Raw genomic sequence first — 57,671 nt, 5'->3', positions numbered from 1 at the left:
CCCATACCGACCTGGCCGAGGCACAGTGGATCGTCGACGAGATCCGCCAGCTGGTGAAGAACGATGGTTTCGCGCGCCAGGAAATCGCCGTGCTGTACCGCAGCAATGCCCAGAGCCGGGTGATTGAAACCGCGCTGTTCAATGCCGGTGTGCCCTACCGCGTGTATGGCGGCCTGCGCTTTTTCGAGCGGGCCGAAATCAAGCACGCGCTAGCCTATCTGCGCCTGCTGGAAAATCCGCATGACGACACCAGCTTCCTGCGCGCGGTGAATTTTCCGCCGCGCGGCATTGGCGCACGCTCGATCGAGGTGCTGCAGGATGCGGCGCGCAGCGCGGGCTGCTCGCTCAGCGACGCCGTCACTGCCGTGCCGGGCAAGGCCGGCGCCAACCTGGGCGCGTTCGTTGCCAAGATCGAGGTGCTGCGCGAGCAGACGCAAGGCAGGAATCTGCGCCAGATCATCGAGGCGGTGCTCGAGGAAAGCGGGCTGATCGAGCACTACCGCAACGAGAAGGAAGGCGCCGACCGCATCGAGAACCTGCAGGAACTGGTGAACGCGGGCGAGAGCTTCGTGACCCAGGAAGGTTTCGGCCGCGATGCCGTGGCGCTGCCGCTCGACGAGCATGGCCAGGCGCTGCGCCAGAGCCCCGTGAGCCAGGGCATCGACCCCAGCCAGCCGCTGCTCGATGAAGTGCTGCCGGTGCTGCAGCCCGCGGCCGGCATCGTCGACATCGATACCGGCGAGACGCTGTCGCCGCTGGTGGCCTTCCTCACGCATGCCGCGCTCGAGGCCGGCGACAACCAGGCCCAGGCCGGGCAGGACGCGGTGCAGCTGATGACGGTGCATGCCTCCAAGGGCCTGGAGTTCGACGCGGTGTTCATCGGCGGCATGGAAGAGGGCCTGTTCCCGCACGAGAATGCGATGAACGACAGCGGCGGCCTCGAGGAGGAGCGCCGCCTCATGTATGTGGCGATCACGCGCGCCAGAAAGCGCCTGTACCTGAGCCATTCGCAGACGCGCATGCTGCACGGCCAGACGCGCTTTCACATCAAGAGCCGCTTCTTCGACGAGCTGCCCGAAAGCGCGCTCAAATGGATCACGCCCAAGCAGGCCGGCTTCGGCAGCTTCGCGCCGCAGGGCAGCGGGGCTGGCTATGGTTCGGCCGGCTATGGCGGCGGCCGCGGCCAGGGCGGCTGGGGCGGCGCCAAGACCGAAACCTTTGCCAGCCCGCCGGTGCCGCCGCAAAAGGCCGCGCCCGGCCATGGCCTGAGCGCGGGCACGGCGGTGTTCCACAACAAGTTCGGCGAAGGCAAGGTGCTGGCCATCGAAGGCACGGGCGACGATGCGCGCGCGCAGGTCAACTTCCCGCGCCATGGCACCAAGTGGCTGGCGCTGGCGATTGCCAAGCTGACCATCGTCGATTGAAACCCGCCCGTATGCAAGAAGAAAAAGAACCAGCGCCCGCGGCCTCCAAGGCGCGCGCGGCGCTGCATCTGCTGCACCGCCAGCAGTTGCACGAAAGCCTGGCGCTCGCGCCGCAGATGTCGCTGCGCATCGCGCTGATCGCCGGGTTCCAGGCGAGCCTCGCGGTGCTGGTGGCACTGGTGCTCACGCTGCTGTCGCCCTGGCCGCAGCTGGTGGGTTTTCCGGCGCTGGGCGCGCTGGCGGCGCTGTTCGGGCGTTTCGCACCCTTGGCGCGGCGCCGGCGCATCGTGGCCGTGTGTGCGCTGCTGCTGCTGGCCGCCGTGCTGTTGCCCTCGCTGGCATCCTTGTTCGGCGCCAGCGAATGGGGCCTGGTGCTGGTGCTGGCGCTGGTGGCCGGCTTGTCGACGGTGGCGGTGAGCCGCTGGGACCTGGGCGGGCCCGGCGCCGTGATCATCGTGTTTGCCGCGGGCGCCGCGCTGCATCCGGTGGCCAGCGCGCAGGAACTGGGCGCGCGCCTGGCCGCCACGGCGGCCGGCGGCCTGCTGGCCTGGGTGGTGTGCTGGCTCACCGATGGCTTGCGCGCGAAGGAACTGCGCCAGCTGCAGTTTCCCGTGGTGCGCATTCCGCCCATCTCGCACCAGTGGATCGCGGGGGCGCGCATTGCCGCCGGCGCCGCGGTGGCGGCGCTGCTGGCCTGGGCCGCGGGCGCGCAGCATCCGGCCTGGGCGGCGATTGGCGCGACCGCGGTGATGCAGGGCAGCCATCTGCACGTGACCATGAACCGCGCGCTGCAGCGCCTGGGCGGCACCGTACTGGGCGCCTGCCTGGCCTGGCTGTTCCTGGCGCAGCAGCCGCCGCTGTGGGGCATCGTGCTGGCGGTCATCGTGTTCCAGTTCCTCACGGAAGTGATCATCGGCTTCAACTACGCGCTGGGGCAGATCACCGTCACGCCGATGGCGCTGCTCATGACTTTGCTGGCATCGCACTCTTCGCTCGCCGGCAGCATGCCGGTGGAGCGCGTGCTCGACACGCTGCTGGGCGCGGCGGTGGGCATCGCGCTGGCGGTGCTGTTTTCCAGCGCCGACGACCGCGCCTACCTGGCGCAGCTGCGGCGGCGCCGGTAACAGTGACGGGATCGTGGCCGGCATGGGCATGTGACACGGGGCGGTAGGCTGGCGTTGCAGTTTCATCTGCGCGTCATATTGGTTTTCTAGAGTGCGCTTACCCGTCGAAGCATCGACAAAAACCAAGAAAGCCGCCCCGTGAGCAAATCCATTTCCGACAAGGTCGTTCGCAACCACAGTGACAACACGCCTTTCAGCGAAATCCTCGAAAAGAGCCTGTCGCGCCGTGCCGTGACGCGTGGCAGCCTGGGCGCTGCGATGGCGCTGATGGCCGGTTTCAGCCTGAGCGCCTGTGGCGGCGACAGCGATCCCGTGACGCCCACCGAGCCGGTGACGCCTCCCGTCACGCCGCCGGTCACGCCCGTACCCGAACTGAAGCTGGGCTTCCAGTCGCTGGCCAATTCGATGACCGACGCCTGTGTCGTGCCCGCGGGCTACACCGCGCAGGTGCTGGGTGCGTGGGGCACGCCGCTCAACAGCAACGCCGCTGCCTGGGACCGCAACGGCAACAACAGCTCCAACGACCTGCTGAACTCGACCGGCATGCACCATGACGGCATGCATTTCTTCGCGCTCGACGGCAGCGCCACCGAAGGCCTGCTGGTGGTGAACCACGAATACATCGACGAAAAAGTGCTGCACCCCAACGGCCAGACCGGCACCGGTGCGGGCCAGAAGCGTCCCGTGGAAGAAGTGCGCAAGGAAATCAACGCCCATGGCGTGGCCGTGATGCACATCCGCAAGGAAGGCACGAGCTGGAACATCGTGCTGAACTCCAAGTACAACCGCCGCTTCACCTCGGCCACGCCGATGCGCCTGGCCGGCCCGGTCGGCGGCACGGACTCGGTCAAGACCCCGTTCTCGCCCAATGGCACCCAGGTGCGCGGCACCAACAACAACTGCGGCAATGGCACCACGCCCTGGGGCACCTACATCACGGCCGAGGAAAACTGGGCGTCGTGCTTCGTGAACACCGGCGCCGTGACCGCAGCGCAAAAGCGCGTCGGCGTTTCGACCGCCAAGGGCCGCTACCTGTGGGAAACCGCGGCCGGCGATGTGACCGAGCAGAACGGCGAATTCGCACGCTTCAACATCACGCCCGGCCTGGGCTGGGAAAACGAAGTCAACGGCTTCGGCTACCTGGTGGAGATCGACCCCTACGATCCCAGCAGCATTGCCACCAAGCGCACCGCCATGGGCCGCTTCGCGCACGAAGGCGCCGCCTACGGCAACCCGGTCGAAGGCCAGCCGCTGGCGTTCTACTGCGGCGACGATTCGCGCTTCGAATATGTCTACCGCTTCGTGTCGGAAGCCGTCTGGGACCCCAAGGACGCGACGCGCACCGACCGCCTCAATGTCGGCGCCAAATACCTCGACAAGGGCACGCTGTATGTCGCGCGCTTCAATGACGACGGCTCGGGCGAATGGGTCGCACTGGTCCCCGCCACCGTGGGCAAGGGCGGCAAGACGCTGGGCGCCGAATTCGGCAGCCTGGAGGCGATCCTGATCAACACCCGCGGCGCGGCCGACTTCGTCGGCGCCACGCCCATGGACCGCCCCGAGTGGACCGCCGTGCACCCGACCAATGGCGACGTCTACCTGACGCTGACCAACAACACCAGCCGCAACGCGACCACCGGCACCAATGCCGCCAACCCGCGCCTGAACAACGCCAACGGCCACATCATCCGCTGGCATGACCAGAGCGGCACCAATGCCTTCCGCTGGGACATCTTCGTCTTCGGCGCATCGGACCTGGACAACGCCGATACCAACCGCTCGTCGCTGACTGCCGTGAACCAGCTGGCCAGCCCGGACGGCCTGTCCTTCGACAGCCGCGGCATCATGTGGATCCAGACCGACAACGGCCTTGACGGCGGCCGCAACAACAACGTGGCCAAGACCACCAACGACCAGATGCTGGCCGTGATCCCCAAGCCCATGAGCGAGAGCACCGGCACGGGCCCGGTCATCAATGCCAGCAACCAGGCCGACCTGCGCCGCTTCTTCGTCGGCCCGAACGAAGCCGAGATCACCGGCGTCGCCTACTCGCCCGACAACACCAGCATCTTCCTGAACATCCAGCACCCGGTGAACTGGCCTGCCTACGACACGACCGATGCCACGGTCGTGAGCAGCACCAAGGTGCGCCCGCGCTCGGCCACGGTGGTGATCCAGCGCACCGACGGCAAGCCGATCGGCGTCTGATACGCGTCAGCCGCGGCCAGCCACAAAAAAACGCCCCTCGGGGCGTTTTTTCATGGGCTGCTGAAAATCGCGCGGGCTTCAATCGCCACTGAGTTCCGGCTCGCGGCCGTCCGGCGCGGAAAAGCTGTCGCGGAAAGTGAACACCACCGAGGTGAAGAACATCGCGGCCAGCATCATGGCCGCGCCGACCATGATGCCGCCCGCAATCGAGCCGATCAGGCTGGCCAGGATGCCGGTCACGAGCGCCAGCACCATGCCGCAGGCGAGGAAGAAAACCATCCATGCCAGGCCGAACACCAGATACGCGCCCCAGTTGCGCAGGCAGGCGACAAAGCTGAAGAACAGCGCCTTGACGGGCGGAATGCCATGCCAGTGGATCAGGCCGGGCGCATGCCAGAAAGCCAGCGACAGCGGGATGTAGAGCGCCATCGACAGCCACATCGCCGCCTGGAACTCCGGGTCTTCGGCAATCTCGCGCGTCATGGTCTCGCCGCCGAGGTAGACCTCGGCAAAGGTGCCGCCATCGATCAGCGCCGACAGCCCCATGATCGCCAGAAAGGCCACGGCATACAGCAGGCCCAGCGTGACCATCGCGCGCAGGCGCTGGCGGCCGGTGCGAAACGCCACCAGCAGCAGCGTCGGCGTGGGAAAGCGGCCCTGCGTGGCTTCCGCGGCCGCGACCATCATGGCCAGCGAGGTGCAGGGCAGCAGCGCCAGCGCCAGCGCCGGCCCGATCAGCGGCACCAGCGAGACCAGCGACATGCCGGCAATCGCCAGGAAGAAAAGCGCGGCCAGCGCCATGGGTTGGCGCCAGAAGGTCTGGACGCCGAGTTTGACCCACTGCACACCGGTGCGCGCGGGAACGATCTGGAGTTTCATGAAGCGGTTTGAATCCTGGGGAGGCGTAGCGATGGCTGGCGCGTGCGGGCGCCAACAGCGCTACTGTACCGCAGGCATTTTTGACCGGCATCCGGCTGCTGGCATTCGGCCGCTGGCCTTGCCGGCAACACCCCGCAAGGCAAGGCGCAAGCCTATGCCGCCAGGCTCAGTGGATGCGCGATGCGCTGGCGCAGCACGCGCTCGAAGTGGCGCGGGTCGTGCGGCGTGAGCAGCGCGGCTTCGCGCGGCAGGTAGAAGTCCCACAGGCGCGAGATCCAGAAGCGCAGTGCGCTGGCGCGCAACTGGGCATTGAGCAGTTCGCGCTCGGCGCCGGTGAGCGGGCGCACGCGCTGGTAGGCGGCCAGCATGGCCTGGGCGCGCGGCGCGTCGTGCGCGCCCGTGGCGTGGTCGATGCACCAGTCGTTGAGACAGACGGCGAGATCGAACAGCCAGGTGTCGACACCCGCGAAGTAGAAGTCGAAGAAGCCGGTGAGCTGCTCGCCCTCGAACATGACGTTGTCGCGGAACAGGTCGGCATGCACCGGGCCGCGCGGCAGCGCCGCATAAGCCGACGAGGCAGCAATATGGTTCTGGAAGGCCAGTTCGGACTGCAGCAGTTCGGCCAGCGCGCCGTCCAGATAGGGCTGCACCACGGGCGCGGTCTCATTCCACCAGGGCAGGCCGCGCAGGTTGGGCTGCTGGCGTCCGAAGTCGCGGCCCGCGAGGTGCATGCGCGCCAGCATCTCGCCCACGGCCGCGCAGTGCACGGGCGCGGGCGCGAGCTGGCTGCTGCCGCGCAGCCGGTTGACCACGGCCGCAGGCTTGCCGCACACGCGCAGCAGGATGTCGCCGGTCTGGCGGTTGGCCTGCGGGTCGGGCACGGGGATGCCGGCGTGCGCGAGGTGCTTCATCAGGTGCAGGTAGAACGGCAGCTGCTGGGCCGTGAGGCGCTCGAACAGCGTGAGCACCCATTCCCCCTGGTCGGTAGTGAGGAAATAGTTGGTGTTTTCAATGCCGCCCTGGATGCCGCGCAGGCTCTGGAAGGTGCCCAATGGCAGTTGGCGCAGCAGCTCGCGCGCCTCTTTTTCGGAGACTTCGGTAAAAACAGCCATGGCAGGGGCTCGCCCGGGGGGGCGGCGCAGGAAGGAGAAGGGAAAGAAGGAAGCGCTTAGAACTTGCGGAGGTTCCACACCCGCGGGCCCGTGATTTCGGAGCCGCTGCGGTTGCGCGCGCGCTCGCCTTCGGTGGGCTGGACTTCATAGGCGGGCATCTCGGTGACCTTGGGGGTCACGGTGATGCTGCGGGTCTGGCCGCCGATGCGCAACTCGTCGACGCGGCTGCCTTCGTCCTCGATGCGGATGCGCTCCACGCGCTGATTCGTCCGGTCGGGCGGCGCGTCAGGCGCACCCTCGATGGGAGTGCCAGGCGCTCCCTCGATGGGAGTGGCGGGCAGACTCTGGGCCAGCACGGGGCCGGCAGCCAGGCTGAGGAGAAGGAGGAGTGGAGCGGCGCGCATGGTGGGATTGTAGAGCCTGGGGAATTGCGCGCATAGCAGCCTCTGCGCGCGTGCACAATCGCTGGCATGAGCAATTCCAAGACACTGGTGCTGGTGGACGGCTCCAGCTATCTCTACCGCGCCTACCACGCCATGCCCGACCTGCGGGCGCGCCCCGGCGATCCGGCCAGTCCCGCCACGGGCGCGATCCGCGGCATGATCAACATGCTGCAGTCGCTCAAGCGCGAGGTGCCGGCCGACTACGCGGTCTGCATCTTCGATGCCAGCGGGCCGACCTTCCGCGACGCGATCTATCCCGAATACAAGGCGCACCGCTCGCCGATGCCCGACGACCTGCGCACGCAGATCGAACCGATCCACGCCGTGGTGCGCATGCTGGGCTGGCCGGTGCTGGCCATCAACGGCGTCGAGGCCGACGACGTGATCGGCACGCTGGCGCAGGTGGCTTCGCGCCAGGGCGTGCGCGTGGTGGTCTCGAGCGGCGACAAGGACCTGAGCCAGCTGGTCGACGAGCACATCACCATCATCGACACCATGAACGGCAAGGTGCGCGACGTGGCCGGCGTGACGGCCGAGTTCGGCGTGCCGCCGTCGCTGATGGTCGATTACCAGACGCTGGTCGGCGATACCGTCGACAACGTGCCCGGCGTGCCCAAGGTCGGGCCCAAGACCGCGGCCAAGTGGCTCAATGAATACGGCTCGCTCGATGCGCTGCTGGCGCGCGCCGACGAGATCAAGGGCGTGGCTGGGCAGAACCTGCGCGACAGTCTCGACTGGCTGCCCACGGGCCGCCAGCTGGTGACCATCAAGACCGACTGCGACCTGGTCGAGCATGTGGTGGGCCTGCCGTCGCTCGACGCGCTGGAATGGCGCGCGCCCGAAGACCGCGCGCTGCGTGATTTCTACATGGAATACGGCTTTCGCGGCCTGGCCATGGCGCTGGAAAACCGCGCCGAGGCCGAGGCCGAGGCGGCAAGCAAGGCCAAGCCCAAGGCCGGCAAGCCGCGTGCCGACCAGGACACGGACGACATGTTTGCCGAGCGCCAGGAGTCGGAGGAAGCCACCGAGGAAGCCATTGCCGCGCAGGAGCGCAAGGTCGACTACGACGTGATCCTGACCTGGGAGAGCTTCGACGCCTGGCTCGCGAAGATCGAGGCCGCGCCGCTCACGGCGCTCGACACCGAGACCACCTCGCTGGACGAGCTGCAGGCCAAGATCGTGGGCCTGAGCTTCAGCGTCGCGCCGGGCGCGGCGGCTTATATCCCGCTGTGCCACGAAGGCCTCGACGTGCCGGCGCAGCTGCCGCTCGATGAAGTGCTGGCGCGCCTCAAGCCCTGGCTCGAGAATCCCGAGCGCCCCAAGCTGGGCCAGCACATCAAATACGACCGCCATGTGTTTGCCAACCATGGCATCGACGTGCGCGGCTACGCCCACGACACCATGCTGCAGAGCTATGTGCTCGAAGTGCACCGCCCGCATGGCCTGACCAGTCTGGCGCTGCGCCATACCAACCGCACCGGCACCAGCTATGAGGACCTGTGCGGCAAGGGCGCGCGCCAGATCCCGTTCGCGCAGGTGCCGGTCGAGAAGGCCGCGGCCTATTCCTGCGAAGACTCCGACCAGACGCTCGACGTGCACCGCGTGCTGTGGCCGCAGCTCGAGGCCGAGCCCCGGCTGCGTGCGGTCTACGCGCTCGAACTCGAGACCAGCGAGGCGCTGTTTCGCATCGAGCGCAATGGCGTGCTGATCGACGCCGCGGCGCTGGCCAAGCAGAGCAACGACCTGGGCCAGCGCATCGTGCAGCTGGAAAACGAGGCCTTCGAAATCGCGGGCCAGCCGTTCAACCTGTCGAGCCCCAAGCAGCTCGGCGAGATCTTCTTCGACAAGCTGGGCATGCCGGTGGTGAAGAAGACCGCGACGGGCGCGCGCAGCACCGATGAGGAAGTGCTGGAGAAGCTCGCGGCCGACTATCCGCTGCCGGCCAAGCTGCTCGAGCACCGCAGCCTGTCCAAGCTCAAGGGCACCTACACGGACAAGCTGGCGCAGCTCGCGCTGCCGCGCACGGGCCGCGTGCACACGCACTATGCGCAGGCCGTGGCGGTGACGGGCCGCCTGTCGAGCAACGACCCGAACCTGCAGAACATTCCGATCCGCACGCCCGAAGGCCGGCGCGTGCGCGAGGCGTTCGTCGCGGCTCCGGGCCATGTGATCGCCAGCGCCGACTATTCGCAGATCGAGCTGCGCATCATGGCCCACCTGTCGGGCGACGAATCGCTGCTGCGGGCTTTCCAGGAAGGCCGCGACGTGCACCGCGCCACCGCCGCCGAGGTTTTCAGCGTCGAGGTCGAGCAGGTCAGCAGCGAACAGCGCCGCTATGCCAAGGTCATCAACTTCGGCCTGATCTACGGCATGAGCAGCTTCGGCCTGGCGAAGAACCTGGGCATAGAGACCAAGGCCGCGGCGGCCTACATCGACCGCTATTTCCAGCGCTATCCCGGCGTCAAGCGCTACATGGACGACACCGTGGAATTCGCGCGCGCCCATGGCTATGTCGAGACCGTGATGGGCCGGCGCCTGTATCTGCCGGACATCAATGGCGGCAACGGCCCGCGCAAGAAGGCCGCCGAGCGCCAGGCCATCAACGGGCCGATGCAGGGCACGGCGGCCGACCTGATCAAGCAGGCCATGGTCGCGGTGCAGGCCGAGCTCGATGCGCACCGGCCCACGGTGCAGGTCGTGCTGCAGGTGCACGATGAACTGGTGTTCGAGCTGCCCGAGAGCGATGTCGACTGGCTCAGGAGCGAGATTCCGCGCCTGATGGCGGGCGTGGCGCAGCTCCAGGTGCCGCTGCTGGCGGAAGTCGGTGTGGGGCCGAACTGGGACCAGGCGCATTGATGCCGGCGGGGGGGAGGATCAGGGTCTGGTTTTTCCTCCCGGCCCACGCGCCCGGCGCGCTTCTGCCAAAATCCCCGGCCTTGGCCGCAAAGGCCCTTCCAAAAAGAAAATCAAGCTATGACCCTGGCAGCAATCATTCTGGCCACCCTGGCCGCGGGCATTGGCAGCGTGTGGGTGGCGGCGCTGCTCATGCGCGTGGGCGTTTCGGCGAAGAATGGCGGCATGATGCCGCAGCGGCTGCTGAGCCTGGCGGCGGGCGCGCTGCTGGCCACGGCCTTCATGCACCTGCTGCCCGAAGCCTTCGAGAGCGAGGCCGGCGCGCACGACCTGTTCCTCACGCTGCTGATCGGCGTGGTGTTCTTCTTCCTGCTCGACAAGGCCGAGCTCTGGCACCATGGCCATGAGCATGGCCATGGGCACGACAACCACCCGGACCACCACCATGATCACGCGCACGGGCATGACCATGGCCATGGCCATGGCAAATCCACGGGCGGGTGGGCGGTGCTCACGGGCGACAGCGTGCATTGCTTTGGCGACGGCGTGCTGATTGCCTCGGCGTTCCTCGCCGACATGCGGCTGGGCCTGATTGCCGCGGCTTCGGTGCTGGCGCACGAGGTGCCGCACCACATCGGCGATCTGGTGGTGCTGCGCAACGCCAGCGGCAACCGGCGCGTGGCACTGATCAAGGTCTCGCTGGCCGGCGCCGTGACGGCGCTGGGCGGCATGGCCGGCTACTTCCTGGTCGGCCAGCTGCATGACTGGCTGCCGTATTTCCTGGTGCTGGCGTCGAGCAGCTTTGTCTACGTCGCGCTGGCCGACCTGATTCCCCAGCTGCAAAAGCGCCTCACCGCGCGCGAGACCATTGCGCAGATCGCCTGGCTGGTGGCGGGCATGGTGCTGGTCACCGTGGTCAGCGGCCTGGCGCACTCACACTGAAGAATCCGCGGCCTCGCGCAGCGCCGCGCGCACGCCCGCGAGCTGGCGCCGCGAGACCGCCAGCGGCTCGTCGATGCCTTGCAGGCGCACGGCCCAGCCTTCGCCCTCCTCGGGGTCGTGGTGCTTTTCCAGCGCGCGCAGCGCCTGGCGCGCGACCAGCGCGTTGCGGTGGATGCGCAGGAACTGCGCGCCATGGCGCGCCTCGAGTTCATTGAGCGTGCTGTCGAGGATGTAGCTTTGCGTGGCGGTGCGCACCGTCAGGTACTTGAGCTCGGCCTTGAAATAGATCACTTCGTCGAGCGGCACGCGTTCGGTGCGGCCGCGGTCCTGGATCAGCAGCGCGTTCGCGCCGGCCTGGCGCGCGCTGGCCGGCAGGCGCTGGCGCATCAGCTTGGCCAGGGTCTGCTGCAGCCGCGGCAGGCGCACCGGCTTGGTCAGATAGTCCATGGCATCGAGCTCGAACGCATTGACCGCATGCAGGCTGTAGGCAGTGACGAAAACCAGCGCCGGCGGCGGCTGTATGCCGCGCAGGCGCGCGGCCAGCGCCAAGCCGTCCATGCCCGGCATGTGGATATCGAGCAGCACCAGCTCGATGCCGCAGCCCGGCGCCTGCAGCAGTGCCCAGGCCTGCTCCGCATCGGCCGCTTCGTGCGGCACCAGCGGCGGCAGCGCGGGGTCGGCGCGCGCGGCATCTTCGAGCAGCGTCCGCAGCCGGCTGCGCGCCAGTGCTTCGTCATCGACCAGCAGGATATGCAATGCGGAATTCAAGCCGTTTTCTCCAGGGGCAGGATGATGCGCACGCGCCAGCCGCCCTGATGCGGGCCGGCGCTGAACTCGGCCTGCAGGTCGTGCAGCAGCGACAGGCGCTCGCGCACGTTGCGCAGCGCCATGCCGTGGCCGGGTTGGACCGGGGCGGTGCGGGGCGGCAGGCTGTTGGTGAGGGTGATGCGCACGCGGCCTTTGCGCACTTCGGTGCAAAGCGCGAGCGTGCCGCCTGCGGGGCAGGGCTCGATGCCATGGCGGATCGCGTTTTCCACCAGCGGCTGCAGCAGCAGCGGCGGCAGGCGCGCGGCATCCGCCGCCGGGTCCAGTTGCCAGTTGGTGCGCAGCCGCTCGCCAAAGCGCACCTGCTCGATCGCCAGATAACGCTGGGCCAATGCGATCTCTTCGTGCAGCGTGGTGCTGGCATGGGGCTCGGCCAGCGCGCCGCGGAACAGGTCGCTGAGGTCCTCGAGCAGGGCTTCGGCCTTGGCGGGTTCGGCGCGCACCAGCGCAATGGCGCTGTTGAGCGTGTTGAACAGGAAATGCGGGCGGATGCGCGACTGCAGCTCCGCCAGCCGCGCGGTGGTTGCCGCCGGTGCGCGGCCGCGCGCGCGCAGCTGCAGCGCGGTCACCAGCAGCGCCGCGAACAGCGCGCCACTGGCGGCGCTGGCCAGCCAGGACGACACCGGGGCCGTGTCGACCAGCCACAGCATGGCGCAGGCATAGAGGCCGCACAGCGCGCCCAGCGCCATGCCGGCCGCATACTGGGCCGGCACCGGCAGGCGCTGCAGCAGGCGCTTGAGCGCGCAGGCCGTGACCAGCCACAGCAGCGTGCCGGGCAGCGTGCCGCTGGTGAACAAGGCCGTGCGCACCAGCCATTCGAGCGCCGATCCGGCCCCGAAAAGCGCGGCGGTGGCGACCACCGCCTGCACGAACAGCACGGCGCGCAGCACCACGCCGACATGGCAGGCATCGAACACCAGCAAGCGCTGCGCCGCACCGGCCGTGGGGGCTAGTGGGGGGCTGGTTTCGGCGGGCGCGCGCGGGGTCGATAAAATTTGCATATCCTGCATTGCGGCACCCGGCTTGTTCCGGCTGCCTGAACCCTTAGATTATTGCCCCTCCATGTCCGACAATTCCACCTCGCAGCCTTCCCACAACCAGCTCGACACCAAGGCGCAGGCCTGGTCGGCGCTGTTTTCCGAACCCATGAGCGACCTCGTCAAGCGCTACACCTCGAGCGTGTTCTTCGACAAGCGCCTGTGGCAGGCCGACATCATGGGCAGCCTGGCGCACGCCGAAATGCTGGCGGCGCAGGGCATCATCTCGGCCGAGGACCATGCGTCGATCCAGAAGGGCATGGCGCAGATCACTTCCGAGATCGAAGCCGGCGGCTTTGACTGGAAGCTCGATCTCGAGGACGTGCACCTGAACATCGAGGCGCGCCTCACGCAGCTGGTGGGCGACGCGGGCAAGCGCCTGCACACCGGCCGCAGCCGCAACGACCAGGTCGCGACCGATGTGCGCCTGTGGCTGCGCGGCGAGATCGACGTGATCAGCGGTCTGCTGGTCGAGCTGCAGAAGTCGCTGGTCGAAACCGCCGAGCGCCACATCGAAGTCATCCTGCCGGGCTTCACCCACCTGCAGGTGGCCCAGCCGGTGAGCTTCGGCCACCACCTGCTGGCCTACGTGGAAATGTTCAAGCGCGATGCCGAGCGCATGGCCGACGTGCGCCGCCGCGTCAACGTGCTGCCGCTGGGCGCAGCCGCGCTGGCCGGTACCACCTACCCGCTGGACCGCGAGCGCGTGGCGCGCACGCTGGGCATGGAAGGCGTGTGCCAGAACAGCCTCGACGCCGTGAGCGACCGCGACTTCGCGATCGAATTCACTGCCGCCGCTTCGCTGTGCATGGTGCACATCAGCCGCTTCTCGGAAGAACTGATCCTGTGGATGAGCCAGAACTTCGGTTTCATCAGGATCGCCGACCGCTTCACCACGGGCTCGTCGATCATGCCGCAGAAGAAGAACCCCGACGTGCCCGAACTCGCGCGCGGCAAGACCGGCCGCGTGGTCGGCCACCTGATGGGCCTGATCACGCTGATGAAGGGCCAGCCCCTGGCCTACAACAAGGACAACCAGGAAGACAAGGAGCCGCTGTTCGACACCGTCGACACGCTCAAGGACACGCTGCGCATCTTCAGCGAAATGGTCGGCGGCCAGCTCAACCCGGCCACGGGCGTCAAGGAAGGCGGCATCGGCGTCAACGCCGACGCCATGGAGCGCGCCGCGCTCAAGGGCTATGCCACGGCCACCGACCTGGCCGACTATCTGGTCAAGAAGGGCCTGCCGTTCCGCGATGCGCATGAAACCGTGGCGCATGCCGTCAAGGCCGCGATCAGCGAGGGCGTGGACCTGTCGGAGCTGCCGCTGGCCACGCTGCAGGGCTTCCACCCGCAGATCGAGCAGGACGTGTTCGAGTGCCTGAGCCTGCGCGGCTCGCTCAACGCGCGCAACACGCTGGGCGGCACCGCGCCCGCCCAGGTGCGCGCGCAGCTCGCACGCCATCAGGCGCGCCTGGCCTGAACGCCTTCCACCGATAACCACTGGAGTGCCCATGCGCCTGTCCCGCCGCCGTCTTCTGTCCCATGCCGCCGCCGTGTCTGCCGCCGTGGGCTGGGGTGCCGTGCATGCGGCCGATCCCCAGCCGATACGCATACTGGTGGGTTTTCCACCGGGCGGCGGCTCGGACGTCATTGCGCGGCTGCTGGCCGAGAAGCTGCGCCATGAGCTGGGGCAGACGGTGCTGGTTGACAACCGGCCCGGCGCGGGCGGGCAGATCGCGGCGCAGCTGCTCAAGAGCGCGCCCGCCGACGGCCACACGCTGTTTCTCACGCACGACCACACGATTTCCATCCTGCCGCAGGTCGTGAAGAAGCCAGGCTTCGATCCGGCGCAGGATTTCGTGCCGGTGGCCGGCATCGCGACCTTCGTGAACGCGCTGGCGGTCTCCAGCCAGAACCCGGCGAGGAACCTTGCCGAGTACGTGCAGTGGGTGCGCCAGCAGGGCGGCAAGAGCGCGGTGGGCATTCCGGCACCGGCCTCGACACCCGAATTCCTGGTCAAGCAGCTGTCGGAGCGTTTCGAACTCGACCTGGTGGCGGCGCCGTACCGCGGCAGCGCGCCGATGCTGGCCGACATGCTGGGCAACCAGATTCCCGCGGGTATCGCCGCGGTGCAGGATTTCATCGAGCACCAGCGCGCGGGCAAGATGCGCGTGATCGCGGTGCTCGGCGACAAGCGCCAGGCCTCGATGCCCGAGGTGCCGACGCTGGCCGAGCAGGGCGTCAAGGGCTATGAAGACCTGCCGTATTACGGCATCTACGCGTCCCGGGGCACGCCCCCGGCCTTCATCGAGCGCTTCTCGGCGGCCACGGCCAAGGTGCTGCAGCTGCCGGACGTGCGCGAGCAACTGGTGGCGCTGGGCCTGACGGTGGGCCACATGGCGCCGCAGCAGCTCGCGCAGCGCGAGCAGGCCTATACGCGGGCCTGGACGGCCATCATCCGCAAGAGCGGCTTCCAGCCGCAGTGAGCTAAAACCCTGCATTCATGCAGGGTTTTTTTTGGCAAAGCGCGCCCGCCCCACCATCATCGCCCGATACGCCGCAAAAGGCCGCCACCAAGCGTGCCAGGGCATCGCCGGCCACGCCGGATCGAGAGGGGTTATTCGTGGGAATCAAGCAATGGACGGGCGCCGCCTTGGCGCTGTGGGCCGGCAATGCGCTGGCGCTGGCCGTGGGACAGTTCAACCCGCAGGGCGAAGTCGCCAAGGTGCAGCAGGTGCGCGTGCAGTTCGACAGCGCGGCGGTGCGCTTTGGCGACCCCAAGGCCGCGGCGCCGCTGCAGCTGGCTTGCAGCGACGCGCAGGCCGCGGCTGGCACGGGCCGCTGGACCAGCGAGCGCGAATGGGTGTTTGACTTCGCGCGCGCGCTGCCGCCCGGCGTGCGCTGCACGGCGCAGCTGCAGGCCGGCCTGAAGTCGCCCTCGGGCCAGGTGCTCACGGGCACCACGCGCTACCAGTTCAGCACCGGCGGGCCGCAGGCGATCTCCATCGCGCCGTCGACCTACGAGTCCATCGATGAAGCGCAGTATTTCGTGCTGCGCTTCAACGGCCCGGTGGCGCGCGACACGCTGCTGGCCAATGCCTACTGCGCGCTCGAGGGCGTGGGCGAGCGCATTCCGCTGCGCTGGATCGACGGCAGCGAGCGCACCGAACTGCTGAAGATGCGCCATTGGGAAAAGCCGGCAGCCGCCGCGCCCCAGGAATTCGCCACGCTGGCCTGCAGCCGCACGCTCACGGCCGGCGCCAAGCTGCGGCTGGTGCTGGGCAGCGGCGTGGCCACGCCCAGCGGCATTGCCACGCGCAGCGCGCAGGAGTTCGGCTATACCGTGCGCGAGCCGTTTGCCGCGCAGATGCGCTGCGAGCGCGAGAACGCGCAGGCCGCCTGCCTGCCGATCCGCCCGATCCGGCTGTCCTTCAATGCGCCCGTGCCGCGTGCGCAGGCCGAGGGCATACGCCTGCAGGGCGGCGGCGCCACGCTCAAGCCGCTGATCGACGAGGGCGATGATTCCACGGTGCGCCCCGACCCGCAGGCGCTGGTCGAGAGCCTGCGCTTCGAGGGCCTCAGCGCGCTGACCAGCTACCAGCTGCAGCTGCCCGCGGGCTTCAAGGACGCGGCGGGGCGCACGCTGCGCAATGCCGACGCCTTCCCGCTCACCGTGGCCACGGCCGACATGCCGCCGCTGGTCAAATTCGCGGCCGCGCCGTTCGGCATCGTCGAGCGCTTTGCCGAAGGCCCCAAGGGTCCGGCGCTGCTGCCGGTGACGGTGCGCAAGGTCGAGCCGGCGCTTGCCGGCCAGCAGTTGCAGCCGGGCAGCCAGGTCAGCCTGATCGAGCCGCGCAGCGATGCCGAGATCATTGCCTGGCTGCACAAGCTCGAAGACTACGAGCGCGGCCAGATCCCGCGCAAGCGCGCCCGGGCCGATGTGCGCGGGCCGCTGCCGCCGGTGATCGACCGCGACAACCGCGACTACGTGCAGACGCGCATGCTGTCGCTGCTGGCCGGGCAGCCGCAAGCCAAGGCAATGCTGCTTCCGGCCGCGGTGGCGGGCGACCCGCGGCCGTTCGAGGTGGTGGGCATTCCGCTCGAGCCGGGCTTCCATGTGGTGGAGATCGCATCGCCGCTGCTGGGCACGGCGCTGCTCGATGAGCGCTATGGCGCGCAGCGCAGCATGTATGTGCGCAGCTCGGCGCTAGTGACCAACCTGGCAGTGCATTTCAAGCTCGGACGCGAGAACTCCGCGGCCTGGGTGACCACACTCGACAAGGGCCAGGTCGTGCCCGGCGCCAAGGTGCAGGTCTCGAGCTGCAATGGCGAGGTGCTGGCCTCGGCGACCACCGATGCGCAGGGCGTGGCGCGCTTTGCCGACCTGTCGCCCGAGCCCCCGGCCTGCCGCGGTGAAGGCTACCGCAACGCCGCGTATTTCGTCAGCGCGCGCGCCCAGACTGCGGGCGGCCCCGAACTCGCGTTTGCCTGGAGCGACTGGCAGCGCGGCATCGAGCCCTGGCGCTTCAATGTGCCGACCAGCCGCGAGGCCACGGCCGACCTGCGCGCGCACACCGTGTTCGACCGCACGCTGCTGCGCGCCGGCGAGACGCTGGCCATGAAGCACTTCCTGCGCCAGCAGACCAGCGCCGGCCTGGCACTGCCGCAGCAGCGGCCCGCCGAGCTGCGCATCACGCATATCGGCAGCGGCCAGCGCTTCACCCAGCCTTTGGCCTGGCGCAGCACAGGCAGTGGCGGCCTGAGCGCCGAAAGCCGGTTTGCCGTGCCCGCGGGCGCCAAGCTCGGCGAGTACCAGGTGGAACTGCGCGACCCGCAGGAGCGGGCGAGCTTCCAGCCGCTGTCCAGCGGTTCGTTCCGCGTCGAGGAATTCCGCCTGCCGGTGTTCGAGGGCCGCGTCGGCCCGGTGGACAAGAAGCCGCTGGTGCGTGCCGAGACGCTGCCGGTGCAGGTGCAGCTCAACTATCTGTCGGGCGGGCCGGCCGATGGCCTGCCGGTGAAGGTGTCGGCGCTGGTGCGCGCGAAATCCATGGATTTCGCCGGCTATGAGGATTTCAATTTCGGCGCGCCGCGCGCGGCCGCCGACGGCACGCAAAGCGATGACGAGGAAGCCACGGCCGCGCAGGACACCAAGGTGGTTGCCGATGCGCTGCCGCTGGTGCTGGACCGCCAGGGCGCGGGCCGGATCGAGCTCAAGGCCTTGCCGCGCGGCAACCAGGCGCGCGAACTGCTGGTCGAGGCCACCTATGCCGACCCGAGCGGCGAGGTGCAGACGCTGCGCAGCACGCAGACGCTGTGGCCCGCGGCCGTGGTGGCCGGCATCCAGGCCGAGAACTGGGTCTCGACCGCGCGCGAGATGCAGTTCCAGGCGCTGGCGCTGGGGCTCGAGGGCAAGCCGCTGGCGGGCGCCGCGCTCAAGGTGCAGGCCGTCGCGCGCATCACCACCAGCAGCCGCAAGCGGCTGGTCGGGGGCTTCTACAGCTATGACAACCAGACCTCGCTCAAGGACCTGGGCACGGTCTGCTCGGGCAAGAGCGATGCCCAGGGCCGGCTGCGTTGCAGCGCGAAGATCGCCCAGGCCGGCGAGATCGAACTCGTGGCCACGGCCAGCGACAGCGCGGGCCATGAAGCCCAGGCCGCGACCTCGGTCTGGGTCACGGGCCAGGGCGAGCTGTGGTTTGGCGGCGAGGACCATGACCGCATGGAACTGCTGCCCGAGCAGCGCAGCTATGCGCCCGGCGAGACCGCGCGGCTGCAGGTGCGCATGCCGTTTCGCCATGCGACGGCGCTGCTGGCCGTCGAGCGCGAAGGCATTCTGAGCACGCGCGTGCTGCAGCTCGAAGGCGAGAACCCGACGGTGGAGCTGAAGATCGAGGACAGCTGGGGCCCGAACGTCTACGTGAGCGTGCTGGCGCTGCGCGGGCGCCTGCGCGAAGTGCCCTGGTACAGCTTCTTCACCTGGGGCTACCAGTCGCCGCGCGCCTGGTGGAATGCGTTTTGGCATGAGGGCCGCGAATACGTGGCGCCGACCGCGCTGGTCGACCTGAGCCGGCCCGCGTTCCGACTGGGAATGGCCGAACTCAAGGTCGATGCCGCGGCCCACCGCATCGATGTGCAGGTGCGCGCCGACCAGGAAAGCTATCCGGTGCGCGGCAAGGCGCAGATCACGATCAGCGCCAAGCTGCCCAATGGCCAGCCCGCGGCAGGGGCCGAGGTTGCGCTGGCCGCCGTCGACCAGGCGCTGCTCGAACTCATGCCCAACGGCAGCTGGAACCTGCTCGACGCGATGCTGCCGCGCCGCGCCTGGGGCGTGCAGACCGCCACGGCGCAGATGGAAGTCATCGGCCGGCGCCACTACGGCCGCAAGGCCGTGCCCGCGGGCGGCGGCGGCGGGCGCAGTCCGCGGCGCGAGCTGTTCGACAGCGTGCTGCTGTGGCAGCCGGCCGTGGTGCTCGATGCCAAGGGCCAGGCCAGCGTGAGCGTGCCGCTCAACGATTCGCTGACCAGCTTCGAGATCGTGGCCGTGGCCGATGCCGGAGCGCAGCAGTTCGGCACCGGGCGCACCCGCATCCGCAGCACGCAGGACCTGCAGATCATCAGCGGCCTGCCGCCGCTGGTGCGCGAGGGCGACCGTTTCCGCGCCCAGGTCACGCTGCGCAACACCACGCAGCGCGCGATGCAGGTCGAGGTGACGCCGCGCGCCGCGCCGCTGGCATTGCAGGCGCAGCGCATCGCGCTGGCCGCGGGCGCGTCGCAGGAAGTCGCGTGGGAGGTCACGGTACCGGTCAACGCCGCGGGCAGCAGCGCGCTGGAGAACCTCGCCGCGGGCCTGGACTGGGAGATCGACGCCCAGGACGTGACGCCGGGCGCGCCGCCGGCGCGCGACGCGATTCGCACGCGCCAGCGCATCGAGGCGGCCGTGCCGCTCACGGTGCAGCAGGCGACGCTGGTGCAGATCGATGGCCAGTGGCAGCTGCCGGTGGCGCCGCCCGCCGATGCCTTGCCCGGCCGCGGCGGGCTGCGCCTGGCGCTCGCGCCCAAGCTGGCCGATGGGCTGCCCGGCGTGCGCGACTGGTGGCTGCGCTATGCCTATACCTGCCTGGAGCAGATCAGCAGCCGCGCGCTGGGCCTGGGCGATGCCCCGCAGTGGCAGCAGGTCATTGCCAAGATGCCCAGCTATCTCGACGAGAACGGCCTGGCCTCGTACTTCCCGCCGCGCGCCGGCGCCCCGCACCACGGCAGCGACACCCTGACCGCGTATCTGCTGGCCGCCAGCCACGAGGCATCGCGCCATGATCCGCGCCTGGCGCTGCCCGATGCGCTGCGCGCGCAACTCGAAAGCGCGCTGATCGCGTTTGTCGAGGGCCGGCTGGAGCGCGCGGGCAGCAACCCGCGCAACGAGCAGGCGCTGGCGCTCGATGTGCGCAAGCTCGCGGCCATCGAGGCGCTGTCGCGCCACGGCCGCGCCGTGCCGCGCATGCTCGACAGCATCCGCATCGCGCCCACGCAATGGCCCACGCATGCGCTGCTCGACTGGGTGCAGATCCTGCAGCGCCTGCCCGAAGCCGCGCAGCGCGAAACGCGTTTGCAGGAAGCCAAGCAGCTGCTGCAAAGCCGGCTGTCGTTCCAGGGCAGCCAGGTGGTGTTCAGCACCGAGAAGGACGACCACTGGTGGTGGCAGATGCAGGGCGGCGACAGCAATGCCGCGCGCCTGCTGCTCACGGCGCTGACGTTGCCCGAATGGAAGGACGACGTGCCGCGGCTGGCGCAAGGCCTGATCGCGCGCCAGCGCGGCGGCGCCTGGAGCACGACCACGGCCAACCTGTGGGGCGTGCTCGCGCTGCAGGCCTTCTCGCGCGAACGCGAAAGCACGCCGGTGGCCGGGCGCACCGTGGCGCAGCTGGGCACGCAAAGCGTGGTCAAGGAATGGCGCGGCATGGCCGCGTCGCCCGCGGTGATGGCGGGCGTGCCGGCGGCTGGGGCGCCGCTGGGCGCCACGCCCGTGGGCGCGCCGGTCGCCAGCGCGGGCGCCAACAGCCTGTTCCTGCCCTGGGCGGCAGGCCCGCTCACGGTCACGCACGAAGGCGCGGGCAAGCCCTGGCTCAGCCTGCAGGCCGTGGCCGCCGTGCCGCTGAGCAAGCCGTTCAGCGCGGGCTATACGGTGCGCAAGACCGTCACGCGCGTCGCGCCCTCGCAGCTGCCCGCAGGCAGCTACCAGCGCGGCGAGGTGCTCGATGTGACGCTCGATGTCACCTCCACCGCCGACATGGCCTGGGTCGCGGTCACCGACCCGATTCCCGCGGGCGCGACCATTTTGGGCAGCGGCCTGGGCCGCGACTCGGAAATTGCGCAGCAGGGCGGGCCGCGCGAAGAGGGCGTCGACACGCCGACTTTCGAGGAGCGCAGTTTCTCGTCGTGGCGCGGATACTACGAATGGCTGCCGCGCGGCAATTACAAGCTGCGCTACCGTGTGCGCCTGAGCAATGTCGGCGAGTTCGCGCTGCCGCCCACGCGCGTCGAGGCACTCTACGCGCCCGAGATGTTCGGCGAGGCGCCGAACGCCTCGGTGAAGGTGCAGCCCGCGCCCTGAGCGTCACACAAGGGCGCCGCTGCATGTCACAAACGGGTCGTTGCGCCCGCGTGGCATGCAGCGCATGCGCCGCGTGACATCAGGGTAAGCACGGGCAAAATTGACATCCATCCGTCACATGAGCTGCCTAGACTAGGCACCCATGTCCTTGATAGAACTCGACGGTGTCGCAAAGTCCTGGGGTGCAACGACGGCGCTGCGCGCGCTGCATTTGCGCATAGAACCGGCAACTTTCTGCGTGCTGCTCGGGCCTTCGGGCTGTGGCAAGTCGACGACGCTGCGCATCATCGCGGGGCTCGAGACGGCCACCGAGGGCAGCGTGCGCATCGATGGCCGCGAGGTGGGCCATCTGCCGCCGGCGCAGCGTGGCATCGCCATGGTGTTCCAGAACTACGCGCTGTTTCCGCATCTGACGGTGGCGCAGAACATCGGCTTCGGCCTGTCGGTGCGCAAGGTGCCCGCGGCCGAATCGGCCAAGCGCCTGGCCGAGGCCGCGCAGCTGCTCGGGCTCACGGGCCTGCTCGACCGGCGCCCGGGCCAGCTCTCGGGCGGCCAGCAGCAGCGCGTGGCGCTGGGCCGCGCGCTGGTGGCGCAGGCCAAGGTCTGCCTGATGGACGAGCCGCTGTCGAATCTCGATGCCCAGCTGCGCCAGGAGATGCGCAGCGAGCTGCGCGAACTGCAGCAGCGCCTGGGGCTCACCGTGGTCTATGTAACGCACGACCAGGCCGAGGCCATGAGCATGGCCGACCAGGTGGTGCTGCTGCACCAGGGCCAGGTCGAGCAATGCGCCACGCCGCGCGAGATGTATGCGCGGCCCGCGAGCCGCTTTGCCGCGCGCTTCATCGGCACGCCGGCCATGAATCTGATTTCCCTCGAACACGGCCGCATTGCGGGCAGCGATGTCGGCGTCGGCGCGGACGGCGCGCGCTGCATGGGCCTGCGCCCCGAAGCCATTGCCGTGGTGAATGCATCGCAGCCCGGCTTCGATGCCCAGGTCGTGGGCCAGGAATACCTGGGCGCCGACCTGGTGCTGCGCTGCCGCATCGGCAGCGAGGTGCTCACGGTGCGCGCGCCCGGCCCGCAGCAGGTGCCCACGGGCGCGCCGGTGCGCCTGGCCTGGCATGCAGGCGACACGCATTTCTTTGGCAGCGACGGGCTGCGCATTGCTACGCGCGCCGGCTGAATCCGCGCCCTTGCGGTTTTTGGGCATTGCCGCGGCGGTGCCCGCCCCCGTGTTTTTTTTCAGGAGTTTCCATGCATCGCAAGACCTTCATCCAGACCCTGGCCCTGGCCGGTGCCCTCGGCACGCTGGGCCTGGCCCATGCCCAGGCGCAGGTGGAAGTGCCGTTCTACTACCCGGTGGCCGTGGGCGGCGCCATTGCCAAGACCATCGATGGTTTCGCGGCCGACTTCATGAAGGCCAACCCGAACATCAAGCTCACGCCGATCTATGCCGGCACCTACCAGGAAACCATCGTCAAGGCGCTCACGGCGCACAAGTCGGGCAAGCCGCCCGCGACCTCGGTGCTGCTGTCGACCGACATGTTCACGCTGATCGATGAAGACGCGATCGTGCCCATCGACCAGTTCGTGAAGACGGCCGACGACCAGGCCTGGCTCAAGGGCTTCTACCCGGCCTTCATGGCCAACAGCCAGACCGGCGGCAAGACCTGGGGCGTGCCGTTCCAGCGCTCGACGGTGGTGATGTACTACAACAAGGACCTGTTCAAGCAGGCAGGGCTCGATCCGAACCGCGCGCCGCAGACCTGGAAGGAACTCAGCGACGCCGCGCAGAAGCTCACGCGCAAGGACGCGAGCGGCAAGGTCGTGCAGTACGGCATCCAGATTCCCTCGACCGGCTTTGGCTACTGGATGCTGCAGACGCTCACCACGCCCAACGGCGTGCTGCTGGCCAACGACACCGGCACCAAGGTCACGCTCGACCATCCCAAGGTCATCGAGGCGCTCGACTACTGGGTCAACCTTGCGCGCCAGGGCGTGCACCCCAGCGGCGTGGTCGAGTGGGGCACCACGCCCAAGGACTTCATCGAACAGAAGGCGGCGATCATCGTCACCACCACCGGCAACCTCACCAACCTCAAGGCCAACGCCAAGTTCGATTTCGGCGTCGGCCAGATCGCGGGCAACGTGCGCAAGGGTTCGCCCACGGGCGGCGGCAACTTCTACATTTTCAAGAAGTCCACACCCGCGCAGCAGCAGGCCGCGTTCGAGTTCATCAAGTGGGTCACCCAGCCCGAGCGCGCGGCGCAGTGGAGCATGGACACCGGCTACGTGGCCGTGTCGCCCGCGGCGTACGAGACGCCGACGCTGAAGAAGTACGGCCAGGAGTTCCCGCCGGCACTGGTCGCGCGCGACCAGCTGCCGGTGTCGGTGGCCGAGTTCTCGACGCATGACAACCAGCGCGTGACCAAGCTGCTCAACGACGCCGTGCAGGCCGCGCTCAACGGCAGCAAGACGTCGGCGCAGGCGCTCAAGGACGCGCAGCGCGAGGCCGACCGCCTGCTGCGCAGCTACCAGTAAGCGCATGGCTGCGGGTCCGATTCTCGCGCCACGCGCAGCTGTCAGCCAGGGCGCCCTGCATGCCTGGCTGTTGCTGCTGCCGGCGCTGGTGCTGCTGGTGTCGTTCACGCACTGGCCCGCGCTGGCCACGCTGGTCGACAGCTTCTTCTCAACGCCGCGCGGCAGCCGGCCCGCGCAGTGGGTCGGCCTGGAGAACTACCAGGTGATGGTCGAGGACCCGGTGTTCTGGCAGGCGGTGCGCAACAACCTGTGGTTTGCGGGCGCGACGATTCCGCTGTCGATCGGCCTGGCGCTGGTCATGGCGCTGTGGGTCAATGAGCGCCTGAGCGGCCGCGCCTTCCTGCGCATGGCCTACTTCACGCCCACGGTGCTGCCGATGATCGCGGTGGCCAATATCTGGCTGTTCTTCTACACGCCGCAATACGGGCTGCTCGAGCAGATCACGGGCGCGCTGGGCCTGCCCTCGCACAACTGGCTCGGCGATCCGTCGACGGCGCTGGCCTGCGTCACGCTGGTCGCGATCTGGAAGGAGGCCGGCTTCTTCATGATCTTCTATCTCGCGGCGCTGCAGACGCTCAACCCGAGCCTCAAGGAGGCCGCGGCCATCGAGGGCGCGTCGCGCTGGTATTACTTCCGCCGCGTGCAGTGGCCGCTGCTGATGCCGACCACGCTGTTCGTGCTGGTCAATGCCGTGGTGAATGCGTTCCGCCTGGTCGACCATGTGTTCATCCTGACGCGCGGCGGACCGGACAACGCCACCAGCCTGCTGCTCTACCACCTCTATGAAGTCGGCTTCAAGTTCTGGGATGCGGGCTATGCGGCGGCCATCACCGTGGTGCTGGTGGTGGTGCTGGCCAGCGTCGCGCTGTTCCAGTTCTTCGTGTTGGACAAGCGGGTGCATTACAAATGAGCGCAAGACAATTGCCGCGCCCGGGGCCGGCGCTGTACACCGCGTCGTGGCTCGACACGGCCGCGGCCTGGCTGCTGGCGCTGCTATGGATACTGCCGCTGGTGTATGCGGTCTGGACGGCCTTTCACCCCGCCGAGTTCTCCGCGCGCTTCGATCTCGCCGCGCCCTGGACGCTCGAGAACTTCCGCCATGCCTGGCAGGCCGCGCCGTTTGCGCGCTACTTCCTCAACACCACGCTGCTGGTGGCCATGATCCTGGGCGCGCAGCTGGTGCTCAGCACGCTCGCGGCGTATGCGTTCGCGCGCTACGAATTCCGCGGCAAGAACATTGCGTTTGCACTGGTGCTGGTGCAGCTGATGATCATGCCCGACATCCTGCTGGTGGAGAACTACCAGACCATGGCCAGGCTGGGCCTGGTCGACAGCCTGCTGGCCATCGGCCTGCCGTATTTCGCGTCGGCGTTCGCGATCTTCCTGCTGCGCCAGACCTTCATGGGCATTCCCAGGGAACTGGACGAAGCCGCGCGCGTCGAGGGCGCGAGCGCGCTGCAGACGCTGTGGCGCGTCTACGTGCCGCTGGCCAAGCCGGTCTATACCGCGTTTGCGCTGGTGTCGGTGAGCTTCCACTGGAACAACTTCCTGTGGCCGCTGATCATCACCAACAGCGTCGAGTCGCGCCCGCTCACCGTGGGGCTGCAGGTGTTTTCCTCGGTGGAGCAGGGCGTCGAATGGTCGACCATCACCGCGGCCACGCTGATGACCTCGGCGCCGCTGCTGATCGCCTTCCTGCTGTTCCAGCGCCAGTTCGTGCAGAGTTTCATGCGCGCCGGCATCAAGTAGCTCAGGCGGCGCAAGGCGCAAGCGGCCTTTGCTGGCTTGCAGCGCCTGCGCCTTGGGTTGTAATGCATCCATGAACATCCTCAGCTGGAATACGCAGTGGTGCTGCGGCCTCGACAAGCAGGTCAGCCCGCAACGCATCATCGAACAGGCGCGCGCGCTGGCCGATGCCGACGTGCTGTGCCTGCAGGAAATCGCCATCAACTACCCGGGCCTCGAAGGCAAGCCCGGCGACCAGCTGGCGCAGCTGCAGCAACTGCTGCCGGGCTGGCAGCTGTTCTTTGGCGCGGCCGTCGACGAGTTCACCAGCGCGGGCCGCCAGCGCTTTGGCAATCTGATCGCCACGCGGCTGCCGGCCTTGCAGGTGCAGCATTTCCCCTTGCCCTATCCCGCTGACGCCGGTGTGCGCAGCATGCCGCGTATGTGCACCGTGGTGACGGTGATGGATGCGCGCCTGGGCGCGGTGCGCATCATGACCACGCATCTCGAGTACTACTCCAAGCCCCAGCGCATGGCGCAGGCGCGCGCGCTGCGCAGTCTGCACCTTGCCGCCAGCAATGTGGCCGCCGCGCCGCCCGAGGAATGCCGCGACGGCTCGCCGTTCCAGACCAAGGCGCAGACGCCGCATGCCGTGCTGTGCGGCGACTTCAACTTCGAGGCGCACGAGCCCGAATACGCGGCGCTGACCGCGCCCTGGACCGCGGGCGAAGAGGGCGCGTTGCAACCGGGCCAGTGGCATGACAGCTGGCGCGTGCTGCACCCCGATCAGCCCCAGCCGCCGACCTTCAAGCTGTTCGACCGGCGCTACGGCCCCGAGCCGATTGCCTGCGACTTCATGCTGGTCAGCGACAGCCTGCGCTCGCGCGTGCGCGCCTGGGATGTCGACGCCAAGACCCAGGCTTCGGACCACCAGCCCGTGGCGCTGACGCTGGGTTGAGCGCGGTGGCGCGCGTTCGAACCCTGGCCTGCTGCGGCGTGCTGCTGGCCGCGGCGCCCGCGGCCTGGGCCCTGCCCAGCTATGACGAGGTGCGCGCTGCGCACCGTCCCTCCGAGACCCTGGTGCTGTCGCGCGAGGGCGAAGTGCTGCAGCGGCTGCGCACCGATGCCAGCGTGCGCCGCGGCGAATGGGTGGCGCTGGCCGATGTCTCCACCGCGCTGCGCACGGCGCTGGTGCTCAGCGAAGACCAGCGTTTCTATGAACACAGCGGCGTGGACTGGGCGGCGGTGTCGTCGGCGGCCTGGGGCCGGCTGTGGCACCAGCGCACGCGCGGCGCGAGCACCATCACCATGCAGCTGGCCGGCCTGGTCGATGGCGACTGGCAGCGCGGCCCGGGCGGGCGCACGCTGGTGCAAAAGCTCGGCCAGAGCGTGGCCGCGCAGGTGCTCGACCGGCGCTGGCGCAAGGACCAGATCCTCGAGGCCTATCTGAACCTGGTGCCGTTCCGCGGCGAACTGGTGGGTATCGACGCGCTGTCGCGCACGCTGTTCGGCAAGGCCGCGCATGGCCTTGATGCGCGCGAGGCCGCCGTGGCCGCGGTGCTGGTGCGCGCGCCCAACGCCGCGCCCGCGCGCGTGGCGCAGCGCACCTGCGCGTTGCTCGAGCAGCTGCAGAAGCAGCGCGTCGACTGCGAAGCCCTGGCGCTGTTCACCGAAAGCAGCCTGCAGCAGCGGCAATGGCCGGCGGCCGATGGCGTGGCGCCGCATTTTGCGCGGCGCGTGCTGGCGGAAACCGGGGCGCCGGCGAACGGCAGCCTGCGCAGCACGCTCAGCGGCCCGGTGCAGCGCCAGGCGATGCGCAGCCTGCAGCAGCACCTGCGCGAATTGCAGGGCCGCAATGTCGAGGACGGCGCGGTGCTGGTGCTGGACAACGCCACGGGCGAGGTGCTGGCCTGGGTCGGCTCCTCGGGCGCGTTGAGCCAGGCGCGCGAAGTCGACGGCGTGGTGGCGCTGCGCCAGCCCGGCTCGACGCTCAAGCCCTTTCTCTATGCCCAGGCGCTGGCCGAGAAGCGGCTCACCGCGGCCTCGCTGATCGAGGATTCGTCTGCCCACATTCCCACGCCCGGCGGACTGTACATCCCGCAGAACTACGACCGGCGCTTCAAGGGCTGGGTCACGGTGCGCACGGCGCTCGCGGCCTCGCTCAACGTGCCCGCGGTGCGCACGCTGGCCATGGTCTCGCCCGATGCGTTCTTCGAGCAGCTGCGCGCGCTGGGCATGCCGCTGCGCGAAAGCGGCGGCTACTACGGCTACAGCCTGGCGCTGGGCAGTGCCGAGGTGCAGCTGCTGCAGCTGACCAATGCCTACCGTGCGCTGGCCAATGGCGGCTGCTGGCGGCCCGTGGCCGCGGCGCAGCTGGCGGCGGCCGCCGGGCCCGCGCCGGCCTGCAGGAACGCGCTCGATGCGCGCGCGGCATTCATCGTCGGCGACATCCTGTCCGACGGCAATGCGCGCGCGCCGACTTTCGGCACCGACAGCGTGCTGGCCACGCGCTTCTGGACGGCGGTGAAGACCGGCACCAGCAAGGACATGCGCGACAACTGGGCCGTGGGCTGGTCGCAGCATTACACCGTGGGCGTCTGGGTCGGCAATGCGGGCGGCGCGGCCATGCATGGCGTGAGCGGCAGCAGCGGCGCCGCGCCGATCTGGGCCGACGTGATGGCCCAGCTGCATGCGCAGCGCGCCAGCCGCGCGCCGCGGCCGCCCGCAGCCACGCCGCAACGCCCGGCCTTGCTGCGCGCCGAGGTGCGCTACGGCCCTGACCCGGCCACGCGCGAGCCACTGGCGGCGGCGCGCAGCGAATGGTTCCTGCCCGGCACGCAGCAGGCGCTGTTCGCGCTCGAATCGAATGCCGCGACCGCGGCCTCGGCGGCGCAGGGCCGCATCCTGCGCCCCGTGGCCGGCACCATCATCGCGCTCGACCCCGACATTCCGCCCGACCGCCAGCGCCTGCAGTTCGCGGCCCAGCGCCCGGGCGGCGATGCGCGCGCGCTGCGCTGGTGGCTCGACGGCAAGGAGGTCGCGCGCGGCGCGCACTGGGCCTGGCTGCCCTGGCCGGGACGGCACCGGATGGAGCTGCGCGACGCGCGGGGAGCGGTGCTCGACAGCGTGGGGTTCGAGGTGCGGGGAGCGGGAGTGCGCTGAGAGAGAGCACTTGATGCGATGGTGGATGTAGGATGCTCGCTGCCAAGCTCGGGGCGAACCGTCGTCAACCCGTTCGTGCTGAGCTTGTCGAAGCATGAACGTCCCACGCCTGGTGTCGAGCGGGCCGTGTATGTAGTCTGTACAAAATTTCACGCCCGCCGAAATCCTTTCAACGCCGCGCCGCACACAGCGCCGCCGCCGCGCATTACGATGCACCCTGTTCAGAAAAGGGCAACCCAGTGGTATCCGACCTCTCCCACATCACCTGCATCGAAGACCTGCGCGCGGTGGCGCAGCGGCGTGTGCCGCGCATGTTCTACGACTACGCGGATTCAGGCTCGTACACGCAGTCCACCTACCGCGCCAACGAAAGCGATTTCCAGCGCATCCAGCTGCGCCAGCGCGTGGCCGTGAATCTCAGCGGGCGCAGCACGCGCACCACCATGCTGGGCCAGGAAGTGGCGATGCCGGTGGCGATCGCGCCCACCGGGCTGACCGGCATGCAGCATGCCGACGGCGAGATCCTCGGCGCGCGCGCGGCCAAGGAATTCGGCGTACCGTTCACGCTGTCGACGATGAGCATCTGCTCGCTCGAAGACGTGGCCGAGGCCACGCAGCGCCACCCGTTCTGGTTTCAGCTGTATGTGATGCGCGACCGCGGCTACATCGAGAACCTGATCGACCGCGCCAAGGCCGCGAACTGCTCGGCGCTGCAGATCACGCTCGATCTGCAGATCCTGGGCCAGCGCCACAAGGACATCAAGAACGGCCTGTCGACGCCGCCGCGGCCGACGCTGCGCAACCTGCTCAATCTCGCCACCAAGCCGCACTGGTGCCTGGGCATGATAGGCACGAAGCGCCGTACTTTCGGCAACATCGTGGGCCACGCCAAGGGCGTGTCCGACCTGTCCTCGCTGTCGTCGTGGACGGCCGAGCAGTTCGACCCGCAGCTGAGCTGGGCCGATGTCGAATGGATCAAGAAGCGCTGGGGCGGCAAGATCATTCTCAAGGGCATCATGGATGCCGAAGACGCGCGCTTTGCCGTCGACAGCGGCGCCGATGCGCTGGTGGTGAGCAACCACGGCGGGCGCCAGCTCGACGGCGCGCCCTCGTCGATCGCGGCGCTGCCGTCGATCGTCGAGGCCGCGGGCAAGGACATCGAGGTCTGGATGGATGGCGGCATCCGCAGCGGCCAGGACGTGCTCAAGGCGCGCGCGCTGGGAGCGCAGGGCACGCTGATCGGACGCAGCTTCCTCTACGGCCTGGGCGCCTATGGCCAGCCCGGCGTGGCACGCGCGCTGCAGATCATCCAGCGCGAACTCGACATCAGCATGGCGTTCTGCGGCCGCACGCACATCGACCAGGTGGACCGTTCCATCCTGGTGCCGGGCAGCTATCCACTGCCGTTTCCGGCGGCTTGAGCCGGGCCGCGCCGCATCTCTGATCGCTGCGGCGCGCCTCGCCAAAAGCGCTGCCGCGCGCGAGTCGGCGGCGCTATGCTCGGCGCAGGGGGAACCGCCCCCGTTTTCCTGGCTGCCGTATGTCCTCCCTTCCCACTGATTTCTCCTGGCTCTGGGTGCCCATGGTGCTGTTCGCAGCGCTGGCCCAGACCGCGCGCAATGCTGCGCAGCGTACCCTGACGCAGGCCATCGGCACGCTGCCGGCCACGCTGGTGCGCTTCCTCTACGGCCTGCCGTTTGCACTGCTGTGGCTGGGCTTTCTCTACCTGCTGTCGCCGCGCGCGCTGCCCGATTTCAGCGCCGCCTATGTCGCCTGGATCGCGCTGGGCGCGCTGTTCCAGGTCGGCGGCACGGCCATGCTGCTGCTGGCGATGCGCGAGCGCAACTTCGCCATTGCGGTGACGCTGTCCAAGACCGAAGTGCTGCAGGTGGCGCTGTTCGGCACCGTGTTCCTGCATGAGCTGCCGACGGCGCTGGCCGTGGGCGCGATGGTGATCGCGACGCTGGGCGTGGTGATCCTGTCGCTGCCGCCGCGCGAGCGGCGCTGGTCGCTCGCGGCATGGTTCAGCCGCTCGGCGCTCTACGGCCTGGCCTGTGGCGCGTTCTTTGCAATTGCCGCCATCGGCTTTCGCGGCGGCGCCATCGCGCTGGGCGAACCGGTGCCCTGGATCAACGGCGCCTGGGGCGTGACGCTGGCGCAGACGCTGCAGTCGCTGGTGCTGGGCGCGTGGATCGCCTGGCGCCACCCGGGCGGGCTGATGCCGGTGTTCCGCGCCTGGCGCGTGTCGCTGGTCGCCGGCAGCATGGGCGCGGCCGCATCCATGGCCTGGTTCAGCGCCTATGCCATGCAGGGCGCGGCCCAGGTGCGCACGCTGGGCATGGTCGAGGTGGTGTTCAGCTACGTGGTCTCGCGCCGCGTGCTGCGCGAGCCGCTGAGCTGGCCCGAGAAAATCGGCATGCTGCTGATGCTGGTGGGATTGGTCCTGGTGACACTGGAGTATTGAGCGCGCGCCGGCAGGGGCGCCGGGCTGCAAGCACAATTCACGGGTGACTGCCTCCGCCGAACTGCCGCTGCCGCGCCGCATTGCCCACCTCGACATGGACGCGTTCTTTGCGTCGGTCGAACTGCTGCGCTATCCCCAGCTCAAGGGCCTGCCGCTGGTGATCGGTGGCGGCCGGCGCGGGCCCGACAATGCGCTGCTGCAGCGCTACGCGGGCCAGCCGCTGTCGGCCATTCCGGTGGAGGAGTTCCCGCTGCTCAAGGACTACACCGGCCGCGGCGTGATCACCACTGCCACCTACCAGGCGCGGCCGTTTGGCATCGGCTCGGCGATGGGGTTGATGAAGGCTGCGCGGCTGTGTCCACAGGCGATCCTGCTGCCCGTCGACTTCGCCGAGTACCGGCGCTTTTCGCGCCAGTTCAAGGACATCGTGCTGTCCATGGCGCCGCTGATGGAGGACCGCGGCGTCGACGAGGTGTACATCGACTTCACCGACATCCCCGGCGGCCAGCGCCAGGGCGGGCGCTCGCTGGCGCAGCTGATGCAGCGCGCGATCGCCGATGCCACGGGACTGACCTGCTCGATCGGCGTCGCGCCCAACAAGCTGCTCGCCAAGATGGCCAGCGAATTCAACAAGCCGCACGGCATCTCTATCGTGCAGCCCGATGATCTGCAGCGGCTGATCTGGCCGCTGGCCTGCCGCAAGATCAATGGCATCGGCCCGAAGTCCGATGCGCGGCTGCAGGCATTGGGCATCACCACCATCGGCGATCTCGCGGCGCGCCCCCGCCCCTGGCTGGTGCAGCAGTTCGGCAAGGCTTATGGCGCCTGGCTGCACGATGCCGCCTGGGGCCGCGACGATCGTCCCGTGGTCACCGAGAGCGAGCCGGTGAGCATGAGCCGCGAGACCACTTTCGAGCGCGACCTGCATGCGCGTGACGACCGCCAGGAACTGGGCGCGGTGTTCACGCGGCTGTGCGAGCAGGTGGCGGCCGACCTGCAGCGCAAGGGCTACTCGGGCCGCACGATAGGCATCAAGCTGCGCTACGCCGACTTCAAGACCGCCACGCGCGACATGACGCTGGATTTGCCGATTGCCGATGCCGCGGCCATCCGGCGCGCGGCGGGCCAATGCCTCAAGCGCGTGCCGCTGACGCAGCGGCTGCGCCTGCTGGGCGTACGCGTCGGCGCGCTGGTCAAGGCCGGCGAGGAGCCGCCACCTCCCGCTCGGCGCACGCCCGCTCGGCGCACGCGCGCCGACTCCGATCCGTTCACCGCGCCGCTGTTCTAGCTATGCGATGATCGACCACAGGCCCTTCGATGGGCCTGCGCAGCTTGGCCGCCAGGGCCCGGCCGTACCGCAATAACTAGAAACCAGGAGTACCGCATGCGTGTCAATCTACCCGTCACCCACAACAACCATGACTTTTCGGCGGGGGAGTTGCTGGTCTCGACCACCAACACCAAGGGCGAGATCACGCACTGCAACGCGGCGTTCGCGCGCGTCAGCGGCTATTCCTACGACGAACTGATGGGCCAGCCGCACAACCTGGTGCGCCACCCCGACATGCCCGAAGCCGCGTTCAAGGACATGTGGCGCACGATTGCACATGGCTACCCGTGGACCGGCCTGGTGAAGAACCGGCGCAAGAACGGCGACCATTACTGGGTGCACGCCAACGTCACGCCGATCATGGAGAACGGCAAGCCGCGCGGCTACATGTCGGTGCGCCGCAAGCCTGACGCGGCCGCGGTGCGTGAAGCCGAAGCCCTGTATGCGCGCATGCGCACCGAAGAGGCCGCGGGCCAGGCGACACTGCGCCTGCGCGGCGGCGAGGTGCGGGCGCTGGGCTGGCGCGGCCTGCCGAACCGGTGGCATGACGTGGGACTCACGGCGCGCATGGCGCTGATGCTGCTGGTGGTGTCGCTGCTGGTGCTGCTGCCCGATCTGCTCGGCTGGACCGGGGCGCCAGCCTGGGGTACGCGGCTGCTGGTGCTGGCGCTGGGCGCGGCCTGGGTGCTGTGGCGCTTCCATTCGCGCTGCGCCGCCGGGCTCGAAGCCGCGCAGCAATTCGCCGCCGATCTCGCCGGCTGCAATCTCATGACCCAGCCTGACCTGCGCCATGCGCAGGAGACCGGCGCCACGGGCACGCTGCTGCGGCGCATGCAGCAGGTTCAGATCAATCTGCGCGCCGTGCTGGGCGACCTGCTGCACGATGCGCGCGGCTTCGTGCAGACCGCGCAGGAGATGGCCCAGGGCAGCGCCAACCTGGCCACGCGCACCGAATCCCAGGCGGGCCATCTGCAGCAGACCGCGGCCACGCTGGAGCAGCTGACGGGCACCGTGAACCAGACCGCCACAACCGCCCAGCACATGGCCGGCGCGAGCGAGCAGAGCACCGAGGTGGCCAGCCGCAGCGGCGCGGCCATCCAGGAAGTCGGCGCGGCCATGGAGCGCATCCGCGCCTCGTCCACGCGCATGCGGGAGATCATCGGCGTGATTGAAAGCATTGCCTTCCAGACCAATCTGCTGGCGCTCAATGCCGCCGTCGAAGCCGCGCGCGCGGGCGAGCAGGGCCGGGGCTTTGCGGTCGTGGCCGGCGAGGTGCGCGCGCTGGCGCAGCGCAGCGCGGCCTCGGCCAAGGAGATCGGCACGCTGATCAACAGTACCGTCGATGGCATCAACGACGGCAACGCGCGCATGTCGCAGGCTGGCGACACGATTGCCGGCATGGTCGCGGCCGTGGACCGCGTCGGCGGGCTGGTGCAGGAGATCAGCATCGCCACGCGCGAGCAGTCGCAGGGCATTGCCCAGGTCAACGTCGCCGTGGTTCAGCTGGACGCGGCCACGCAGCAGAACGCGGCCATGGCCGAGCAGTCGGCGGCAGCGGCGGCGTCGCTGGGCGGCCGTGCGCAGATGCTGCGGCGCTCGGTGGATGTGTTCAAGCTGGATTGAGTGAAAACGGGCTTCGACAGGCTCAGCACGAACGGGGTTTTCACCGCGCCTTGGCACAGGGCCCTGTCTTGGCGGGCCGGTGAAGGGGCCGTTATCGTTGGCAGCGCCCGTTATTGCCTTGCGTTGCGGATATTGCCCGGCAGTGCCTGCGGGTGGCTGGTGCGCAGCGGGTTGATGTCCAGGCCGCCGCGGCGCGTGTAGCGTGCGTAGACCGAGAGCTTGAGCGGTGCGCAGCGGCGCCAGATGTCCATGAAAATGCGCTCGACGCATTGTTCGTGGAATTCGTTGTGGTTGCGAAAGCTCACCAGATACTGGAGCAGGCGCTCCTCGTCGATCTTTGCGCCGCTGTAGCGGATCTGCACGCTGCCCCAGTCGGGCTGGCCCGTGACCAGGCAGTTGCTCTTGAGCAGGTTGCTGGTCAGGGTTTCGGTTACGGGCGCTTCGTCGTGGTTGGCGCGCAGCAGCTCGGGCGCGGGCTGGTAATGCGTGCATTCCACGTCCAGCCGGTCGAGGTTGAGGCCGTCGAATTCCTGCACCTGCTGGCGGTCGAACATCTCGGGCAGCAGCAGTTGCACGCCGACGCTGCCGCGCTGCTCGCTGCCGCGCCAGGCGGCCTCGGCCAGGTCGGCGCGCAGCCGCGCCAGCACCTCGCCGGCATCTGCCAGGCGGGTGTTGTTGAAACTGTTGAGATAGAGCTTGAACGACTTGCTCTCGATGATGTTCGGCGTTTCGCAGGGAATGGTCACATGCGCCAGCGCCACCTGGGGCTTGCCGCGCAGGTTCAGCCAGGACAGCTCGAAGGCAGTCCAGAGATCGGCGCCGAAGAACGGTGTCTGGCCCGAGAGGCCGATCTCGGCGCGCTTGGTGGCGCGCGGCAGCGGAAACAGCAAGCCGGCGTGGTATTGGTCGATATAGGCAGAGGTCTTGCCCAGCTGCGAATGTTCAGGGGTGTTCATGCGGAAATCCGTAAGAGGGCGCGGCATGCGGCCGCGCGGAAAATAACAAGCCTGGCCGGGGCGGCCAACCCTGGCCGGGGCGGCCAGGTTAGTCAAACCGTCCCTGGCGCAGCCATTTGGTGGCGATCCACTTCTGGCCGCGGATCACGGGTGCGCCGCCATGCAGCGTGCGCGTGGCCGGATCGGGCTGTGCGTAGCTGAAGAACACGGCGTGGCCGCGCTGGGGCACGACCTGCAGCCCGGCTTCGGGAAAGGTCGTGGCGCCGCCCTGGGCGGGTTCGTTGAGATAGATGATCAGCGTGCCCACGCGCTGCCCGCCGCGGCGCACGATGCTGGCCGTGCCGGGCTCGTGGGGATCGAAATAATCGTGGTGCGGCTTGTATTCCGCGCCCGGGCCGTAGCGCAGCACCTGCAGGCCTTCGCCATTTTCGACCGGCCAGTTCAGCAGGCGCGCGATGCGCTCCTCGAGCTGCTGCACCAGCGGCAGTTCGCCGCGCTGGAAGAACATGCCGTCGCTGGTGCGGTCGGCGTTGATCTCCTCGCCGCCCGACGCGGTTTCAACCGTGAGCGAACGCGCCAGCCGCGGCTTGGCGGCCTCGATCAGCGCTTCGCACTCATCGGCAGACAGGATCTCGCCAAACAGCACCACGCGCGGCGCATTCATGCTCATCAGCACGCGCACCGCGCGGTCGCCGACATCGATGGATCCGGGCTCGCCGCCCAGATCGGGTTCGGGCAGCGCCGCGGTGGGCGTGCTGGCCGCAGGCGCCGGGTCCAGCGCCTGGCATGCCACGCCTTCGTCCCAGCCCGCGGCCACCATGGACGTGAACAGCGCGCCGTCCTGCACGCCCAGCGACCGTTGCTGGTCGATCCATTGGTGCAGCTCCGGCGTGGCGCCAGCGGGGTTTTGCGTGGTCGATGGGGAAGACGTGGATCGGGACATGCGGCGGGTCGGCTCCTGGATGAAACAGCGGGAGAGGCCGCGCTCAGTCGGCCTTGCGGCGGAACACCAGGCGTTCGGGTGTCGAGGCCGCATCCGCAAAAGCATAGCCCTCGGCATCAAATCCCTGCAACTGGGTGGGTCGTGTGAGGCGCTGCTGGACGGCATGGCGCGCCATCAGCCCGCGCGCGCGCTTGGCGTGGAAGCTGATGATCTTGTACTTGCCGGCCTTGAAGTCCTCGAACACGCACTCGACCACGCGGGCGCGCAGCAGCTTGCGGTCCACCGACTTGAAATATTCCTGCGAGGCCAGGTTGACCACGACCGGGTTCTTCTCCTGCTCCTGGCGCTGGTTGAGGTGCTCGGCGATCCGCGCGCCCCAGAACGCATACAGGTTGCTGCCCGCGGCGTTCTCGAGCCGCGTGCCCATCTCCAGGCGATAGGGCTGCATCCAGTCCAGCGGGCGCAGCACGCCATACAGGCCGCTGAGCATGGCCAGATGCTCCTGGGCCCAGGCAATGTCCGCCTTCGACAGCGTGGCGGCGTCGAGGCCTTCATAGACATCGCCATTGAACGCAAACAGCGCCTGGCGCGCGTTGCCCGCCGTGAATTCCGGGCTCCAGGCCGCGTAGCGCGCGACGTTCAGCGCGGCCAGCTTGTCGCTCAGGCCCATCAGCGTGGCCAGCGATTGCGGCGTCTGCTGGCGCAGCAGCTCGATCAGCTCGTTCGACTGGTCGATGAACGGCGGCAGGGTGTGCTTCAGACCCGCGGGCAGTGGCGTTTCGTAGTCAAGGGATTTGGCAGGGGACAGCAGCAGCAGCATGGATAGAAGGCGTCAATCTTTGAAACAACAAGCCCAGAAACAACCAGGGGCCCCGAAAGGCCCCTGGTTTCAGCGCTTTCAAGCGTTGCTGGACTGCTCGAACGGCAGCGTCATCTCGCGCAGGTCACGACGGGTCTCGACCAGCACCAGCGGGCCTTCGTCGATCACCACGGGCGCGGGGCGCTCGCGCGGCACATGCACCGGCTTGGGCTCGGCGGCAATGGCGGCCTGCACGGCGGCGATCTTCTGGGCGTCGGAGTTCACCCACTCCAGGCCCGAGTCGCGCGCGATACCCTGCAGCGCCTCGATCGGCAGCGTGAAGCCCTCGATGCGCGGCAGGCCGGCAGCGGCCACAGGCGCGGCCTGGGGCGCAGCGGCCGCAGCCACTTCGACGGGCGCCACTGCGGGCGCGGCGGCCACAGGGGCGGCAACCGGAGCCAGCGCCACCGGAGCCTCGGCCGCAGCGGGAGCCACAACCACCGGGGCTTGCTCGGCAACGGGTGCTTCAGCAGCCACGGGCACCGCGGCCGGCGCTTGCGGCGCCACCGGTGCGGCGGCCACAGGGGCTTGCGCTGCCACGGGTTCGGCCGCCGGCGCGCTGAAGTAGCTGCGGCGTGCCGGCTCCGCCGGGGCGTTTTCGGCTGGCTCGGCCACGGATGGCGCGTTCAGTGCCACTGGAGCGTTGGCTTCGGCGTCCTGGTCTGCGTCAAACGCGGGCTGCGCTGCTGCGTCACGCGGCGGGCGCTCGCCACGTTCGCGGCGGTCGCGGCCGTAGCGGTCACGCGAGCGGCGCTGGCGGGGTTCGCCTTCAGCAGTCGTCGCAGGCGGCTGGAAGCCATCGCCTTCGACCGCGGCCGCTTCGGGCACGGCGGTGTCGAGGTCCAGCGGCTGGCGATCCAGCGACTGGCGGTCCAGCGGCTGGCGGTCCAGCGGCTGGGCTTCGCCTGCCTCGACGGGACGGGGCGCGCGCTCGCGGCGCTCGCCGCGTTCACCGCGCTCGCGGCGGGCGCTGCCTTCGGGGCGTTCGCCACGCTCGCCACGTTCACGGCGCGGGCCGCGCTCGCCGCGGCCATCGGCCTCGAGCGAGACATCCTGGTCGACAGCGCCGACCTGGGCCAGCTGGGCTGCGGCTTCGAGCGGCTGGCGGGCTTCCTGCTCGCGGCGCTCGTTGCGTTCGCCACGTTCACCGCGGTTGCGGCGACCCTCGCCCGGGCGGCCCTCGCCGCCGCGTTCGCCTTCGGCGCGGCCATTGCGGCCTTCGTGGCGATCGCTGTCGCGGCCGTTGCGGTGGTCGCGGCCTTCGGCGCGCTCGGCATCACGGCCCGGACCGTTGCGGCCTTCCGCGGGGCGGCCTTCCGCGCGCTCGCCACGGCGTCCGCGGCCTTCGCCGGCGCCATCGCGCGCACCGTTGCGGCCCTCGCCGGGGCGGCCCTCGCCGCGGCGGCCACGGCCTTCGCCGCTGCGGCCTTCACCCGTGCGGCCATCGCGCCGTGCTTCACGTGCGGCGGGCGCTTCGGCGGCCGTGGCCACGGGCATGGCGGGCACGGGAGCGGGTCCGAAGCCAAACAGGTTCTTGAGCCAGGCAAAGAAGCCTTGCTCGCGTTGCACGGGCGCCGTGGGCCGCGGCGCGGCCGGGCGGGCAGCGCCAGCGCGGCCTGCAGGTGCCGGGCGTGCCGCGGCAGCCGCCGGAGCAGCAGTACGCGGCGCGGGTTCGGCCACGGGCGCCGGGGTGTCGCGCAGCACGCCCTTGATCACCGGCGTCTGCTTGTTGGTCGGCTCCTGCGAGCGGCGCGTCACGGCGGTGTTGGCCTCGACTTCGTCGGCCAGCTTGTAGCTCGCGTCGAGGTTTTCCAGGCGCGGATCGTCGTGCTTGAGGCGCTCGAGCTTGTAGTGCGGGGTTTCCAGCGTCTTGTTGGGCACCATCAGCACCGACACACGCTGCTTGAGTTCGATCTTGGCGATCTCGTTGCGCTTCTCGTTGAGCAGGAAGGAGGCGACCTCGACCGGCACCTGGCAGTGCACGGCCGCGGTGTTGTCCTTCATCGACTCTTCCTGGATGATGCGCAGGATCTGCAGCGCCGAGCTTTCGGTGTCGCGGATATGGCCCGAACCGCCGCAGCGCGGGCAGTTGATGTGCGCGCCTTCGGACAGCGCGGGCTTGAGGCGCTGGCGGCTCATTTCCATCAGGCCGAACTTGCTGATGCTGCCGAACTGCACGCGCGCGCGGTCCTGGCGCAGCGCGTCGCGCAGGCGGTTCTCGACTTCGCGGCGGTTCTTCGACTCTTCCATGTCGATGAAGTCGATGACGATCAGGCCGCCCAGGTCGCGCAGGCGCATCTGGCGCGCGACTTCGTCGGCGGCTTCGAGGTTGGTGCGGGTCGCGGTTTCCTCGATGTCGCCGCCCTTGATGGCGCGCGCCGAGTTCACGTCGACCGAAACCAGGGCTTCGGTGTGGTCGATGACCACGGCACCGCCCGAGGGCAGGGTCACGGTGCGCGAATAGGCCGACTCGATCTGGTGCTCGATCTGGAAGCGGCTGAACAGCGGCGCGTCGTCGCGGTAGCGCTTGACCCGGGCCGCATGCTCGGGCATCACGTGCGCCATGAACTGCTGGGCCTGCTCGTAGATGTCGTCGGTATCGATGAGGATGTCACCGATCTCGTTGTTGAAGTAGTCGCGGATCGCGCGGATCACCAGGCTCGATTCCTGGTAGATCAGGAATGCGCCCTTGCCCTTGGCCGCGCCGTCGATCGCGCTCCAGAGCTTGAGCAGGTAGTTCAGGTCCCATTGCAGTTCGGGGGCGCTGCGGCCGATGCCGGCGGTGCGCGCGATGATGCTCATGCCCTTGGGGTACTCGAGCTGGTCCATCGCTTCCTTGAGCTCGGCCCGGTCTTCGCCCTCGATGCGGCGCGAGACGCCGCCGCCGCGCGGGTTGTTGGGCATCAGCACGACATAGCGGCCGGCCAGCGAGATGAAGGTGGTGAGGGCCGCGCCCTTGTTGCCGCGTTCTTCCTTTTCCACCTGAACCAGCATTTCCTGGCCTTCGCGGATCACATCGTTGATGCGTGCCTGGCTGGGGGGCACGCCGTCGGCAAAGTACTGGCGCGAGATTTCCTTGAAGGGCAGGAAGCCGTGGCGGTCTTCGCCGTAATCGACGAAGCAGGCTTCGAGGGAGGGTTCGACGCGGGTGACGACCGCCTTGTAGATGTTGCCCTTGCGCTGCTCGCGGCCTTCGATCTCGATTTCGTAGTCAAGCAGCTTCTGGCCGTCGACGATGGCAAGACGGCGTTCTTCGGCCTGCGTGGCATTGATAAGCATCCGTTTCATGATGCGCTTCCTCTATTCGTTATGAAGGCGGGCCGTTCTCAGCCTGTGGCGCTGTCGGAACGGCTCGCCTTGTGACTCAATCAAAGACGGGCTCTATGGGAGCCGATGATGCCGGACTGACGTCTTGAAACGAAAAGGAATGGCTGCGAATGCCGCGTGTTGCTGACCATCATCGGGTTTATGTCAGCAAGGGGGGCAAGGGCGCTTGGATGGGAGCGAGTGAATGCGCGTACCGCTTGACCCGGGTACGGGACAGCGGCGGCGCTGGAAAAGCCGGGACCTTGGGGGCACGGACAGGCCGGTGCGGAGGCAAAGACCTCCGTCCCAGTAAGACCATCCATGCATAAAAGATCCACATGCTCGCTTTGATCCGTTGGCAGGTGCAAACGCCGGGTTCGCCGAAAGCTGCCAACTGTGAGATTCCGTATCAGTGTTTCAATTCGTCAGATTGCCCGTTGTGGCACAGGAAATACAGGCATCCGGCCTGCGATTTGCGTGTGCGACACCGGCTGGCATCGACCTGCCTGCGCAGCGGGAAATGGCTGGGTGGACTAAACTCCATGCAAATCAACCACTTACACTAGTATCGCGCAGGTGAAACACATTATAGAGGGCAAACCGGCGATGGACCGAGCCCAAGGCAACACAGCCCCTGCGGCGCGCTTCATCGCAGTCGACGCCGATTCCGCAGGCCAACGCCTCGATAACTTCCTGATACGCCATCTCAAGGGCGTGCCCAAAACCCATGTCTACCGCATCATCCGCAGCGGCGAAGTGCGCATCAACAAGGGCCGCGCCAGCGCCGACACGCGCGTCGCCGAGGGCGACAGCGTGCGCCTGCCGCCGGTGCGCATCTCCGACAAGGTCGCGGAAAAAGCCGCCCAGCCCGCGCCGGCGCGCGAATTCCCGCAGTTGCTCGAGGACGAGCATGTGCTGGCCATCGACAAGCCCGCGGGCGTGGCCGTGCATGGCGGCAGCGGCGTCAGCTTCGGCGTGATCGAGCAGTTGCGCCAGGCGCGGCCGCAGGCCAAGTTCCTTGAACTCGTGCACCGGCTGGACCGCGAAACCTCGGGCATCCTGCTGGTGGCCAAGAAGCGCTCGGCGCTCACCGCGCTGCAGGACCAGTTCCGCGAGCGCGAGACCGGCAAGACCTATCTGGCGCTGGTGCAGGGCAGCTGGCCGGCCAACAAGAAGGTCATCGACACCCCGCTGCACAAGTACCTGCTGCCCGATGGCGAGCGCCGCGTGCGCGTGACCACGCCCGAGGATCCCGACGGCATGCGCTCGGTGACGCTGGTCAAGGTGCGCTCGCAGATTGCCGCGCGGCCCTTGCTCGGCCTGCCCGCGATGAGCCTGCTCGAGGTCACCATCAAGACCGGGCGCACGCACCAGATCCGCGTGCACCTGGCCTCGCAGGGCCACGGCATCGTCGGCGACGACAAATATGGCGATTTCGACCTGAACCGGCGCGTGCAAAAGCAGGGGCTCAAACGCATGTTCCTGCATGCCTGGCGGTTACAGTTCAACCACCCGGCCTCGGGCGAGCGCATCGAGCTGCGCGCCGAACTGCCTGCCGAACTGGCCGCTTTCGTGGCCTGAAACTCGCTTGTCCTGCTGCTTTCTGACGGAATTTCCATGCCTTCTGTTTCTTCCCGCCGTTTCGACCTGATTGCCTTCGACTGGGACGGCACGCTCTACGATTCGACCGCGGCCATCACCAAAAGCATCCAGGAAGCGGTGCGCGACGTCGGCGGCCAGGTGCCAACGCAGGAGGCCGCTTCCTATGTGATCGGCATGGCGCTGGCGCAGGCGCTGGCCCATGCGGCGCCCGACGTGCCGCCCGAAAAGTACCCCGAGCTGGGCAACCGCTACCGCTACCACTACCTGCAGCACCACAACGACCTGACGCTGTTCGAGGGCGTCGTGCCCATGCTCGAAGGGCTGCGCGAGCGCGGCTACCTGCTCACGGTGGCCACGGGCAAGAGCCGGCGCGGCCTGGACGAGGTGCTCGCCAGCGTGCCGCTCAAGGGCCTGATCGACGGCTCGCGCACCGCGGACGAGACCGCGGGCAAGCCGCATCCGCTGATGCTGCAGGAACTGATGGCCGAGTTCGGCGTCGAGCCCGAGCGCGTGCTGATGATCGGCGACACCACGCACGACCTGCAGATGGCGCGCAGCGCCGGCTGCGCCAGCGTGGGCGTGGCCTATGGCGCGCATCCGGCGCTGGGCTTTGCCGAGCACCTTCCGCTGCATGTCGCCGAATCCGTTGCAGATCTGCACCACTGGCTGCTTGCCAACGGCTGAAAGCCATTGTGTAAGGCTCGGAGCAGGGTGCGCTGGCATACTGGCTGGGACCTGATACCTGTCGAGTCCTGACATGACCACCCCTTTGCCTCCAGGAGCCCCGGGCTCCGAACCTCTTCCTCCCGCGGCACCCGACCTGTGGGCGCAGGCACGGCCCGAAGACGCCGCGTCGGCAGCCGCCGATCCTGGCGCCGTGCATGCGCAGTCGCCGGGCTGGGAGCGCGAAGTGCTGGAAAACCTGGTCATGGCCAGCATCCGCGAACAGCGCGCCGCGCGCCGCTGGCGCTTGTTCGGCCGCATGTCCTGGCTGCTGGTGCTCTTGCTGCTGAGCTGGATGATGTTCGGCCGCGATGTCGCCACCACCACCGTGAGCGGCCCGCATACCGCCGTGGTCGACATCAAGGGTGAAATCGCCACCGGTGCCGAAGCCAGCGCCGAGTTCGTGGTCGCCGCGATGCGCAGCGCGTTCGAGGACAGCGGCTCCAAGGCCGTGGTGCTGCTGATCAACTCGCCCGGCGGCAGCCCGGTGCAGGCCGGCATCATCAACGACGAGATCCGGCGCCTCAAGGCCAAGCACGACAAGCCGGTCTACGCCGTGGTCGAGGAAACCTGCGCCTCGGCCGCCTATTACATTGCCGCCGCGGCCGACGAGATCTTCGTCGACAAGGCCAGCATCGTCGGCAGCATCGGCGTGCTCATGGACGGCTTCGGCTTCACCGGCACGATGGAAAAGCTCGGCGTCGAACGCCGCCTGATGACCGCCGGCGAGAACAAGGGCTTTCTCGACCCGTTCAGCCCGCAGACCGAAGCCCAGCGCGCGCATGCGCAGACCATGCTCGACCAGATCCACCAGCAGTTCATCACTGCCGTGAAGAACGGCCGCGGCGAGCGCCTGAAGATCGACTCCGATACCTTCAGCGGCCTGTTCTGGACCGGCCAGCAGGCGGTCGATATGGGCCTGGCCGACAAGCTCGGCAACCTCGACTACGTGGCGCGCGAGGTCGTGAAGGTCGAGGAAGTCATCGACTACACGCGCCGCGACAACGTGGCCGAGCGGCTGGCGAAGAAATTCGGCGCGGCGATTGGCGGCGGGGCGGTGCAGACCTTGCGGTCGGCGCTGCCGGTGCTGCGCTGAGCTCGCTGGGGCGGCGCCTTATATATTCATAGGGCAGGCCGTCCACCCTTCGACAGGCTCAGGGCGAACGGGTTTCCCATTCGCGCTGAGCCTGCCTCGCCGGCCGCGTCGAAGGGTGAATGCCCTGTCCTCCAGATACAGGGCGTCTTCATTCCCCAACCACCATCTCCGCCGCGTCGTGCATCTTCGCAAACTCGCGCGCCGGGATGGGAATTTCTCCCCTGGCCATGCGCATCAGCAGCGCATGCAGCATCTCCGTCGACAGTCCATGCAGCACCAGCCGGTAGGCCGCATAGAGCGTGCTCATCGGCACCATCGGGTGCTTGTTGTTGAGCAGCACCAGGTGCTCGGGCGAGGCCAGGATCTTGGCGCAGTAGATGGCCACGGTCTCGTCGAGCTGCAGCGAGTTGCTGGCGCGCCAGAAGTCGTTGTCGGTCAGCAGCAGCTGGTAGACCGGCGTATAGATCTCGATCGCGCTTTGCAGGTCCAGCAGGTTGAAGCGGCCGCGCGGCATGTCCTCGATGCGCAGCGCGGGCTCGTGCAGCATGGAGAAATCCGGCTCGGGCACGGCCACCAGCTCCCTGCCTGCGGCGCGCAGCGCCTTGTTCAGGCGGATCACGAAATTGAACAGGTTCAGGTCGTGGCGCAGGAACAGCTCGTCCTTGACCTCGTCGATGGCCATCGGCGCGAGCGGCGTGGTGCCCACCGGCACGGGCGCGTTCGCGGCGACGAAGGACAGCACCTGCGAGCCCAGGTGGAAGTGGCGCATGATCAGCCAGTTGGCCTCGGGCGAGACGAAGCGGTTCATGCTGAAGGCCAGCAGCCGGTGCAGCAGCATCGAGTGCGACCAGCGCTTGGGCAGGAACACCTTCAGTACCTGGATGATGATCATCGACAGCCGCGCCAGCGGCCGGATCAGCGGCAGGAAGAACTGGCGCGAGCCGCCGCTGCAGTCGCGCAGCCAGGCCGCCTTGACCTCGTCGGGCAGCGGCGTGCTCTGGTCGAGGTAGAGCGCCAGCCAGGGGCTGGGGTCGCGTTCGTCCCAGGCGTGCTCGGCGTATTCGTTCTTCATGGGCGCCTCCTTACTGTCCGTCCGGCCCCAGCACATGCTGGAACTGCATCAGATACATCGCCGCCGTGTTGCGCGCGGTCTGCACGATGGCCTGCTGGGCCGTGCCCGTGGTGTCTAGTTCCAGCGCCATCTGCACCGCCATCAGCCAGCGCTCGAGATGGTGCTCGTCGTTGGCGCCGTGGTATTCGAGGAAGCGGAAGGCATCGGGCGGCAGCGGCAGCGCCGCGCGCAGCAGCGGCAGCAGGCTGGGCACGATGCGCTGGCCCGTGCCCTCGATGATGTAGATCGCGCCCAGCAGGCCGATCGGGTCGGGCGTGGCCGCCAGGCTGTGCAGATAGGCATTGAGCGCCTCGCCGCCGGGGTTGCGGCGCAGCGCGCCGATGTCGGTCTGGGTGCCGCCGGCCTTGAGGTAGTCGCTGTGCAGTATCCTGAAATCGTTTTGCTCCTCGCCCGCGTGCAGGTCGATCAGCGCCGCCAGCGCCGCGTAGTCGCCGGTCAGCGAGGCCGCGCCCTCGCGCATCCACAGGCTGCCTTCGCGCACCTGGGGAATCCACTGGCCCATCCAGCGCACGTAGTCGGCGGTCTGCAGCTGGCGCGTGCGGATGCGCTGCAGCAGCGGCGTGCGCCAGACCTGCGACCGGTAGTCCTGCCAGATGCTGGCCAGCTCGGTCAGCAGCGGCGCCAGGGCCCGCGGCGCCGCGGCCGGATCGTGCGGCGGCGCAATGGTGCTGACATCGGGCAGCGCGTCATCGGCAATGGCATGGCTGGCCGCGGGCTGGCGCGGATACGCGGCCGCGGCTTCGGCCGGAGTGTCCGCCACCACCTCCCACAGCATGTAGCCGGCCGTGAAGCGCCCCGACTCGGGAATGAAGCACAGCACGGTCTCGCCGGCCTTGAGCGCCGCGCCGCGCTGCTCCAGGAATTCCGCCAGCATGATGAAGATCGAGGCCGCGCCGGTGTTGCCGCGCCAGGCCAGATTGCTCCACCAGCGCGCGCGCGGGATCGACAGCTGCGCCTTGTTCAGCAGGTCGTCGACCACGGGAATGAAGCGTTCGGACGAGTAGTGGCACAGGAAATGGTCGATGCCGCGCTCGGGCACCCAGCCCTTGTGCGCGAGATCGGCGTATTCGTGGATGCAGACATCGAACAGGTGCGGCAGCAGCCGGATGTCCTGGCGCAGCGCGAGCGCGCCCGCGGCCTCGGCATCGCCCCAGGCCGGGAAGTCGAGATGGCTCTGGCTGCGGTCGGCCGTCATGCCCAGCTGCATGCAGACCGGATAGTCGCCCGCAAAGCTGCGCAGATGGGTCCACTTGAGCTGCAGCCGCAGGCCGCCCGCCTGGGGCAGGGCCTGCGGGCCGCCGAGCAGCGCCGCGCCCGCGCCGTCCGACAGCATCCAGCGCAGGAAATGCGCGTCGAAATCGGTGTCATAGCCCTGGGCCGCAAAGCGCGAGCGCTTGAACAGCCGCGACGGCATCTCGCTGGCCACGGCCAGCGCCAGCGGGTGCGCGCCGCTTTCGACGGCCATGGCCGCGGCCTGCAGCGCGCCCACGCTGGCCGCGCAGACGCCATGCACCGACAGCGTCTCCATCGGCGGCGCGGCCATCTCGCCCTGGATCATGCTCGCAAAGCCCGGCATCAGCGCATCGCCGCCCGAGGAGCCGCTGGACAGGAAACCGATGTCGGCCAGCGACTTGCCGGCCGCGGCCAGCGTGGCCTGGATCGCGCCGGCCGCCATCTGCGCGTTGCTGAATACCGTCGCGCCTGCGCCGTCGATGGCGTAGTGGCGCGTCTGGATGCCGTTCTCGGCCAGGATGCGGCGCTTGAGGCGCTCGGAGATGCGGTTCAGCGGCGCGACGTAGGCATCCATGCCGGCGTTGTCGACCGGGGCGCCGGGCAGGAACATTCCCGCGGATTGAAGGTATACGTTGGAATAGGCAACAGGCATGGCTTCTAGGGCAGTGGTTATTCGATGGAGCCGGGCGGCATCTGCGGCCGGGTGCGCGCTGCGGGCCGCAACAGGCCCAGCACGAACACCCGCCCCATGTAGGGCAGCAGCCCGCCCTCGTTGAGCGCGGGATCGACGCGCTGGCGATAATGCTCGGCATGCAGCCGCGTCAGCTCCGACCAGTGGGCCTGCGGGCATTCATGGTGCGCGGTGTGCAGGCCGATATTGAACAGCAGCGGGTTGACCCAGCCTTCGAAATTGCGCGCGTAGTTCAGCGGCGTGTCCGGCGCCTGGCGCTGCGCGCGGCCCAGCGGCCGGCCGTCGGCATGCGCGTGCTGCAGGTAGTTGGTCGCCAGCAGCCAGTGCAGTCCATGCAGTTGCGGCACGATGACGAACAGCAGGGCCTTCTTCCAGTCGAGCGCCAGCAGCAGCGCCCAGCTGCCCAGCCACAGCGCGTACTGGCCCATGCAGTAGCGAAAGGCGCCGGGCGAATGGATGCGCAGCCGGCCCAGCCAGTGCAGGAACAGCGGGTACAGCACCAGCGCGGCCTGTACCGGGTGGATCAGATAGCCCCACAGGTGGTTGGTGTCGCCGCCGAACTCGCGCCGGTAGGTGCGCGCGATATCGCGCGGGCCGTGGCGAAAGCGGTGGTGGTTGGCGACATGCGCGGGCCAGAACACAAAGGTCGGGTGGCCCTGCAGCAGCGTGAGCCAGTAGTCCGTGAAGCGATTGGCCCGGCGGCCGCGCCACATGCGCAGATGCGTGTGGTTGTGGTGGATCACGCCCACGCCCAGCGTGAGGAACAGGGTCAGGCCGTAGAGCAGCCAGTGCCAGCCATGCGTCCATTGCCACCAGACCAGCAGCGGCAAGGCCAGCATATAGGCCACGGATTGCCAGTCGCGCCAGTGGCGCAGCCGCCAACCCATTCAGCGCGGACCCGGCGCGGACTCGACCCGGGTGCGCATCAACTGGTCCATGAAAGCCAGCGCAAAGCCGTAGTTGCCGGCCGGGCGCGCGTGGTGCAGGTGGTGGCGCCGGCTCGCGGCCAGCGGGTGGGTGTCGGACACGCGCGGGAAGAAGTCGTAGTTGGCGTGGCCGATCACATTGAGCAGCAGGCTCAGCACCGGCACGCTGGCCAGCGACCAGAAATAGAAGTCATGCACCAGCATCGGCAGCAGGATGATATTGCCCAGCATGATGGCTTCGATCGGGTGGAAGCTGTAGGTCGACCAGGGCGTCGTGACCACCGAGCGGTGGTGGTCGCCATGGAAGCGCACCAGCCGGCGCGTGTGCAGCAGCCGGTGGTTGAGCCAGAAATGCACATCGTTCCAGACCAGCAGCGCGGCGATCTCGAGCGCAATGCGGCCCGCGCTGGCGCTGGGCGCGAGCTGCGCCCACCCCAATTGCAGCAATCCCCAGGGCACGACCATGCCAATGCCGAAGATCAGCACCGAGTGCAGCGACTGGCGCCATTCGCGGCGCAACTGGTCGGGCTTGAGCGCGCGCGCATCGAGCACCCGGCCGATGCCGCGCCGCGCGAGACTGCGCGTGAGCGCCGTCATGCCCCAGCCGCCCAGGCAGTACAGGCTGCCGAAAAAGACCAGACCCAATGCCATGACCTGCCAGGCATCGAGCTGGACGAACCAACTCCCAGTGTCCATCAAGGCTCCATCCGGTGAAAGCATCCCACCGCGGCCAATGATAGCGGGATGGGCTCCGGTTCAGCGTCCGAGCGCAAACACCACCGGCGTGCGGTTGTCGGCAGGGACGGGCAGCTGTTTCCAGTCGCGCACCAGCCGGCTCTCGATGCGCGCCGTGGCCAGCGTGAGGCCGGCGGCGAGCGCGAGCCGGCTGTTGGGCTGCAAGGTCTGCAGCAGCGCCTGCCACAGCGCCGGGTTGCGGTAGGGCGTCTCGATGAACAGCTGGGTCTGGCCCTGGCGCAGCGCCAAGGCTTCGAGTTCGCGGATGCGCTGGGCGCGCGCCGCGCCGTCCTGGGGCAGATAGCCGACAAACGCGAAGTTCTGGCCGTTGAGGCCGCTCGCGGCCAGCGTCAGCAGCAGCGACACCGGACCGACCAGCGGCACCACGGCCAGCCCCAGGTCATGCGCGGCGCGCACGACGGAGCTGCCCGGGTCGGCAATCGCCGGCATGCCGGCTTCGCTGACCAGGCCGATGTCGTGGCCCTGCAAGGCCGGCGCGAGCAGGGTCTTGGCGTCGAACACCGCGCTGCCCTTGTCGCCATGGTCGCCTTTCTTGTGCACTTCGCGCGGCAGCTCGACGATCGACTGCGCCTGCAGCGGCGCGGCCAGCGGGTGGAGGGGTGCGATGCGGTTCAGGTAGCCGCGGGTGCTCTTGGCGTTCTCGCAGATCCAGTGCGTGAGGCTGGCGGCGCGGCGCAGCGTGGCCTCGGGCAGCACATCGCCCAGCGGCGCCTGGCTGTCGCAGCCGAAGTCCAGCGGCGCGGGCACGAGGTACAGCGTGCCGCGCGCGGTGTTGGCGGCGCCGCTCATGGCAGTTGCAGCCCCGCGGCGCGCAGCAGCTGGGCGGTGCGGATCAGCGGCAGGCCGATCAGCGCCGTCGGATCGTCATTGAGGATCTGCGTCAGCAGCGTGATGCCCAGGCCCTCGCTTTTTGCGCTGCCGGCGCAGTCATAGGGCTGCTCGGCACGCAGGTAGCGCTCGATCTCGTCGTCGGCCAGGTCGCGGAACTGCACTTCCACCGTGGCCAGCGCGGTCTGCGCAAACCCGCTGGCCTGGCATACGACGCTCACCGCGGTCTCGAACAGCACCGTCTGGCCGCGCATGGCCTGCAGCTGGCGCACCGCGCGCTCGTGCGTCAGCGGCTTGCCCAGCGGCTTGCCCGCGAGATCGGCCACCTGGTCGGAGCCGATCACGATGGCGTCGGGGTGCAGCGCGGCCACGGCGCGTGCCTTGGCTTCGGCCAGGCGCAGGGCCAGCGCGCGCGGCGCTTCATCGGGCAGCGGTGTCTCGTCGACTTCGGGCGCGGCCGTTTCAAAGGGCAGGCCCAGGCGCGCCAGCAGTTCGCGGCGGTAGCGCGAGGTCGAGCCCAGGATCAGGGCCCGCTGGCGCAAAGGGTTCGTATTGGCAGGGGATTCAAGCATGCGCCGATTCTCTTACACTGGCCGCCATGACCAAGGAATTTTCCCCGGACCGGCTCGACATCAAGGCGTTTGCGCAGGCGCAGGCGCACCTCGAGGGCCAGGATCCGCTCTCGCAATTCAAACGCCTGGCGCAGGAAGCCCAGGGCCCGCACGATGATGTCCATGTCCGCTGGGCGGCCCAGGGCGAGCTGCGCAGCGAAACCGGCGCCGCGCCCCAGGTCTGGCTGCACCTGCAGGCCGAACTCGACCTGCCCATGGTCTGCCAGCGCTGCCTCACGCTGGCGGCTATCCCCCTGGATGTGGACCGGTCTTTCCGCTTCGTTGCCGATGAAGCCACGGCCGAGGCGCTGGACGACGAAAGCGAAGAGGACCTGCTGGCTCTGAGCAAGGAGTTCGCGCTGCGCGAGCTGCTCGAGGACGAACTGCTGATGGAGCTGCCCGTGGTGCCCATGCACGACGTCTGTCCCGATGCCGTGCCGCTGGCCTCGAGCGACGCGAATTTCAACCAGGCCACCAGCGAAAAGCCCAATCCTTTTGCCGCGCTGGCCAGCCTGCGCATCGCCAAGCCCAAGCAGTAATTCCCCTTCCGATGTGATTGCGTTATAATTGCCGGCTATTCGCAGATCCCCTCGTGTCTTCAATGGGCTGATCGCGTTTTTTACCAACCCCTTCAAGACTCAGGAGCCACCATGGCTGTTCAGCAAAACAAGAAATCCCCCTCCAAGCGCGGCATGCACCGTTCGCACAACGCCCTGAACGTGCCCGGCATCGCTGTCGAGCCGACCACGGGTGAAACCCACCTGCGTCACCACATCAGCCCCACCGGTGTCTACCGCGGCCGCCAGGTGCTGAAGAACAAGTCCGAAGCCTGATCTTCGACCGCTCCCACAGGGCCCGCGGCTACAAAATAAGTAGCGCGGGCTTTTGTGTTTTTGAACGCGTTATTTTTTCTTTAAGGCCTCGCTCGAGGTCCGCAAGTCGCCCATGATCACACTGGCTGTTGACTGCATGGGGGGCGATCATGGCCCCCGCGTCACGCTCGCGGCGTGCCGTCAGTTTCTCGACAAACATCCCAAGGCGCACCTTTTGCTCGTCGGCAAGACCGAGAGCCTGGAATCCTTCCAGCATGAACGCGTCACCCTGGTCGCGGCTTCCGAAGTCGTGGGCATGGACGACCCGGTCGAAGTCGCACTGCGGCGCAAGAAAGACTCGTCCATGCGCGTGGCCATCGAGCAGGTCAAGGCCGGCGCTGCCGCCGCCGCCGTCTCGGCCGGCAACACCGGCGCGCTGATGGCCATTGCGCGCTACGTGCTCAAGACCCTCGACGGCATCGACCGTCCCGCGATTGCCGCGCAGCTGCCCAACGGCCTGGGCCGCGCGACCACCGTGCTCGACCTGGGTGCCAACGTCGACTGCACGGCCGAACACCTGCTGCAGTTCGCGTTCATGGGCACGGCGCTGGTGTCGGTGCTTGACGAAGGCTCCAAGGCGTCGGTCGGCCTGCTCAACATCGGCGAGGAAGCCATCAAGGGCAGCGACATCATCAAGCGCAGCGGCGAATTGCTGCGCACGGCGGGCCAGGCCGGGGAGATCAACTTCTTCGGCAACGTCGAAGGCAATGACATCTTCAAGGGCACGGTCGATATCGTGGTCTGCGACGGTTTCGTCGGCAATGTCGCGCTCAAGACCAGCGAGGGCGTGGCTTCGATGATCAGCAACGGCCTCAAGCAGGAGTTCAAGCGCAACCTGCTGACCAAGCTCGCCGCCGTCATCGCCTACCCGGTGCTGTCGGCGCTGATGAAGCGCATGGATCACCGGCGCTACAACGGCGCGGCGTTGCTGGGCCTGCGCGGCCTGGTGTTCAAGAGCCATGGTTCCGCGGATGCGATTGCTTTCGAGTACGCGCTGAGCCGGGCGTATGATGCGGCCTGCAATAACTTGCTCGACCGCGTCCGTTCCCGGATTGCCCGTGCCGCGCCCTTGCTGGACGCCACGCCTGCCATTGCGGCTGCTCCCCTGTCGGCGTCTTGAGCCTTTAAAAAGATGAGAATCTATTCCCGCATCACCGGCACCGGAAGCTATCTGCCACCCCGGCGCGTGACCAATCAGGACATCCAGGCCGATCTGGCCACGCGCGGCATTGAGACTTCGGACGAGTGGATCGTCGAGCGCACCGGCATCCGCGCGCGGCACTTTGCCGCACCCGATGTCACCAGCAGCGACCTGGGCCTCGAAGCCGCGCGCAAGGCGCTTGAAGCCGCAGGCCGCACGGCCGACGAAGTGGACCTGATCATCGTTGCCACGTCCACGCCCGACATGGTTTTCCCGTCGAGCGCCGCGATCCTGCAGCACAAGCTCGGCGCCAGCGGCTGCCCGGCATTCGACGTGCAGGCGGTGTGCAGCGGCTTCGTCTACGCGCTGACCGTGGCCGATGCGCTGATCCAGACCGGCGCGGCCAAGTGCGCGCTGGTGATCGGCGCCGAGGTGTTCAGCCGCATCCTCGATTTCAACGACCGCACGACCTGCGTGCTGTTTGGCGACGGTGCGGGCGCGGTGGTGCTCGAAGCGTCCGACCAGCCCGGCATCCTGGCCAGCGATCTGCATGCCGACGGCAAGCACAGCGACATCCTGTGCGTGCCGGGCAATGTGTCGGGCGGCAAGATCATTGGCGACCCGGTGCTGAAGATGGACGGGCAGGCGGTGTTCAAGCTGGCGGTGGGCGTGCTCGAGAAGGCCGCGCGCGCCACCCTGGACAAGGCCGGCATGACCGAGGCCGACATCGACTGGCTGATTCCGCACCAGGCCAACATCCGCATCATGCAGAGCACCGCCAGGAAGCTCAAGCTGCCGATGGAGAAGGTCATCGTCACCGTCGATCAGCATGGCAACACCTCGGCGGCATCGATTCCGCTGGCGCTCGACCATGGCGTGCGCTCCGGCCAGATCAAGCCCGGCCAGAACCTGCTGCTGGAAGGGGTGGGCGGGGGCTTCACCTGGGGCGCGGTGCTGCTCAAGCTGTGACCACGGGCGGCCCTGACCGCCTTTTTCGAAAAAACTAAAAGAAGACCGCATGAAGAAATTTGCATTTGTCTTTCCCGGCCAAGGCTCGCAATCCGTGGGCATGCTGGACGCCTGGCAAGACCATCCGGTGGTCGTCGAGACCCTGGCCGAAGCCTCCGAAGCGCTCGGCGAGAATGTCGGGCGGCTGATCCACGAAGGCCCGAAGGAAGCGCTGGCGCTGACCACCAACACCCAGCCGGTGATGCTGGTCGCGGGCGTGGCCGCATGGCGTGTCTGGCGTGCCGAAGGCGGCGCAACGCCCGCAGCGCTGGCCGGCCATTCGCTGGGCGAGTACTCGGCGCTGGTTGCCGCGGGCGTGCTGACGCTGGCCCAGGCCGCACCGCTGGTACGCCTGCGTGCGCAGGCCATGCAGGAAGCCGTGCCGGTGGGCACGGGCGCGATGGCGGCCATCCTGGGCATGAATGCCGACGCGGTGACGGCCGGTTGCGCTGAAGTCACGGCAAGCCTGGGCGGCGCCGAAACCGTCGAGGCGGTGAATTTCAACGATCCCGCACAGACCGTCATTGCCGGCAGCAAGCTGGCTGTCGAAAAGGCCTGTGAAGCCCTCAAGGCCGCGGGCGCCAAGCGCGCGCTGCCGCTGCCGGTGTCGGCGCCGTTCCATTCGAGCCTGATGAAGCCCGCCGCCGAGAAACTGCGCGCCGCACTGGCGCAGATCGCGCTGGCCGCGCCGCAGATCCCGGTCATCAACAACATCGACGTCACGGTGCAGACCGAGCCCGATGCCATCCGCGAGGCGCTGTACCGCCAGGCGTTCGGTCCGGTGCGCTGGGTCGAATGCGTGCAGGCCATGAAGGCCCGCGGCATCACCCATCTCATCGAATGCGGCCCGGGCAAGGTGCTGGCAGGCCTGACGCGCCGCATCGATGCCGAACTCGTGGGCGCAGCCCTCTACGACCCGGCCACGCTGGCCGAAGTGAAAGAACTGATCGCATGACTGAATCCTCCAAACCCCAAGTGGCCCTGGTGACCGGCGCCACGCGCGGCATCGGTGCCGCCATTGCGCTCGAACTCGCCAGCCGCGGCTTCCAGGTGGTCGGCACGGCCACCTCCGACAGCGGCGCCGAGCGCATTGGCGAAGCCCTGGCAGCCTTTCCCGGCTGCCGCGGCGTCAATCTGAACGTCACCGACGGCGCGGCCGTCGAGGCGCTGGTCGAGAACATCGTCAAGACCCAGGGCGGCCTGCACGTGCTGGTCAACAACGCCGGCATCACGCGCGACCAGCTGGCCATGCGCATGAAGGACGACGACTGGGATGCGGTGATCGACACCAATCTCAAGGCGGTCTTTCGCGTGAGCCGCGCCGCCATTCGTCCGATGATGAAGCAGCGCTTTGGCCGTATCATTTCGATCACCAGCGTGGTCGGCGCATCGGGCAACCCGGGCCAGGCCAACTACGCTGCCGCCAAGGCGGGTGTTGCCGGCATGACGCGCGCCCTGGCGCGCGAGCTCGGCAGCCGCGGCATCACCGTCAACTGCGTGGCCCCTGGTTTCATTGAAACCGACATGACCGCGCAGCTGCCGCAGGAGCAGCGCCAGGCGCTGCAATCGCAGATTGCCCTGGGGCAACTGGGCCAGCCGTCCGACATCGCACACGCGGTGGCCTACCTCGCATCCACGGGTGCGGGCTATGTCACAGGCCAGGAATTGCATGTCAACGGTGGCATGTACATGTAATTGTCAAGAGTCATGCCGTATATCCGGGCGGCAGGTTGTGCAGGGGTTTTGCCCTGAACAGCTAGAATCGCGGATTCATTCACAACCCCCAGAGGGAAACCATGAGCGATATCGAAGCACGTGTCAAAAAAATCATCGCCGAACAACTCGGCGTGGAAGAGTCTCAAGTCACCAGCGAAAAGGCCTTCGTGGCTGATCTGGGCGCCGACTCCCTGGACACCGTGGAACTGGTGATGGCTTTGGAAGACGAGTTCGGCATCGAGATCCCCGACGAAGACGCCGAGAAGATCACGACGGTGCAAAACGCCATCGACTACGCCAATACCCACCAAAAGGCCTGATAGGCCTGCGCGCCCTGCGCGTCAAGTAGAGAAAGTTTTACGCATGAGCCGTCGTCGCGTTGTCGTGACCGGCCTGGGTTGCATCAGCCCCGTAGGTAACACGGTGGCGGATGCCTGGGCCAATCTTTTGGCCGGCCAGTCCGGAATTGACCTCATCACCAAGTTCGACGCGTCGAACTTTGCCTGCAAGATCGCAGGTGAGGTCAAAGGGTTTGATGTGGAGTCCTATCTCAGCGCAAAGGATGCGCGGGCGATGGACACCTTCATCCACTATGGCATTGCGGCTGCGGCGCAAGCCGTGCAGGATGCGGGCTTGCCTACGGGCGAGGCCCTGTCCGATGATCTGGCCACGCGCATTGCCTGCGTCGTGGGTTCGGGTATTGGCGGCTTGCCGCTGATCGAGAACACCCAGATCGAACTGAGCAACCGCGGCCCGCGCCGCATCACGCCGTTCTTCGTGCCCGCGTCCATCATCAACATGGTGGCCGGACATGTGTCCATGCGGTTTGGCTTCAAGGGGCCGAACCTCGCGGTGGTCACGGCATGTACCACCGGTCTGCATTGCATCGGTGAAGCGGGTCGCATGATCGAGTACGGCGACGCCGACGTGGTGATCGCCGGCGGCACGGAAGCAACAGTCTCGCCTCTGGGCGTCGGCGGTTTTGCCGCCATGCGCGCGCTTTCCACGCGCAATGACGACCCGAAGACGGCGTCGCGCCCCTGGGACAAGGACCGTGACGGTTTTGTGCTGGGCGAGGGCGCCGGCATGCTGGTGCTCGAAGAGTACGAGCACGCCAAGGCCCGCGGTGCCAAGATTTACGCCGAACTGGCGGGCTTCGGCATGAGCGCCGATGCCGGCCACATGACGGCACCCAACATGGACGGCCCGCGCCGCGCCATGCTCAATGCTTTGCGCAATGCAGGGATGAACGCCGACCAGGTGGACTACCTCAATGCCCATGGCACTTCCACGCCGCTGGGCGACCTCAACGAGACGAATGCCATCAAGGCCGCGCTCGGCGACCATGCGAAGAAGACGGTCGTGAGCTCGACCAAGTCGATGACCGGCCACCTGCTGGGCGGCGCCGGCGGCATCGAGAGCGTGTTCACCGTGCTGGCGCTGCACCACCAGAAAGTGCCGCCGACGATCAACATCTTCTCGCAGGATCCCGAATGCGATCTCGATTACTGCGCGAACACCGCGCGGGACATGAAGATCGACGTGGCGCTGAAGAACAACTTCGGTTTCGGCGGGACCAACGGCTCGCTGATCTTCAAGCGGATCTGACCCTTTTCCTCCGCCGCACCATGCCCAGGCGCCGCTCTCCCGCAAATCTGCCGGTGAGACGGCGCCTTTTTCATGGTCTGCATGGGCCATGACGCGCACCGCACCCACGCGCCTGCGTTATGCGCTGGCACGGCCTCCCTGGGCTGTCGGCGCAGGCTTGGTGGCGCTGGCGGCCATGGGGGCGGCGGGGCTGCTGCTGTGGGCATTGCATGGAGCAGGGCCAGGGCCTTGGCCTGCGCTGCTGGGCCTGGCGCTGTGGCTCGCGGCCGGGGGCAGCGCCTGGTGGCGCTGGCGGCACTGGCTCGGCGGCTGGCTCGAATGGGATGGACTTGAATGGTGGTTGCATGCGGGCCTCGCGGGCGGGCCGGTGCTGTTGCGCGCCGCGCCCGAAGTCTGCTGGGACGGACAGGGTTTCCTGCTGCTGCGCATAGCGCCAGGGAGTGGACGTCCGCACTGGCTCTGGCTTCAGGGTACGAGCGCACCGGTGCTGTGGGGAGATCTGCGGCGTGCGGTATATTGGCGCGCCCGGCCTGCCGCGAGCGCCTGATGGCGCAAAAGCGGCGCGGCGCGCCCCGAACGATTCCATGAAGCCTTCCGTGACACCTCCCAGCGCCAGCGACAGCGACCTCCAATTGGTGGAGCGCACAAATGCCGGTGACCAGCGTGCCTTCGAGCTGCTGGTGATCAAGTACCAGCGCCGCATCGAACGGCTGATCGCGCGCATGGTGCGCGATACCGACCAGGTGCAGGACATTGCCCAGGAAACCTTCATCCGCGCCTACCGCGCGCTGCACCAGTTTCGCGGCGAGGCCCAGTTCTATACCTGGCTCTACCGCATCGCGGTCAACACCGCGAAGAAGGCGCTGCTCGACATGAAGCGCAATCCGGTGGTCACCGATTCGGCGTTACGTAACCAAAGCGATGAAGATGAAACTTCTGCGCCGGGACAAGAACTAACCACGGACGAGACACCGGAAACGGTGCTGGCGGCACAGGAAATCGCCCAGGCGGTCAATGCCGCAATGCAGGCCTTGCCCGAGGAATTGCGCCAGGCGGTCACGCTGCGCGAGATCGAGGGCTTGAGCTATGAGGAGATTGCCGCGGCCATGGAGTGTCCGATCGGCACGGTGCGTTCGCGCATCTTTCGCGCCCGCGAGGCGATCTCCGCACGGGTCAAGCCCTTGCTGGAAAACCAGACGGGCAAGCGTTGGTAAGCGTTGGTAGTAGGGTGGCGCTGCAGCGGCGCCGGTGGATGGCATCATGAAACAAGATCTGAACCAAAGTCAAAAAGAGCAGTTGTCGGCATTGGCCGACGGCCAGCTGGCGGCTGGCGACATCGGCGCGGCGCTGGCGTTTGCGGA

General features: G+C 68.2%; 47 protein-coding genes (2 of these 47 cut by a window edge). 32 read left to right on the top strand and 15 right to left on the bottom strand.

Features of this window, described 5'->3' with window-relative positions; genetic code table 11:
* The 3 genes from HUK68_RS14900 to HUK68_RS14890 form a co-directional block, all read left to right on the top strand.
* A protein-coding gene (locus HUK68_RS14900; protein ID WP_175504887.1) for a UvrD-helicase domain-containing protein crosses the window boundary here: on the top strand, window positions 1-1,424 show its 3' portion. The gene continues 1,030 nt to the left of window position 1, outside the view; 1,424 of the gene's 2,454 nt are visible here — the last part of the coding sequence; its start codon lies beyond the left edge, outside the window; it ends in the stop codon at window positions 1,422-1,424.
* Window positions 1,425-1,435: 11 nt separating this feature from the next.
* On the top strand, window positions 1,436-2,548 hold the full coding sequence (locus tag HUK68_RS14895) for an FUSC family protein (protein ID WP_175504886.1): 1,113 nt from the start codon (window positions 1,436-1,438) through the stop codon (window positions 2,546-2,548).
* A 138-nt stretch (window positions 2,549-2,686) separates the two neighbouring features.
* Complete coding sequence (locus HUK68_RS14890) at window positions 2,687-4,756, top strand: PhoX family protein (RefSeq protein WP_175504885.1); 2,070 nt, start codon at window positions 2,687-2,689, stop codon at window positions 4,754-4,756.
* 78 nt (window positions 4,757-4,834) lie between these two features.
* Here the strand turns inward: HUK68_RS14890 and HUK68_RS14885 are convergent, their stop codons facing one another.
* From HUK68_RS14885 to HUK68_RS14875, 3 genes are all read right to left on the bottom strand, one after another.
* The gene (locus tag HUK68_RS14885; RefSeq protein WP_175504884.1) at window positions 4,835-5,635 is read right to left on the bottom strand and encodes a BPSS1780 family membrane protein; all 801 of its coding nucleotides are present in this window, start codon (window positions 5,633-5,635) and stop codon (window positions 4,835-4,837) included.
* A 152-nt stretch (window positions 5,636-5,787) separates the two neighbouring features.
* The gene (locus tag HUK68_RS14880; protein ID WP_175504883.1) at window positions 5,788-6,747 is read right to left on the bottom strand and encodes a homoserine kinase; all 960 of its coding nucleotides are present in this window, start codon (window positions 6,745-6,747) and stop codon (window positions 5,788-5,790) included.
* Window positions 6,748-6,803: 56 nt separating this feature from the next.
* Window positions 6,804-7,151 carry a hypothetical protein gene (locus tag HUK68_RS14875; RefSeq protein WP_175504882.1) on the bottom strand — a complete coding sequence of 116 codons (348 nt, stop codon included), beginning with the start codon at window positions 7,149-7,151 and terminating at the stop codon, window positions 6,804-6,806.
* 66 nt (window positions 7,152-7,217) lie between these two features.
* On the opposite strand from HUK68_RS14875, the gene polA reads away from it, so the two are divergent.
* Entirely contained in the window at window positions 7,218-10,046 is a 2,829-nt protein-coding gene (polA, locus tag HUK68_RS14870; RefSeq protein WP_175504881.1) for a DNA polymerase I, read from the top strand.
* Between the two features lie 117 nt (window positions 10,047-10,163).
* The gene (locus tag HUK68_RS14865; RefSeq protein ID WP_175504880.1) at window positions 10,164-10,985 is read left to right on the top strand and encodes a ZIP family metal transporter; all 822 of its coding nucleotides are present in this window, start codon (window positions 10,164-10,166) and stop codon (window positions 10,983-10,985) included.
* Here HUK68_RS14865 and HUK68_RS14860 read toward each other — a convergent pair.
* Complete coding sequence (locus HUK68_RS14860) at window positions 10,977-11,741, bottom strand: LytR/AlgR family response regulator transcription factor (RefSeq protein WP_175505858.1); 765 nt, start codon at window positions 11,739-11,741, stop codon at window positions 10,977-10,979. The genes HUK68_RS14865 and HUK68_RS14860 overlap by 9 nt on opposite strands.
* Before the next feature lie 8 nt (window positions 11,742-11,749).
* Window positions 11,750-12,820 carry a sensor histidine kinase gene (locus tag HUK68_RS14855; RefSeq protein WP_175504879.1) on the bottom strand — a complete coding sequence of 357 codons (1,071 nt, stop codon included), beginning with the start codon at window positions 12,818-12,820 and terminating at the stop codon, window positions 11,750-11,752.
* Between the two features lie 52 nt (window positions 12,821-12,872).
* Here HUK68_RS14855 and argH point away from each other — a divergent pair, with 52 nt between their 5' ends.
* The 13 genes from argH (at window position 12,873) to HUK68_RS14790 (ending at window position 34,303) form a co-directional block, all read left to right on the top strand.
* Window positions 12,873-14,330 (top strand): argininosuccinate lyase, encoded by a 1,458-nt coding sequence (gene argH / locus HUK68_RS14850; protein WP_175504878.1) that lies wholly within the window; start codon window positions 12,873-12,875, stop codon window positions 14,328-14,330.
* A gap of 31 nt (window positions 14,331-14,361) precedes the next feature.
* Window positions 14,362-15,336, top strand: coding sequence for a Bug family tripartite tricarboxylate transporter substrate binding protein (locus HUK68_RS14845; protein ID WP_175504877.1), 975 nt, complete (start codon window positions 14,362-14,364; stop codon window positions 15,334-15,336).
* Between the two features lie 143 nt (window positions 15,337-15,479).
* Complete coding sequence (locus tag HUK68_RS14840) at window positions 15,480-21,458, top strand: alpha-2-macroglobulin family protein (RefSeq protein WP_244146356.1); 5,979 nt, start codon at window positions 15,480-15,482, stop codon at window positions 21,456-21,458.
* Window positions 21,459-21,600: 142 nt separating this feature from the next.
* The gene (locus HUK68_RS14835; protein ID WP_175504875.1) at window positions 21,601-22,641 is read left to right on the top strand and encodes an ABC transporter ATP-binding protein; all 1,041 of its coding nucleotides are present in this window, start codon (window positions 21,601-21,603) and stop codon (window positions 22,639-22,641) included.
* A 71-nt stretch (window positions 22,642-22,712) separates the two neighbouring features.
* On the top strand, window positions 22,713-23,999 hold the full coding sequence (locus HUK68_RS14830) for an ABC transporter substrate-binding protein (protein ID WP_175504874.1): 1,287 nt from the start codon (window positions 22,713-22,715) through the stop codon (window positions 23,997-23,999).
* Window positions 24,000-24,003: 4 nt separating this feature from the next.
* Entirely contained in the window at window positions 24,004-24,909 is a 906-nt protein-coding gene (locus tag HUK68_RS14825) for a carbohydrate ABC transporter permease (protein ID WP_175504873.1), read from the top strand.
* On the top strand, window positions 24,906-25,748 hold the full coding sequence (locus HUK68_RS14820) for a carbohydrate ABC transporter permease (protein ID WP_175504872.1): 843 nt from the start codon (window positions 24,906-24,908) through the stop codon (window positions 25,746-25,748). The genes HUK68_RS14825 and HUK68_RS14820 overlap by 4 nt, the downstream gene beginning before the upstream one ends.
* Before the next feature lie 70 nt (window positions 25,749-25,818).
* A complete protein-coding gene (locus HUK68_RS14815; RefSeq protein ID WP_175504871.1) occupies window positions 25,819-26,682 on the top strand; it encodes an endonuclease/exonuclease/phosphatase family protein in 864 nt (287 codons plus the stop codon).
* A gap of 5 nt (window positions 26,683-26,687) precedes the next feature.
* Window positions 26,688-28,886 carry a penicillin-binding protein 1C gene (pbpC, locus tag HUK68_RS14810; protein ID WP_175504870.1) on the top strand — a complete coding sequence of 733 codons (2,199 nt, stop codon included), beginning with the start codon at window positions 26,688-26,690 and terminating at the stop codon, window positions 28,884-28,886.
* A 239-nt stretch (window positions 28,887-29,125) separates the two neighbouring features.
* Window positions 29,126-30,307 carry an alpha-hydroxy acid oxidase gene (locus HUK68_RS14805; RefSeq protein ID WP_175504869.1) on the top strand — a complete coding sequence of 394 codons (1,182 nt, stop codon included), beginning with the start codon at window positions 29,126-29,128 and terminating at the stop codon, window positions 30,305-30,307.
* 119 nt (window positions 30,308-30,426) lie between these two features.
* Window positions 30,427-31,350: a DMT family transporter gene (locus HUK68_RS14800; RefSeq protein WP_175504868.1), complete on the top strand. Its 924-nt coding sequence runs from the start codon at window positions 30,427-30,429 to the stop codon at window positions 31,348-31,350.
* A 94-nt stretch (window positions 31,351-31,444) separates the two neighbouring features.
* Window positions 31,445-32,638 carry a DNA polymerase IV gene (dinB, locus tag HUK68_RS14795; RefSeq protein WP_175505857.1) on the top strand — a complete coding sequence of 398 codons (1,194 nt, stop codon included), beginning with the start codon at window positions 31,445-31,447 and terminating at the stop codon, window positions 32,636-32,638.
* 96 nt (window positions 32,639-32,734) lie between these two features.
* Window positions 32,735-34,303, top strand: a complete 1,569-nt coding sequence (locus tag HUK68_RS14790; RefSeq protein ID WP_175504867.1) for a methyl-accepting chemotaxis protein — start codon at window positions 32,735-32,737, stop codon at window positions 34,301-34,303.
* 110 nt (window positions 34,304-34,413) lie between these two features.
* Here the strand turns inward: HUK68_RS14790 and queF are convergent, their stop codons facing one another.
* The 4 genes from queF to HUK68_RS14770 all read right to left on the bottom strand — a co-directional run bounded on the left by queF (window position 34,414) and on the right by HUK68_RS14770 (window position 40,349).
* Complete coding sequence (gene queF, locus HUK68_RS14785) at window positions 34,414-35,259, bottom strand: NADPH-dependent 7-cyano-7-deazaguanine reductase QueF (protein WP_175504866.1); 846 nt, start codon at window positions 35,257-35,259, stop codon at window positions 34,414-34,416.
* Between the two features lie 88 nt (window positions 35,260-35,347).
* Window positions 35,348-36,202, bottom strand: a complete 855-nt coding sequence (locus HUK68_RS14780; RefSeq protein WP_175504865.1) for a 2OG-Fe(II) oxygenase — start codon at window positions 36,200-36,202, stop codon at window positions 35,348-35,350.
* 43 nt (window positions 36,203-36,245) lie between these two features.
* Window positions 36,246-37,022 (bottom strand): peroxide stress protein YaaA, encoded by a 777-nt coding sequence (yaaA, locus tag HUK68_RS14775; RefSeq protein ID WP_175504864.1) that lies wholly within the window; start codon window positions 37,020-37,022, stop codon window positions 36,246-36,248.
* Between the two features lie 78 nt (window positions 37,023-37,100).
* A complete protein-coding gene (locus tag HUK68_RS14770) occupies window positions 37,101-40,349 on the bottom strand; it encodes an Rne/Rng family ribonuclease (RefSeq protein ID WP_175504863.1) in 3,249 nt (1,082 codons plus the stop codon).
* 594 nt (window positions 40,350-40,943) lie between these two features.
* Here HUK68_RS14770 and HUK68_RS14765 point away from each other — a divergent pair.
* The 3 genes from HUK68_RS14765 to HUK68_RS14755 all read left to right on the top strand — a co-directional run bounded on the left by HUK68_RS14765 (window position 40,944) and on the right by HUK68_RS14755 (window position 43,788).
* Window positions 40,944-41,948, top strand: coding sequence for an RluA family pseudouridine synthase (locus tag HUK68_RS14765; protein ID WP_175504862.1), 1,005 nt, complete (start codon window positions 40,944-40,946; stop codon window positions 41,946-41,948).
* Between the two features lie 36 nt (window positions 41,949-41,984).
* Window positions 41,985-42,653: an HAD family hydrolase gene (locus HUK68_RS14760; RefSeq protein ID WP_175504861.1), complete on the top strand. Its 669-nt coding sequence runs from the start codon at window positions 41,985-41,987 to the stop codon at window positions 42,651-42,653.
* A 73-nt stretch (window positions 42,654-42,726) separates the two neighbouring features.
* Window positions 42,727-43,788 (top strand): S49 family peptidase, encoded by a 1,062-nt coding sequence (locus HUK68_RS14755; protein WP_175504860.1) that lies wholly within the window; start codon window positions 42,727-42,729, stop codon window positions 43,786-43,788.
* Window positions 43,789-43,936: 148 nt separating this feature from the next.
* Here the strand turns inward: HUK68_RS14755 and HUK68_RS14750 are convergent, their stop codons facing one another.
* From HUK68_RS14750 to HUK68_RS14725, 6 genes are read right to left on the bottom strand one after another with little or no spacing between them, the layout of a single operon-like run.
* Window positions 43,937-44,860, bottom strand: a complete 924-nt coding sequence (locus HUK68_RS14750) for a DUF6999 family protein (protein ID WP_175504859.1) — start codon at window positions 44,858-44,860, stop codon at window positions 43,937-43,939.
* Between the two features lie 10 nt (window positions 44,861-44,870).
* Window positions 44,871-46,805 (bottom strand): beta-ketoacyl-ACP synthase III, encoded by a 1,935-nt coding sequence (locus HUK68_RS14745; RefSeq protein WP_175504858.1) that lies wholly within the window; start codon window positions 46,803-46,805, stop codon window positions 44,871-44,873.
* Between the two features lie 17 nt (window positions 46,806-46,822).
* Window positions 46,823-47,731, bottom strand: coding sequence for a fatty acid desaturase (locus HUK68_RS14740; protein ID WP_244146182.1), 909 nt, complete (start codon window positions 47,729-47,731; stop codon window positions 46,823-46,825).
* Window positions 47,732-48,466 carry a sterol desaturase family protein gene (locus HUK68_RS14735; protein WP_175504857.1) on the bottom strand — a complete coding sequence of 245 codons (735 nt, stop codon included), beginning with the start codon at window positions 48,464-48,466 and terminating at the stop codon, window positions 47,732-47,734.
* Window positions 48,467-48,526: 60 nt separating this feature from the next.
* A complete protein-coding gene (locus HUK68_RS14730) occupies window positions 48,527-49,315 on the bottom strand; it encodes an SAM-dependent methyltransferase (RefSeq protein ID WP_175504856.1) in 789 nt (262 codons plus the stop codon).
* Window positions 49,312-49,926, bottom strand: a complete 615-nt coding sequence (locus tag HUK68_RS14725) for a Maf family nucleotide pyrophosphatase (protein ID WP_175504855.1) — start codon at window positions 49,924-49,926, stop codon at window positions 49,312-49,314. The genes HUK68_RS14730 and HUK68_RS14725 overlap by 4 nt, the downstream gene beginning before the upstream one ends.
* A 26-nt stretch (window positions 49,927-49,952) precedes the next feature.
* Between HUK68_RS14725 and HUK68_RS14720 the strand changes: the two genes are divergently transcribed.
* From HUK68_RS14720 to HUK68_RS14670, 11 genes are all read left to right on the top strand, one after another.
* Window positions 49,953-50,504, top strand: coding sequence for a YceD family protein (locus tag HUK68_RS14720; RefSeq protein WP_175504854.1), 552 nt, complete (start codon window positions 49,953-49,955; stop codon window positions 50,502-50,504).
* A gap of 111 nt (window positions 50,505-50,615) precedes the next feature.
* Entirely contained in the window at window positions 50,616-50,798 is a 183-nt protein-coding gene (gene rpmF, locus HUK68_RS14715) for a 50S ribosomal protein L32 (protein ID WP_159917732.1), read from the top strand.
* Window positions 50,799-50,910: 112 nt separating this feature from the next.
* Window positions 50,911-51,957 carry a phosphate acyltransferase PlsX gene (gene plsX, locus HUK68_RS14710; RefSeq protein ID WP_175504853.1) on the top strand — a complete coding sequence of 349 codons (1,047 nt, stop codon included), beginning with the start codon at window positions 50,911-50,913 and terminating at the stop codon, window positions 51,955-51,957.
* A gap of 12 nt (window positions 51,958-51,969) precedes the next feature.
* Window positions 51,970-52,947 carry a beta-ketoacyl-ACP synthase III gene (locus HUK68_RS14705; protein ID WP_175504852.1) on the top strand — a complete coding sequence of 326 codons (978 nt, stop codon included), beginning with the start codon at window positions 51,970-51,972 and terminating at the stop codon, window positions 52,945-52,947.
* A gap of 49 nt (window positions 52,948-52,996) precedes the next feature.
* Window positions 52,997-53,941 carry an ACP S-malonyltransferase gene (fabD, locus tag HUK68_RS14700; RefSeq protein WP_175504851.1) on the top strand — a complete coding sequence of 315 codons (945 nt, stop codon included), beginning with the start codon at window positions 52,997-52,999 and terminating at the stop codon, window positions 53,939-53,941.
* Complete coding sequence (gene fabG / locus HUK68_RS14695; RefSeq protein WP_175504850.1) at window positions 53,938-54,681, top strand: 3-oxoacyl-ACP reductase FabG; 744 nt, start codon at window positions 53,938-53,940, stop codon at window positions 54,679-54,681. The genes fabD and fabG overlap by 4 nt, the downstream gene beginning before the upstream one ends.
* 101 nt (window positions 54,682-54,782) lie before the next feature.
* Complete coding sequence (gene acpP, locus HUK68_RS14690; protein WP_048441207.1) at window positions 54,783-55,022, top strand: acyl carrier protein; 240 nt, start codon at window positions 54,783-54,785, stop codon at window positions 55,020-55,022.
* Between the two features lie 43 nt (window positions 55,023-55,065).
* The gene (fabF, locus tag HUK68_RS14685; RefSeq protein WP_175504849.1) at window positions 55,066-56,310 is read left to right on the top strand and encodes a beta-ketoacyl-ACP synthase II; all 1,245 of its coding nucleotides are present in this window, start codon (window positions 55,066-55,068) and stop codon (window positions 56,308-56,310) included.
* An 88-nt stretch (window positions 56,311-56,398) separates the two neighbouring features.
* A complete protein-coding gene (locus HUK68_RS14680) occupies window positions 56,399-56,857 on the top strand; it encodes a hypothetical protein (RefSeq protein ID WP_175504848.1) in 459 nt (152 codons plus the stop codon).
* Window positions 56,858-56,894: 37 nt separating this feature from the next.
* On the top strand, window positions 56,895-57,524 hold the full coding sequence (rpoE, locus tag HUK68_RS14675; protein WP_175504847.1) for an RNA polymerase sigma factor RpoE: 630 nt from the start codon (window positions 56,895-56,897) through the stop codon (window positions 57,522-57,524).
* A gap of 46 nt (window positions 57,525-57,570) precedes the next feature.
* Window positions 57,571-57,671 carry the 5' end (the start) of a sigma-E factor negative regulatory protein gene (locus HUK68_RS14670; protein WP_175504846.1) on the top strand. The gene runs 517 nt beyond the window's last position, so the window shows 101 of its 618 coding nt (coding positions 1-101); its start codon is at window positions 57,571-57,573; its stop codon lies beyond the right edge, outside the window.

This window comes from Comamonas antarctica (genome assembly GCF_013363755.1).
GTDB classification, from domain to species: domain Bacteria; phylum Pseudomonadota; class Gammaproteobacteria; order Burkholderiales; family Burkholderiaceae_C; genus Comamonas; species Comamonas antarctica.
The sequence above is the reverse complement of the archived record's forward strand: the minus strand, read 5'-3'. Positions and strand labels throughout refer to the sequence as shown.

Excerpts from the sequence above, each read along its gene's own strand:
- HUK68_RS14820 (WP_175504872.1), top strand. The coding sequence starts at position 24,906 with ATGAGCGCAAGACAATTGCCGCGCCCGGGGCCGGCGCTGTACACCGCG.
- HUK68_RS14770 (WP_175504863.1), bottom strand. The coding sequence starts at position 40,349 with ATGAAACGGATGCTTATCAATGCCACGCAGGCCGAAGAACGCCGTCTT.
- plsX (WP_175504853.1), top strand. The coding sequence starts at position 50,911 with ATGATCACACTGGCTGTTGACTGCATGGGGGGCGATCATGGCCCCCGC.
- fabG (WP_175504850.1), top strand. The coding sequence starts at position 53,938 with ATGACTGAATCCTCCAAACCCCAAGTGGCCCTGGTGACCGGCGCCACG.
- queF (WP_175504866.1), bottom strand. The coding sequence starts at position 35,259 with ATGAACACCCCTGAACATTCGCAGCTGGGCAAGACCTCTGCCTATATC.
- HUK68_RS14720 (WP_175504854.1), top strand. The coding sequence starts at position 49,953 with ATGACCAAGGAATTTTCCCCGGACCGGCTCGACATCAAGGCGTTTGCG.
- HUK68_RS14730 (WP_175504856.1), bottom strand. The coding sequence starts at position 49,315 with ATGAGCGGCGCCGCCAACACCGCGCGCGGCACGCTGTACCTCGTGCCC.
- HUK68_RS14865 (WP_175504880.1), top strand. The coding sequence starts at position 10,164 with ATGACCCTGGCAGCAATCATTCTGGCCACCCTGGCCGCGGGCATTGGC.
- HUK68_RS14740 (WP_244146182.1), bottom strand. The coding sequence starts at position 47,731 with ATGGGTTGGCGGCTGCGCCACTGGCGCGACTGGCAATCCGTGGCCTAT.
- HUK68_RS14735 (WP_175504857.1), bottom strand. The coding sequence starts at position 48,466 with ATGGACACTGGGAGTTGGTTCGTCCAGCTCGATGCCTGGCAGGTCATG.
- HUK68_RS14780 (WP_175504865.1), bottom strand. The coding sequence starts at position 36,202 with ATGTCCCGATCCACGTCTTCCCCATCGACCACGCAAAACCCCGCTGGC.
- rpoE (WP_175504847.1), top strand. The coding sequence starts at position 56,895 with ATGAAGCCTTCCGTGACACCTCCCAGCGCCAGCGACAGCGACCTCCAA.
- HUK68_RS14885 (WP_175504884.1), bottom strand. The coding sequence starts at position 5,635 with ATGAAACTCCAGATCGTTCCCGCGCGCACCGGTGTGCAGTGGGTCAAA.
- HUK68_RS14875 (WP_175504882.1), bottom strand. The coding sequence starts at position 7,151 with ATGCGCGCCGCTCCACTCCTCCTTCTCCTCAGCCTGGCTGCCGGCCCC.
- HUK68_RS14725 (WP_175504855.1), bottom strand. The coding sequence starts at position 49,926 with ATGCTTGAATCCCCTGCCAATACGAACCCTTTGCGCCAGCGGGCCCTG.
- HUK68_RS14815 (WP_175504871.1), top strand. The coding sequence starts at position 25,819 with ATGAACATCCTCAGCTGGAATACGCAGTGGTGCTGCGGCCTCGACAAG.
- fabF (WP_175504849.1), top strand. The coding sequence starts at position 55,066 with ATGAGCCGTCGTCGCGTTGTCGTGACCGGCCTGGGTTGCATCAGCCCC.
- HUK68_RS14855 (WP_175504879.1), bottom strand. The coding sequence starts at position 12,820 with ATGCAGGATATGCAAATTTTATCGACCCCGCGCGCGCCCGCCGAAACC.
- acpP (WP_048441207.1), top strand. The coding sequence starts at position 54,783 with ATGAGCGATATCGAAGCACGTGTCAAAAAAATCATCGCCGAACAACTC.
- dinB (WP_175505857.1), top strand. The coding sequence starts at position 31,445 with ATGGACGCGTTCTTTGCGTCGGTCGAACTGCTGCGCTATCCCCAGCTC.
- rpmF (WP_159917732.1), top strand. The coding sequence starts at position 50,616 with ATGGCTGTTCAGCAAAACAAGAAATCCCCCTCCAAGCGCGGCATGCAC.
- HUK68_RS14845 (WP_175504877.1), top strand. The coding sequence starts at position 14,362 with ATGCGCCTGTCCCGCCGCCGTCTTCTGTCCCATGCCGCCGCCGTGTCT.
- HUK68_RS14760 (WP_175504861.1), top strand. The coding sequence starts at position 41,985 with ATGCCTTCTGTTTCTTCCCGCCGTTTCGACCTGATTGCCTTCGACTGG.
- polA (WP_175504881.1), top strand. The coding sequence starts at position 7,218 with ATGAGCAATTCCAAGACACTGGTGCTGGTGGACGGCTCCAGCTATCTC.
- HUK68_RS14880 (WP_175504883.1), bottom strand. The coding sequence starts at position 6,747 with ATGGCTGTTTTTACCGAAGTCTCCGAAAAAGAGGCGCGCGAGCTGCTG.
- HUK68_RS14895 (WP_175504886.1), top strand. The coding sequence starts at position 1,436 with ATGCAAGAAGAAAAAGAACCAGCGCCCGCGGCCTCCAAGGCGCGCGCG.
- HUK68_RS14680 (WP_175504848.1), top strand. The coding sequence starts at position 56,399 with ATGACGCGCACCGCACCCACGCGCCTGCGTTATGCGCTGGCACGGCCT.
- HUK68_RS14800 (WP_175504868.1), top strand. The coding sequence starts at position 30,427 with ATGTCCTCCCTTCCCACTGATTTCTCCTGGCTCTGGGTGCCCATGGTG.
- HUK68_RS14830 (WP_175504874.1), top strand. The coding sequence starts at position 22,713 with ATGCATCGCAAGACCTTCATCCAGACCCTGGCCCTGGCCGGTGCCCTC.
- HUK68_RS14705 (WP_175504852.1), top strand. The coding sequence starts at position 51,970 with ATGAGAATCTATTCCCGCATCACCGGCACCGGAAGCTATCTGCCACCC.
- HUK68_RS14790 (WP_175504867.1), top strand. The coding sequence starts at position 32,735 with ATGCGTGTCAATCTACCCGTCACCCACAACAACCATGACTTTTCGGCG.
- HUK68_RS14750 (WP_175504859.1), bottom strand. The coding sequence starts at position 44,860 with ATGAAGAACGAATACGCCGAGCACGCCTGGGACGAACGCGACCCCAGC.
- HUK68_RS14745 (WP_175504858.1), bottom strand. The coding sequence starts at position 46,805 with ATGCCTGTTGCCTATTCCAACGTATACCTTCAATCCGCGGGAATGTTC.
- HUK68_RS14835 (WP_175504875.1), top strand. The coding sequence starts at position 21,601 with ATGTCCTTGATAGAACTCGACGGTGTCGCAAAGTCCTGGGGTGCAACG.
- fabD (WP_175504851.1), top strand. The coding sequence starts at position 52,997 with ATGAAGAAATTTGCATTTGTCTTTCCCGGCCAAGGCTCGCAATCCGTG.
- yaaA (WP_175504864.1), bottom strand. The coding sequence starts at position 37,022 with ATGCTGCTGCTGCTGTCCCCTGCCAAATCCCTTGACTACGAAACGCCA.
- argH (WP_175504878.1), top strand. The coding sequence starts at position 12,873 with ATGTCCGACAATTCCACCTCGCAGCCTTCCCACAACCAGCTCGACACC.
- HUK68_RS14825 (WP_175504873.1), top strand. The coding sequence starts at position 24,004 with ATGGCTGCGGGTCCGATTCTCGCGCCACGCGCAGCTGTCAGCCAGGGC.
- HUK68_RS14755 (WP_175504860.1), top strand. The coding sequence starts at position 42,727 with ATGACCACCCCTTTGCCTCCAGGAGCCCCGGGCTCCGAACCTCTTCCT.